The 57,671-nt window shown below is 40.4% G+C and carries 54 protein-coding genes and 6 tRNA genes (2 of these 60 running past the window's edge); 12 read left to right on the top strand and 48 right to left on the bottom strand.

Annotation, left to right across the window (positions count from 1 at the left end):
* From WG989_RS11610 to WG989_RS11555, 12 genes are all read right to left on the bottom strand, one after another.
* On the bottom strand, positions 1–1,629 hold the 5' portion of the coding sequence (locus tag WG989_RS11610) for a DNA/RNA helicase domain-containing protein (RefSeq protein WP_340429568.1). It extends 234 nt beyond the left edge of the window; the window shows 1,629 of its 1,863 coding nt (coding positions 1–1,629); the start codon lies at positions 1,627–1,629; its stop codon lies beyond the left edge, outside the window.
* A gap of 32 nt (positions 1,630–1,661) precedes the next feature.
* Positions 1,662–2,750: a hypothetical protein gene (locus WG989_RS11605; RefSeq protein WP_340429566.1), complete on the bottom strand. Its 1,089-nt coding sequence runs from the start codon at positions 2,748–2,750 to the stop codon at positions 1,662–1,664.
* The gene (locus tag WG989_RS11600; protein ID WP_340429565.1) at positions 2,750–3,079 is read right to left on the bottom strand and encodes a nucleotide pyrophosphohydrolase; all 330 of its coding nucleotides are present in this window, start codon (positions 3,077–3,079) and stop codon (positions 2,750–2,752) included. The genes WG989_RS11605 and WG989_RS11600 overlap by 1 nt, the downstream gene beginning before the upstream one ends.
* Before the next feature lie 2 nt (positions 3,080–3,081).
* Complete coding sequence (locus WG989_RS11595) at positions 3,082–5,070, bottom strand: tetratricopeptide repeat protein (RefSeq protein WP_340429564.1); 1,989 nt, start codon at positions 5,068–5,070, stop codon at positions 3,082–3,084.
* Positions 5,071–5,307: 237 nt separating this feature from the next.
* On the bottom strand, positions 5,308–5,946 hold the full coding sequence (locus WG989_RS11590) for an HhH-GDP family DNA glycosylase (protein WP_340429563.1): 639 nt from the start codon (positions 5,944–5,946) through the stop codon (positions 5,308–5,310).
* 20 nt (positions 5,947–5,966) lie between these two features.
* Positions 5,967–6,587, bottom strand: coding sequence for a 7-cyano-7-deazaguanine synthase (locus WG989_RS11585; RefSeq protein WP_340429562.1), 621 nt, complete (start codon positions 6,585–6,587; stop codon positions 5,967–5,969).
* A 1-nt stretch (position 6,588) separates the two neighbouring features.
* Entirely contained in the window at positions 6,589–7,911 is a 1,323-nt protein-coding gene (locus tag WG989_RS11580) for a nucleoside 2-deoxyribosyltransferase (protein ID WP_340429560.1), read from the bottom strand.
* Positions 7,908–8,276 carry a hypothetical protein gene (locus WG989_RS11575; RefSeq protein ID WP_340429558.1) on the bottom strand — a complete coding sequence of 123 codons (369 nt, stop codon included), beginning with the start codon at positions 8,274–8,276 and terminating at the stop codon, positions 7,908–7,910. The genes WG989_RS11580 and WG989_RS11575 overlap by 4 nt, the downstream gene beginning before the upstream one ends.
* Positions 8,277–8,567: 291 nt before the next feature.
* Entirely contained in the window at positions 8,568–9,251 is a 684-nt protein-coding gene (locus tag WG989_RS11570; protein ID WP_340429557.1) for a hypothetical protein, read from the bottom strand.
* Complete coding sequence (locus tag WG989_RS11565; RefSeq protein ID WP_340429556.1) at positions 9,248–10,132, bottom strand: hypothetical protein; 885 nt, start codon at positions 10,130–10,132, stop codon at positions 9,248–9,250. Before WG989_RS11565 ends, WG989_RS11570 begins: the two co-directional genes overlap by 4 nt.
* 87 nt (positions 10,133–10,219) lie before the next feature.
* On the bottom strand, positions 10,220–10,582 hold the full coding sequence (locus WG989_RS11560) for a hypothetical protein (RefSeq protein WP_340429554.1): 363 nt from the start codon (positions 10,580–10,582) through the stop codon (positions 10,220–10,222).
* Between the two features lie 76 nt (positions 10,583–10,658).
* On the bottom strand, positions 10,659–11,222 hold the full coding sequence (locus WG989_RS11555; protein ID WP_340429553.1) for a helix-turn-helix domain-containing protein: 564 nt from the start codon (positions 11,220–11,222) through the stop codon (positions 10,659–10,661).
* 524 nt (positions 11,223–11,746) lie between these two features.
* On the opposite strand from WG989_RS11555, the gene WG989_RS11550 reads away from it, so the two are divergent.
* The 4 genes from WG989_RS11550 to WG989_RS11535 all read left to right on the top strand — a co-directional run bounded on the left by WG989_RS11550 (position 11,747) and on the right by WG989_RS11535 (position 18,034).
* Positions 11,747–12,997 carry a TlpA family protein disulfide reductase gene (locus tag WG989_RS11550; protein ID WP_340429552.1) on the top strand — a complete coding sequence of 417 codons (1,251 nt, stop codon included), beginning with the start codon at positions 11,747–11,749 and terminating at the stop codon, positions 12,995–12,997.
* Between the two features lie 242 nt (positions 12,998–13,239).
* Positions 13,240–16,425: a SusC/RagA family TonB-linked outer membrane protein gene (locus tag WG989_RS11545; RefSeq protein ID WP_340429550.1), complete on the top strand. Its 3,186-nt coding sequence runs from the start codon at positions 13,240–13,242 to the stop codon at positions 16,423–16,425.
* Between the two features lie 10 nt (positions 16,426–16,435).
* Complete coding sequence (locus WG989_RS11540; protein ID WP_340429548.1) at positions 16,436–16,678, top strand: hypothetical protein; 243 nt, start codon at positions 16,436–16,438, stop codon at positions 16,676–16,678.
* A 15-nt stretch (positions 16,679–16,693) separates the two neighbouring features.
* Positions 16,694–18,034, top strand: coding sequence for a RagB/SusD family nutrient uptake outer membrane protein (locus tag WG989_RS11535; protein ID WP_340429547.1), 1,341 nt, complete (start codon positions 16,694–16,696; stop codon positions 18,032–18,034).
* A 36-nt stretch (positions 18,035–18,070) separates the two neighbouring features.
* On the opposite strand, the gene WG989_RS11530 is transcribed toward WG989_RS11535, so the two are convergent.
* From WG989_RS11530 to WG989_RS11500, 7 genes are all read right to left on the bottom strand, one after another.
* Entirely contained in the window at positions 18,071–18,358 is a 288-nt protein-coding gene (locus WG989_RS11530; RefSeq protein ID WP_340429546.1) for a DUF6520 family protein, read from the bottom strand.
* A 102-nt stretch (positions 18,359–18,460) separates the two neighbouring features.
* Positions 18,461–18,880, bottom strand: a complete 420-nt coding sequence (locus tag WG989_RS11525) for a MauE/DoxX family redox-associated membrane protein (RefSeq protein ID WP_340429544.1) — start codon at positions 18,878–18,880, stop codon at positions 18,461–18,463.
* A 115-nt stretch (positions 18,881–18,995) separates the two neighbouring features.
* Entirely contained in the window at positions 18,996–19,364 is a 369-nt protein-coding gene (locus WG989_RS11520) for a helix-turn-helix domain-containing protein (protein WP_340429542.1), read from the bottom strand.
* 55 nt (positions 19,365–19,419) lie between these two features.
* Positions 19,420–20,070, bottom strand: a complete 651-nt coding sequence (locus WG989_RS11515) for a response regulator transcription factor (protein ID WP_340429540.1) — start codon at positions 20,068–20,070, stop codon at positions 19,420–19,422.
* Positions 20,063–20,815, bottom strand: coding sequence for a sensor histidine kinase (locus WG989_RS11510; protein ID WP_340429538.1), 753 nt, complete (start codon positions 20,813–20,815; stop codon positions 20,063–20,065). Before WG989_RS11510 ends, WG989_RS11515 begins: the two co-directional genes overlap by 8 nt.
* Positions 20,764–21,426 carry a hypothetical protein gene (locus tag WG989_RS11505; RefSeq protein WP_340429536.1) on the bottom strand — a complete coding sequence of 221 codons (663 nt, stop codon included), beginning with the start codon at positions 21,424–21,426 and terminating at the stop codon, positions 20,764–20,766. The genes WG989_RS11510 and WG989_RS11505 overlap by 52 nt, the downstream gene beginning before the upstream one ends.
* Positions 21,427–21,436: 10 nt before the next feature.
* On the bottom strand, positions 21,437–21,790 hold the full coding sequence (locus WG989_RS11500) for a hypothetical protein (RefSeq protein WP_340429535.1): 354 nt from the start codon (positions 21,788–21,790) through the stop codon (positions 21,437–21,439).
* Between the two features lie 290 nt (positions 21,791–22,080).
* On the opposite strand from WG989_RS11500, the gene WG989_RS11495 reads away from it, so the two are divergent.
* Positions 22,081–22,296 (top strand): hypothetical protein, encoded by a 216-nt coding sequence (locus tag WG989_RS11495; protein WP_340429534.1) that lies wholly within the window; start codon positions 22,081–22,083, stop codon positions 22,294–22,296.
* A gap of 248 nt (positions 22,297–22,544) precedes the next feature.
* On the opposite strand, the gene WG989_RS11490 is transcribed toward WG989_RS11495, so the two are convergent.
* From WG989_RS11490 to WG989_RS11475, 5 genes are all read right to left on the bottom strand, one after another.
* Positions 22,545–22,718, bottom strand: a complete 174-nt coding sequence (locus tag WG989_RS11490) for a hypothetical protein (protein ID WP_340429532.1) — start codon at positions 22,716–22,718, stop codon at positions 22,545–22,547.
* Between the two features lie 8 nt (positions 22,719–22,726).
* Positions 22,727–22,942: a hypothetical protein gene (locus WG989_RS11485; protein WP_340429531.1), complete on the bottom strand. Its 216-nt coding sequence runs from the start codon at positions 22,940–22,942 to the stop codon at positions 22,727–22,729.
* A 259-nt stretch (positions 22,943–23,201) separates the two neighbouring features.
* Complete coding sequence (locus WG989_RS11480; protein ID WP_340429530.1) at positions 23,202–23,957, bottom strand: hypothetical protein; 756 nt, start codon at positions 23,955–23,957, stop codon at positions 23,202–23,204.
* A gap of 420 nt (positions 23,958–24,377) precedes the next feature.
* On the bottom strand, positions 24,378–24,647 hold the full coding sequence (locus tag WG989_RS20955; RefSeq protein ID WP_445298478.1) for a GIY-YIG nuclease family protein: 270 nt from the start codon (positions 24,645–24,647) through the stop codon (positions 24,378–24,380).
* A gap of 37 nt (positions 24,648–24,684) precedes the next feature.
* Positions 24,685–24,758 (bottom strand) — tRNA-Asp (locus WG989_RS11475).
* Between the two features lie 179 nt (positions 24,759–24,937).
* Between WG989_RS11475 and WG989_RS11470 the strand changes: the two genes are divergently transcribed.
* Genes WG989_RS11470 through WG989_RS11450 form a run of 5 tightly spaced genes read left to right on the top strand, consistent with a single transcriptional unit; the run spans position 24,938 to position 32,585 of the window.
* Positions 24,938–25,909: a Gfo/Idh/MocA family oxidoreductase gene (locus WG989_RS11470; protein WP_340429529.1), complete on the top strand. Its 972-nt coding sequence runs from the start codon at positions 24,938–24,940 to the stop codon at positions 25,907–25,909.
* 4 nt (positions 25,910–25,913) lie between these two features.
* Positions 25,914–27,329 (top strand): sugar transferase, encoded by a 1,416-nt coding sequence (locus tag WG989_RS11465; protein WP_340429528.1) that lies wholly within the window; start codon positions 25,914–25,916, stop codon positions 27,327–27,329.
* Positions 27,330–27,357: 28 nt separating this feature from the next.
* The gene (locus WG989_RS11460; RefSeq protein WP_340429526.1) at positions 27,358–28,800 is read left to right on the top strand and encodes a M1 family metallopeptidase; all 1,443 of its coding nucleotides are present in this window, start codon (positions 27,358–27,360) and stop codon (positions 28,798–28,800) included.
* A gap of 42 nt (positions 28,801–28,842) precedes the next feature.
* Positions 28,843–31,668 carry a M1 family metallopeptidase gene (locus tag WG989_RS11455; RefSeq protein WP_340429525.1) on the top strand — a complete coding sequence of 942 codons (2,826 nt, stop codon included), beginning with the start codon at positions 28,843–28,845 and terminating at the stop codon, positions 31,666–31,668.
* Positions 31,668–32,585 (top strand): GNAT family N-acetyltransferase, encoded by a 918-nt coding sequence (locus tag WG989_RS11450; protein WP_340429524.1) that lies wholly within the window; start codon positions 31,668–31,670, stop codon positions 32,583–32,585. Before WG989_RS11455 ends, WG989_RS11450 begins: the two co-directional genes overlap by 1 nt.
* Positions 32,586–32,610: 25 nt before the next feature.
* On the opposite strand, the gene WG989_RS11445 is transcribed toward WG989_RS11450, so the two are convergent.
* The 12 genes from WG989_RS11445 to rplK all read right to left on the bottom strand — a co-directional run bounded on the left by WG989_RS11445 (position 32,611) and on the right by rplK (position 50,599).
* Positions 32,611–33,276 carry a 2-C-methyl-D-erythritol 4-phosphate cytidylyltransferase gene (locus WG989_RS11445; RefSeq protein ID WP_340429523.1) on the bottom strand — a complete coding sequence of 222 codons (666 nt, stop codon included), beginning with the start codon at positions 33,274–33,276 and terminating at the stop codon, positions 32,611–32,613.
* Positions 33,277–33,342: 66 nt separating this feature from the next.
* Positions 33,343–34,272 carry an isoaspartyl peptidase/L-asparaginase family protein gene (locus WG989_RS11440; RefSeq protein WP_340429522.1) on the bottom strand — a complete coding sequence of 310 codons (930 nt, stop codon included), beginning with the start codon at positions 34,270–34,272 and terminating at the stop codon, positions 33,343–33,345.
* Position 34,273: 1 nt separating this feature from the next.
* A complete protein-coding gene (locus WG989_RS11435; protein ID WP_340429521.1) occupies positions 34,274–35,269 on the bottom strand; it encodes a bifunctional heptose 7-phosphate kinase/heptose 1-phosphate adenyltransferase in 996 nt (331 codons plus the stop codon).
* A 1-nt stretch (position 35,270) separates the two neighbouring features.
* Positions 35,271–36,704: an APC family permease gene (locus WG989_RS11430; protein WP_340429520.1), complete on the bottom strand. Its 1,434-nt coding sequence runs from the start codon at positions 36,702–36,704 to the stop codon at positions 35,271–35,273.
* Between the two features lie 129 nt (positions 36,705–36,833).
* Positions 36,834–37,445 (bottom strand): OmpH/Skp family outer membrane protein, encoded by a 612-nt coding sequence (locus WG989_RS11425; RefSeq protein WP_340429518.1) that lies wholly within the window; start codon positions 37,443–37,445, stop codon positions 36,834–36,836.
* 243 nt (positions 37,446–37,688) lie between these two features.
* Complete coding sequence (rpoC, locus tag WG989_RS11420; RefSeq protein WP_340429517.1) at positions 37,689–41,975, bottom strand: DNA-directed RNA polymerase subunit beta'; 4,287 nt, start codon at positions 41,973–41,975, stop codon at positions 37,689–37,691.
* Positions 41,976–42,096: 121 nt separating this feature from the next.
* Positions 42,097–45,909, bottom strand: a complete 3,813-nt coding sequence (rpoB, locus tag WG989_RS11415) for a DNA-directed RNA polymerase subunit beta (RefSeq protein WP_340429515.1) — start codon at positions 45,907–45,909, stop codon at positions 42,097–42,099.
* A gap of 300 nt (positions 45,910–46,209) precedes the next feature.
* Complete coding sequence (locus tag WG989_RS11410) at positions 46,210–48,249, bottom strand: T9SS type B sorting domain-containing protein (protein WP_340429513.1); 2,040 nt, start codon at positions 48,247–48,249, stop codon at positions 46,210–46,212.
* 129 nt (positions 48,250–48,378) lie between these two features.
* Positions 48,379–48,753 carry a 50S ribosomal protein L7/L12 gene (gene rplL / locus WG989_RS11405; protein WP_340429511.1) on the bottom strand — a complete coding sequence of 125 codons (375 nt, stop codon included), beginning with the start codon at positions 48,751–48,753 and terminating at the stop codon, positions 48,379–48,381.
* A gap of 133 nt (positions 48,754–48,886) precedes the next feature.
* Entirely contained in the window at positions 48,887–49,411 is a 525-nt protein-coding gene (gene rplJ / locus WG989_RS11400; RefSeq protein ID WP_340429510.1) for a 50S ribosomal protein L10, read from the bottom strand.
* A 27-nt stretch (positions 49,412–49,438) separates the two neighbouring features.
* Entirely contained in the window at positions 49,439–50,131 is a 693-nt protein-coding gene (gene rplA, locus WG989_RS11395; protein ID WP_445298477.1) for a 50S ribosomal protein L1, read from the bottom strand.
* Positions 50,132–50,155: 24 nt separating this feature from the next.
* Positions 50,156–50,599 carry a 50S ribosomal protein L11 gene (gene rplK, locus WG989_RS11390; RefSeq protein ID WP_340429509.1) on the bottom strand — a complete coding sequence of 148 codons (444 nt, stop codon included), beginning with the start codon at positions 50,597–50,599 and terminating at the stop codon, positions 50,156–50,158.
* A 312-nt stretch (positions 50,600–50,911) separates the two neighbouring features.
* Between rplK and WG989_RS11385 the strand changes: the two genes are divergently transcribed.
* Positions 50,912–51,382, top strand: coding sequence for a hypothetical protein (locus WG989_RS11385; RefSeq protein WP_340429508.1), 471 nt, complete (start codon positions 50,912–50,914; stop codon positions 51,380–51,382).
* A 68-nt stretch (positions 51,383–51,450) separates the two neighbouring features.
* Here the strand turns inward: WG989_RS11385 and nusG are convergent, their stop codons facing one another.
* From nusG to rpsU, 11 genes are all read right to left on the bottom strand, one after another.
* Positions 51,451–52,017 carry a transcription termination/antitermination protein NusG gene (gene nusG / locus WG989_RS11380; RefSeq protein WP_340429506.1) on the bottom strand — a complete coding sequence of 189 codons (567 nt, stop codon included), beginning with the start codon at positions 52,015–52,017 and terminating at the stop codon, positions 51,451–51,453.
* Between the two features lie 9 nt (positions 52,018–52,026).
* A complete protein-coding gene (secE, locus tag WG989_RS11375) occupies positions 52,027–52,221 on the bottom strand; it encodes a preprotein translocase subunit SecE (RefSeq protein ID WP_340429504.1) in 195 nt (64 codons plus the stop codon).
* Between the two features lie 28 nt (positions 52,222–52,249).
* Positions 52,250–52,320, bottom strand: a tRNA-Trp gene (locus tag WG989_RS11370).
* 96 nt (positions 52,321–52,416) lie between these two features.
* Positions 52,417–53,607 carry an elongation factor Tu gene (gene tuf, locus WG989_RS11365; protein ID WP_340429503.1) on the bottom strand — a complete coding sequence of 397 codons (1,191 nt, stop codon included), beginning with the start codon at positions 53,605–53,607 and terminating at the stop codon, positions 52,417–52,419.
* Positions 53,608–53,752: 145 nt separating this feature from the next.
* Positions 53,753–53,824: transfer RNA gene (locus WG989_RS11360), tRNA-Thr, on the bottom strand.
* 48 nt (positions 53,825–53,872) lie between these two features.
* Positions 53,873–53,945: transfer RNA gene (locus WG989_RS11355), tRNA-Gly, on the bottom strand.
* 28 nt (positions 53,946–53,973) lie between these two features.
* A tRNA-Tyr gene (locus tag WG989_RS11350) sits at positions 53,974–54,056 on the bottom strand.
* A gap of 61 nt (positions 54,057–54,117) precedes the next feature.
* Positions 54,118–54,190, bottom strand: a tRNA-Thr gene (locus WG989_RS11345).
* A 280-nt stretch (positions 54,191–54,470) separates the two neighbouring features.
* Complete coding sequence (locus tag WG989_RS11340; RefSeq protein WP_340429502.1) at positions 54,471–54,773, bottom strand: HPF/RaiA family ribosome-associated protein; 303 nt, start codon at positions 54,771–54,773, stop codon at positions 54,471–54,473.
* A 211-nt stretch (positions 54,774–54,984) separates the two neighbouring features.
* A complete protein-coding gene (locus tag WG989_RS11335; RefSeq protein ID WP_340429501.1) occupies positions 54,985–55,890 on the bottom strand; it encodes a tyrosine-type recombinase/integrase in 906 nt (301 codons plus the stop codon).
* Positions 55,891–55,953: 63 nt separating this feature from the next.
* Positions 55,954–56,151 carry a 30S ribosomal protein S21 gene (rpsU, locus tag WG989_RS11330; RefSeq protein ID WP_340429500.1) on the bottom strand — a complete coding sequence of 66 codons (198 nt, stop codon included), beginning with the start codon at positions 56,149–56,151 and terminating at the stop codon, positions 55,954–55,956.
* Positions 56,152–56,379: 228 nt separating this feature from the next.
* Here rpsU and WG989_RS11325 point away from each other — a divergent pair, with 228 nt between their 5' ends.
* Positions 56,380–56,973, top strand: a complete 594-nt coding sequence (locus tag WG989_RS11325) for a riboflavin synthase (RefSeq protein WP_340429499.1) — start codon at positions 56,380–56,382, stop codon at positions 56,971–56,973.
* Positions 56,974–57,084: 111 nt separating this feature from the next.
* Here the strand turns inward: WG989_RS11325 and WG989_RS11320 are convergent, their stop codons facing one another.
* A protein-coding gene (locus WG989_RS11320) for a sulfatase-like hydrolase/transferase (RefSeq protein WP_340429497.1) crosses the window boundary here: on the bottom strand, positions 57,085–57,671 show its 3' end. It continues 895 nt past the right edge of the window; the window shows 587 of its 1,482 coding nt (coding positions 896–1,482); its start codon lies beyond the right edge, outside the window; the stop codon is at positions 57,085–57,087.

Raw genomic sequence — 57,671 nt, 5'->3', positions numbered from 1 at the left:
AATCAAATCGGGACCGATCACTACGCCTATATAGTCAACTTCAAGTCCCTGGCAAGTGTGGATACAACCAATTTGATTAATCGATTCCGGGCTAATAATCCAAAGGCTTCCGTCCGTCGTTAAGTTCCATTGCATTTTAAAATCAAATTCGGGAAGCACCACATCATACAAGCTGGAATTCTTTTTACTGTTCCATTCCCAACAATAGCCGGCCACCATTCTCGACTTATTATTGATCTTATTTTTCTCTTCAATAGCTTCACGCATCTGATTTGGGTCAGAGAAAACTTTAAAGTCATAATCAATCCCATCAAGTGATGTATTTGCAGTCTCTCTTATATCAAGGATATGATCAAGAAATGCCAGGTATCCATCCGATCCATTGCAACGAAATTGAGAGGAAAGCTCCATCTCTACAATTTCAGCTTCAACTCTGCTTGCCCATTTATAAATTTCTTTGAACGAACCAATATCGTTTAAGGTAACCCGTTGGTCTTCATCCAAAAAGAAAATGGAACACTTAGCGGCGTCAATGATTTCCTTGATCTGGTTTTCTCCTAAGTTGGCATACAAGCCTGATTTCTGATTCAATCGGTGTGCTTCATCAACAATCAACGTATCAAACGTATTAGCCCCGGTACTAATGAAAGCACCTGACCCACTAAACATATTAGAGATCACCGTTTTCTTAAAGCTGCCCGTCAGACGGTTTTCATATACAGAACGTGGCGCAGCGTTTTTTGAAACATATTGTGAAAGCAACCCACGCTTCGTTAACTCAACAAGAAGATTAATTGCAACAACACTTTTTCCTGTACCGGGCCCACCCTTTACAATCAATACTTTCTTTTTCTTTTCACTTGCCTTAACTGATAACGAAATGCCTGTTTCATACACAATTTTCTGATCATCGATCATCACAAATTCAGAATTACCCTTTAACATGGAAACCATACTGTCAGCCAGCATTTTTGATGGTCTTATTTTTCCCTGGTCTATACGGAAAAGAATATTGGTTTTGTCACCATGTTTTACAAACTGCTTAATGAAGTTGCGTAGCTTCACTGCATCACCTCTAAGAAAAACAGGTGCTTTGTCAATATAATCTTGATAACAGGCATTTGTAATTACATCATCTGCCACGTAATTGTGTAAGTAAGCGCAAGGTTGTAATTGAATTTTTTCATCCTCAATGGTCTGGTTAAAATTCTGAAGTAGGCTTGCATACGACCATGCTTGGTAAGCTGGGTGGGTGAGTTCACGGATATTGCCGCCTACAAACGAATTGATAACACCATCCTTATCCGAAAGTGTTGCCTCACTCCATTGCTTTAACTCAACAAGGATTGCATACTCTTCGTTGTTATTTCCGAGTCCCGTTAAAATAAAATCAATTCGTTTGGCAGATTGGGGAAGCTGGTATTCAATCGCCACGCCGCAGTCATCGGGCAATTCAGAGTCATTTAGCACTTTATCCATGTAGACCATGGAATTCTTCCAAGCCGTTATTTCCTGCTTTGAAGTACTTTGGCCTAAGGTTTTTTTGAAAAACTCCAGTATTTTTAAATCAATCCGATCATCTAATACATCGTCAGAAAACTCAGCTTTGGTTGCTTGGTATACAATCATGGTTGGCGGTATGTTATTGGGTTACAGCTTGTCTAAATAAAGTTATTTCTGGTGCCTATACCAACAATTTCATCATTGTCACGATAGGCCATTTCAATTTTAAGTGAATTTATAAAATTTATGTATTCGTTTTGTGTGGGTTTCCTTGAAGTCACAAGCAGATTTGTATTATGTAGTTCTGGTATACTTCTTTCGTTTTGGAAATTCTGAATTTCAAAATAATTATATTCAAAAAGCTGTGCGATTGCTTTTCGCATTTGGCTTCTGAAATTTTTATTCTCCATGCTTTTTACTTCTACCAAAAAAGACTCATCTTTTTTTATTGCAAATAAGTCAACATGTTTGTTTGAGTATGTTTCGAAGCCTTTATCCTTAAAAAACAGCAAAGTTCTTTGCAATGTTTCAAAATGTTCTTTTTCAGCCCGTTCAAGTAAAGTCAGGTCTTTTGTAGTAGTAACACTTTTTTTATTGATAATTTTTTGTTGCACCTCATCACTAATAGAGAGCGAAGTTGCCTTCCTAAACATTTCTTCTGCACGATCAACTTTTTCAAGTGGTGAATTAGTTTGAATCTCATCATTTTCGTTGTCAAAAACAGAAAACTGCTTTGGCTTTTGAAGTAGAAGAGCGGAATTGACTGATTTTAAAATTGAAAACGAACCCATCGGGTTAAATCCTGGCAACTCTTTTAAAGGAATTCCATTCTGTAACAACTTATTAATAAGGTTAGCTGTTCGTTCCCTTTTATTTAATGTTTGAGAATCCCATGTATCATCAACAGCCACATCCGTAAAGAATGCTATTTCTGAAAAATTGAAATGATAAGGATATATCAATTGCTGGCTTTCAAACTCCTCTATCCACAGTAAATCCTTTGTTTCAAATTTTATATTTCCAACAATTCCAAATCCAATTACACATGATACTCCCTTCTTGATAAATTTCGAATCCTCTGCTTTGGAATGAAAACATACGATATCACCTGTTTGTATTTTTTTCCAGGAGTCATAATTCTTGGCATTAAAGCCCCATTGCATAAATCGCAAGGCAGTCAGAAAATTTTCGGGGGTACCGGTTATTTTATAAAGGGATTTATATTTTAGCAATGCTTCAAGCTCCATCACAGCTCGTTATACTTTTTTGCATTTCCCTTCGCCTTCTCAACAGGATACTTCTCATTATTCTTCTCCAGTTTATCCAGAATAATTTGCTTCACATCCAATTGATATTTATCCGCAAGTAACAATGCATACACAAGTACATCTGCCAGTTCGTCTTTAACCTTCTCCGCATTTGCCTGTTCTGCTACCTTCCATAAAAACAATTCCAGTAATTCACCAGCCTCAACATTCAGTGCTAATGCTAAATCTTTGGCATTATGAAACTGTTCCCAATCACGGTCATTTCTAAAAGCAAGAATCTTCTCAGTAAGTAATTGCAGTTCGCTCATAACTATTTCTTTGACTGGAACATTTGCTCAGCCAGCTTGTACTCATCATCAAAGGGCAAACCCAGTTGCCCCAACATCTCTGGCACAGCGAGTTTCCAGCTCACATAATAATACGCTAAAAGATGGTAACCTGAAAATTCTTTTCCCTCTATAGTAGGCACACGATATACATTCCCTTCCTCGGGGCTAATACCTTGTGTTCCCAGCATGGCTATATCAAAAGCAATCGCTTTAATCTTGTCTTTACCCATCTGTTCAAAATAGCCCAATGCATCAACCATATACATCATTACGGCAGGGTTGGTTCCTTTGCTTTCTTCGTTCACTTGAAACTGATTCATTTCCCGTTCTTTCAGGTTTGTATCCTGATCAAGCCCCAACGGGTCTTTGTCTAACGATTCAAGGAAACTATCAACATTTTTCGGACGCTTACGAAAATCCTGCTCATCTATTAATTGAAAATACTTTTCCAATCCCAGATCTTCGCCCCAGTGCTGTATAATTTCATATTCCTCTCCCGGCTCTTTATCTGCCCTATAGTCTAGATACTCTTCCCACAAAGCCTCTGCTTGTTTTTGTTCTTTTAAAGTTGCGCCAAATGCTTTCAGCAAGTCTGCTCCAAACAAATCTTTAAACTGTATCGCATTCAGCATATTTAAAACCTTCGATGCAGAAAGAATAGCCGTCGGGCTATACTGAACCACTCGTTTATCAATCACAGCATTCTTTCCTTCTTCTATTAACCTGTGCAGCGATAAAAATTGGTAGGGCCGCAACGCTTCATATTTGCTGTACAAATAATCTTCAATAAACAGGTCTGTAGGTGCATTAAAAATCTGGTTACAAATACCGTCATACAAAGCATCCATAAATCCGGCAATGCTTTCCTCACTCATGCCTGTACCTGCCAACCGTCGCATGTCTTTTGCATAATCCCGTTTAAACTGCAAACGCATATCCATGCCTGCAGTAAATAGCATATTGCTATTTACTGCACGGGCATCCGTCATAAAATCCAGGTGCACTAACTCATGCATCATCAAATGAGCTACGGCCTCATATACGGGTTTGTATTTGATAAAATGAAAATCCCGGTTATAGTTCTCTGCAAATTCAATCTTTGCTGCTGTTGCAATAGTTGCGTCTGCTTCTGCACGTATAGGTAAACCTGCTTTTTTCTCAAGCGCTGCTTTATAGCCTTCAAAAATATGGTTCCCCTTTTCTGCATCGCAATAGGCTTCTGCTATAGTTGCTGCCAGGCTGTAACTGTTACGGTAAAGTTGGTCACTGCTGCTCTTGCAGCTTTTCAAACTCTTAATCGCAAAATCAAAAGCAATCAACGGGCTTCCAATCTCATGGTACGCATAAGCCAGCCCATATGTAGTATTGGGGTATTGATCATTAATGGCAAACGCCTTTTCAAAATATCCTGCTGCTTCTTCATATTTATGCAGTTGTAATAAAAAAGCTCCGATATTATTCATTGCAATATAATCGCTTGGGCTATGCGTAAGCACTTGGTTATAAAATGTCATAGCAGTAGCTACATCATCTTTATAACGGCCGTAAATATTTCCCATCATTAACAGCGCATAACCGTTTTTTGGATCCCATCGCAATGCATCAATTAATGCATTAATTGCATCTTCCTGATGCCCTTGTTCCGATAGTATTTGCCCGTAAATTCGATGATATTCTGAATTGGTCGGGTTTTCATGAATGATCTTCTGTAGAAGAGGTAGCGCTTCATTGAATAATCCTTTTTCGCACAGTTGAACTACCTTTTGGTATTCGGCCTCATGCTTTCGTATACCCGGTGTATCAATGTCAACCAGAATGAATTCGCCTTCAATGCGAACGTTCGGCTGGAATATCCCTACAGAATAATACTGGGTAATCTCGTTCTTTAAAACGTCTAGATTATTACCTGAAAGCTTGTAAAAGGGGAAAAGCTGATCTAAAAAATCATCGATCTTTAGTAGTATATGCATTAAAGCCATTTTATTTGGCAAATTTACTGTTCCCGAAGAAATAGCAAATTAAAGATCTGGGTCACCAGTGGGGTAAATTAAAGCATCAGCAAGAAATTTAAGAAGACTCTAGACGTAATCAAAGTGCGAAAACTTCTAACGAAACCTACTCTTACTAAACAAAATAGAATAAACATTCTTAATTAGAAAAATCCTAATCATCCAAGCTAATTCAGAATAAAAATTTTCTTATCTGAATTATAACGAAAGAGTGATTTGTTTACTCAGATTGCGACTCATGTTTTTCCAAATAAAATTATCAAGTTTTATTCTTGATGAATCTAGCAAGTCAGCTGCAAATTCGACGACCTTTTTTACTTCAGTATATTCATTACGTTTAATGCCGGCATTTGATACGAATGTGAAGATATGCCTGTCCACAGCAACTGTGTCTACACATAATAGTTTTAAGGCATAATCGATAGTTTTCGGCCCGATACCGCTCAAATCGAGCACTTTCAAACGATTACCCTCAGCTAAAAGAAATTTTTTAAAGTCATTTTCAGTTTCAATATCATTCGTAATTGAGAAGTTAATTAATGAAAGTATCCGATCAGCTTTTTTTTCATCACGCCAACTTATGACATATTTTAATCCAAATTTGTTTATTACATCTAAAAATCCAGATACGGTGTTTGCCTCAGGGAATAAATTGTAAACTTTGGCTACCCTTGGCCTTACTACAGTATTGTAATTTAAACCAGCTTGTAAAATAATATCAGTGTATAAAGCCCCAATATGATTATATGGTATCGTTGGCGAATATTCAAACTCGCTGTAGTTCAATGAGTTGACATAATTAGCAAGAATTCTAGCGTCTTTAAGTAAGCTTGACATAAAGCAAATTAAATACAATTTTAACTATTAGACAATAGCCGAAATGCTTCGAGCCTATCTACGCAATTTGGACACGCCCCACAAGGTATTGAGGGGGAAGCCTGGCAAGAAAATGTTTTCCCAATAGGCGCTCCTAATTCAATGCCTAATTTAGCAACTTGATATTTAGACATATACCTGAAAGGCATTTCAATTTTAATAGCGCCAAAATCTTTAAGAATTGATTCTAACTGGTTAAAAAAATCATTTGAACAGTCAATCTCCTTAGCATGATTACTATTGATAAAGGCTGAATAAACAGTATCGTAATTCTTTTTTTGAGCAGCTATAGCACCAATTGTCAAAATAAATATATTACGATATGGTAAATAAAGATCATCAGCATTGATTTCATCATTCCATAAATCTGGTGCAATAATCATCTTGGATGTACTACCTGCATAAACACTAGAAACATTGACAATCTCAATGCTTGATAGATTTTCTTTTGGCAGTACCGCCTTTAACGTCTCAAACTCAGTTTTTGCAAAATGTTGCCCGTAGTCAATAAACAAAACATGAAATTCGATTTTTTTATCCAATAGCCAGTAAGCTAATGTAGTAGAATCAAGTCCCCCTGATGCAAGTAAAATCCCTGCCATACTATTTATTCTTTGAAATGATAAAAACCTCAGATATTACCATATCGAGATCATTAGTTACTAGTCGAGGTAACGATGTCAATACACAATTTGCTGCTATTTTGAAGGGGTCATAAACAATTACAGGTATTTTAGCGCCAGCAGCTAACCCTATTTCTATAAGTGTTCCTGGATCATCGAATAGCAAAACTGCTATTAGTATATTGCAATGATCTAGGAGGAGCATATCCTTCTTAAAAATGTTTAACTTATCCTTATTAGATGAATTCGAATTTAATTGTCCATTCTCACGAACTGGTCGCCTAGCTCTAAAGTTGTGATATTCTAAGGCGGTTGCAAGCTTATCAATAAAGCTTGTGTCAACATAATCAAAATCCGGGGCAGCTATATATATATTTATTTCTTGTCGATCGTCCCATGGTAAGTATACACCAGGATTGTTTTTTAAATCAATAATTGGTATTTGTTCAATTCTTTCAATTGCAAGTTTAAAGTCATCGGGATAAGTTGTAGAAGCATACTCCATTGCGAACCAGGATGCATAGTTAAGTGAATCAATTTGGCTATTTGAATGAACCTTATTTATGTAAGCTAAATCAAAATTGTCGCCAACGCCTACGGAGTGCACTATTGGTTTTGTTTGGGATGATATTTTTAATACTTCAGGTTTTTCAAAATTAAAACAAGTCGTCCCGCCTCGGTTCTGCTTAAAGACTAAATTTTTACAGAAAGGTTTACATTTTTCAACTAAATCTTCAATCTTGTTATTATAGGTTTTTTTGAAAACATTTGAAGAAGTGGAAATAAATACTGTGTCAAATTTTTTATTTAGCAATAGAAGAGTGTCAAAATCGTCAATATCATTTGAAATATCAATGTGAACTCTAGATATTGTCGTGCTAACCTCTTTGAGAATTACTCTTAAATCATATCCCCCAGTAAATATCAATATATCTGAATGATTCGCACTTATTAATTCATCTTGCAATTTTTCAATTTCATACCTGTAATTTCTCTCATCCCGAAGTAATAATTCATAGCCCTGATCTCCAATTTCTTTTAAATCTTTGATTAATATAACATTAGGCGCTCCATTGACTTCACCAACTTTAATACCTTTTCCATTATGTTCCTTAATAAAGAATTCAATTTTTTCGTCTATATAATTCGGTGAAAAGTAACATAAAGTATAATCCATATTGCTAGCCCAAGCACCCCTAGCCGCATGAAAAATTCCTCCAAATCTCATTTTATCCTGATCATTAAAGGAAACTGTATAATCTATGAGAATATCACCAATAATGCAAATATTGTTATTGCTCATATAGGTGCAATATCAATTTTAACTACAGAGACAGGTCTTTCAATTGAGCTAATAACTTCACCTTGATAAACAATACCTGAACTAAGACACTTTAATAGGAAATTAAAGGATGTTGGCAAGTATCCTATTGATTGATTTGTCTCTGTTTCAACTGCTTGTAGTCTAATATTGTGCCTTATAGTAACTGAAGTTCCTTCAGTTGGCAAAGAATTATTTGCAAGAAAATATTCACTTCGCTCTACGTCCTCCAATGTTAACGAATAAGCTTTGGTACAATCATCTTCTGTACTTTTAGATCCTTGATTTTTTTGAGGTGTTTTATTTGAAGAGTAATCTGAAAAATTGCCTGAACCTGTACTTCCCATAATATTAAAACTTAGATTTTGAGTTATAAATATATATAATATTACTATTTTGTCTAGTGTTTTATTTGATATTTTCAAACTGCATATGCACTCAATAACTAGTTATTATGGCTTATAAGTTATTTATGCCAGTTAGATGTTTACATGATAGCCTAGCCACTAATTCAACTTCATCATACATCTTGTTAGTCATCATTTAAATGCTTTATAAGCTTAGTTGTATGCCGGAGTTTATGAATCAATTTTACACGATGATAATATTTTGGAGTATTCGTAGAACATTACTTTTTATTACCCGATAATCCTAAAATTTTTACCCGGGAAAAAATTTTCAACTTCCTTAATTGCATACTTTTTTAAAAAAGATGTATTTGTAATGTCAGAATAGGCCTTCCCATTTGTTATTAGGCAGTTAGATTCAAGCCCTTTAAACCGTGAAAATTCTATCATTTTTTTTATATCACCTTTTAATTCGAATAAATCTACGATAATTCCAAACTTATATACTTCAGCTTTTGGAAGAATATCTCCGTTTTCCTTAAATTTTGCATCCATTATTACAATTAGATCGTCGTGGGTAGGATTGTCAGAAGCTTCAGGCTTTTGAAAGGATATGTCTGGATGATTCTCTTCCGAATCTATTGTTCCATCTATTTTAGTCCCAGCACAAATTTGAAATTCTATTTCGCCATGCTTTAAGGCAATAAACTTAGGTTTCCCGGCCTTATTTGCGGCGGCCTGAGGAAACTTGTATTTGTATGCACCCTTCCCCTCTTTAAACTGTATTTCATAATTGCCTTTTAAATCGACTATTAAACTTATATAACAATAAAATTCATAGATATAGCAATCGCTTGCTACTTTTTCATTAGTTTCCGTAAAAATTGGCGCCAATATATCTCTTGAGTTATGCCATACTGAACATTCTTTCAGTAACGATGAATACTCTTTGATTACTTTTATAAAATTGCTCATAAGGATAAATCTATTGGCCAGGTCTCTGTTTTAAATAGTTGTAAAAATCTTTGCTCCATATTAGAATCTTCACTAATGCTTTTCTGAATAATTCTGTTAATATTACTTTTCCCTTCGAGTGAAAATAGTTTTTCGAACAAAGTTGCCTGAGTTAAAATGTTGTCCGCTATTTCTTTTTGTGAATTGTAAAATCCAACTTCTGTATATGGAACTATTTCCTTCAACTCACTTTTTATAAGTTCATTTGTTTCAACTATTAGTCTCCCTCGACTCAATATTCGCCTATTAATATATTCATAGAGAAACGATAATCCATCATGAAGGGACACCTTAGCAAAATCAACAGTTGCAAAAAAGTCCATTGCTTGTAACATGAACTCTAATTTATTTTGTCGAGGTATAGAATTGACAAGTTTCCCAAATGCGGTACGTGATGCATATACCCAACCTTTAATGATCGTTTCATAGTCTTCTTTTGATAAATCTCTAAACTGTTGTTGAAAATGGATTATCGGTTTATTAAATCGGTATACAGCTTTTATACTATACTCTAAATCACTTAGTAAATTATTCTGTGTTAAGTCATTTGTAATTGCAATTTGATAACTATGTCTGTACTTTTCTTTAGGTTGCAACTGGCCGTCTGATGGTCTTGCACTAGGAGGGATTCTATCAACAGCACCAACTTTTGCAACAAATCCGGAAGCTGAAAAAGTTAAATCATTTTTTACGGGTATAGCTATAACTATTTCTTCATCTTCTCTAATACCTATTTGATCTAAAGAGCTAACTATATAAAAGTGCCCTTTAAAGCCAGCGGAAATTTCCTGATGCTGGTTCGAAGTCGAAAAATCGACATATTGAGTATTTACAACAATCATGATTTAGATAAAAATACTAAATTGAAAACTTTAATATAGTTCAGTAACAAACGAGAGTTATTAATTTATCTATTCGATACAACCCTATTAATAAATTCTCACATCCTCCTTCCTCCTTAAAACAATCTGCGGCCTTTCCCGAAATAATTCAATCCTACCGGTAACGCATACCTCTTTATCCTTAAACAACACTTCCGGCGTCGTTTCAAATTGCTTCCTAACATCGCTCCAGATCACGATCGTTAAGGTATTGTTGGGGAAAACCTGCCCGATATTTAAAAATGTGGGCGTTCCCTTGGCTTGTTCTAAAAACCGGGCACCGCTCACTTTACCGCAAACAGTAACACTATCACCTATGTGTTTACTCACATCTTCAAGAGGAATAGTTGTTTGAGAATAGCTGTTGGCCGCTGCAAATAACAGGAACAGTGGGATTATCAGTGTTCTCATAAATTAGTTTTTTGCCAATATGCAAAAAAGAATTTAGATATACAAGCGTGAAAACGCCCTTTTCTCGGACTACCTATTATTTGTAAAAGACATCGACCATTCTTTTACCAGTTTTACCATTGACTAATATTATTGGTTTCTTTTTTCTTTTTAGGATTTTCCGATCGGCCATGTAATTCAAAATCTGTGATATCTGCTTGCTTGTATAGTGCTTTTTCTTTTTGTGACACGCACTCCTCACATCACTAACGTATACAGGCTTGTCAAAAAAGCCATTGTTCAATAATTCGGTCTCAATATAAAAAGAAGCCTTCCTGTCACTTTTAGTTTGAATGAAATAGCTTTGGGTTTGCTTTTCGTCCGAATAGAATTTCTTTAATAAAGGAACACCTCGCAACTCTTCTGTTAATTTGAATCTACTACTTAAAAGCTGTTGCGGTTGGATTCCAAACTTGTCTGAGATTTTTTCGCTAATATCTTCGGTTATCTCTCTAGTTCCATTTAGAAGCGCATAAACATGGCTTTCGGATATATTTGTAAACTCTGCAAATCCAGAAACTTCTAGCCCAGCAATTTTCATCAACCTTGTTAGTCGAGCCTTTAATTGCTTAGATGTAATTTTTCTTTTTGCCTTTGCCATCTCCCAAAGGGAGAAAACATGTTGTCCTAAAAATTATTCAAAATATTTTGTAATTCCAATGATCTCTATTATTTTCACATTCGAATTAAATAGAACATAGGCAAATACTATAAAAGAGTCTCGTTACTCAAAGTTTGACAGCCAAGAAAACGAGACGGTAAGTAAATGCCCATATCTTCTATGGATAAGCTTTTTATCCTAAGTTTGATGTGGGCCTTACCGTTATTCCACTTTTCTTGGCTGTCAAATCGAGTGAGTGGAAGAAAGTAGGGCCCACATTTTACGGCTTACTTCCCATTGCAGACTCTCTACGTTTAATGAGAGCACTTAGTTTACATATCGCCATCTACTTGCTGTTAACAAAGTTTATCTGTAAGCCACAAGATCACGGCTGACAGAGAATCATATTGCTTACATCCTTTCCTGCCTTACAAACTTCCCGGTCATTTAATCACCCGTTTGCTGCTGCACTTTACCCTCGTTAGCGAGGTAGCAGCTGCTAACACCTAAACCATTTCGCAAAAATGAAACAACTCATTCTTTGCCTGGCATTGCTTTGCCCCTCGCTCATGTTCGCACAAAACAAACCGCTCACCATTGGCGATACACTGCCGCCAATCGTTTGGAACTACTTGCAGGCGCAGGCCGCACCCCACCTGCAGCAAAACACCAACCGTTTTATCATCCTCGATTTCTGGGCCACTTGGTGTACGGCTTGTATTAAAGAAACAATGCCATTGGATAGGCTCTGGCGCCAACACAAAAACAACCTCACCATCATCATGGTGGCTCCCGAACCAAAACAACAGGTAAAGGCATTCATCGATAAACGCAAAACACTCAAAACCCTTTCGCTTCCCTTTATTACCGATGATCGGCTCCTGCGTCAGTTCTTTCCCTACCGCTACCTCCCCCATCAGGTTTGGATAGCACCCGGTGGTAAAATTGAAGCCATCACAGCAGGTGGCTTGGTAAACGATAGTATTCTCCAAACATGGTTCGCTGGCAATAAACCAAACCTCCGCTTCAAATCCGATCCGCCTCCCTTCGATTATACGCAACCGTTATTCATGAACACAAACAATCACGATTCCGCATCCCTGCTTTATCGTAGCCAATGGGCAGGTCGCTTGCTTGGCAGAGGTGGCAGCAGTGGCAAACAAAAACTCAATGGCTACGTAAAATACTATTTCATCAACAGGCCTCCGCTTTCATTGTATGCAGCCGCATACAGGTTTCCGCCCAACCACGTCATCATCGAAAACATTAACCCAAAATCAGTAGTACTGTATCCCACAACAACAGAAGAAGAAAAAAACAACCTCGTATTCACGTACGAACTTACCGTACCCGAAAACACAACTCCCGAAAAAATAACCGAACTCATGGCCACCGATTTCAATCGCTACCTCGGTTATTACGGCCGCATGGAAAAAAGAAAACTCAATTGCTATGCCCTCAAGTCCACAGCGCAAACAAGATCGCTGTTGGCGCAATACCCCGATGCAAACAAAATTGCCGACAGGTCACTCTATTGGGAATGCATGCTCAAACCACTTGCATACCTTATCGAAACACTCAACAGCAGCTACACCGAAGGCACCGGCATGCCCATTATCATTGATGAAACAGGCATTGAAGGCAAGGTAAGTCTCACACTTTCATACGCAGCATTACGCAACATCAATCAGCTCAAAAAAGAACTAAACAACTACGCAATGGAACTCGTGCAAGTAGAACGTGAAATCGAAGTATTTGTCCTCTCCAAAAAATAACACACCATGTCAAAAGAAATGCTCTTTCCCTTAAAACCCAAAAATCCTGTGTAAACCGGTTACAGTTAGGTTAGTTTTTCTCATGCCACCAGCCCTTGTCTAAGGGCCGGTCTTTCTACTAACTACTATCAACTATTGGCTATCAACTATTGGCTATCAACAATCAACTATCAACTATGAACTATGAACCTCACCACTAACCACTCACCACTCACAACTATCTCCTAACAAAAAACTGCATCATGAAAAAAATAATCATCCTCCTCACATGCATCTGCCCTTTCTTCACCATGTGCCAGCCAATCTCCATCCGTGGCACCGTGCTCAACACGGAGAACGATCCCGTCTTCGGCGCAACAGTTACAATAAAAAGCAACGGCCTCACCACACAAACCGATGCCGATGGCGCTTTCTACTTCCCATCCTCTCGGCTAACCGATACCATCCTTGTTTCTGCTGTAGGCTATTTTAGCAAAGAAACACCCAACAACGAACGGGGCTTGCTTACCGTTCGCCTGCAAAAAAAACCAAACGAACTGTCAGAGGTAATTGTAAGCAGTGGCTTTCAGAAACTACCAAAAGAAAGAGCCACCGGTTCCTTTGAAATCATCAATGCCGAACTCATCAATCGACGTGTAAGCACCAACCTGCTCGAACGCCTCGAAGGGGTTAGCTCAGTTTATTTCGACAACAGGCGGGGAGCCGCCGAGCCACTCACCATCCGTGGCCGCAGTACATTCCTTGGCAATGCCGCCCCCATGATCATTGTCGACAATGTACCCTACGAAGCCGATATCGAAAACATTAATCCAAACGATATCGAAAACATCACCATCCTCAAAGATGCAGCAGCAGCGTCTGTTTGGGGAGCAAGAGCAGCCAACGGTGTAATTGTAGTTACAACAAAAAAAGGCCGCTTTAATCAAAAACCCGTTTTACAATTCAATACCAATACCACCATCACTCAAAAACCCGATTTGTTTTATGCTCCGCAATTATCATCGGAAGCATATATCGGCATTGAAGAAATGTTGTTCAATAACAATCACTACAATGCAGCCCTTTCAAACACGTTAAATTATCCAGTAGTGTCACCTGTCGTGGAAATACTCGCTGCACAACGTCTTGGTGCCATTACTCAACAGCAGGCACAACAGCAATTGAATAACTTTAAGCAAAACGATGTTCGCAACGATTTGCTTCAACATTTTTATCAACCTGCCGTTTCTTCGCAACATGCCGTTAGCTATACCGGCGGCGCTGCCAATTTTAATTACATCCTGTCACTGGGTTACGATCACAACAACGCAAACCTCCGCCGCAATCAAACTAGCCGCTTAACACTTCGGTCGCTTTTCACAGTGAAACCTGTTCATTGGTTTCAACTTACACTTGGTTTGCAAACAGTACAGGCAAAAAATTTCTCCGCAAATCCTGCCATCAATATGGTGCCTGTAGCAACGCCGGGTTTGTATCCCTACTCAAAACTGGTCGATGAAAATGGAATGGCCTTATCAATACCGAAAGACTATCGTTCAACCTTTGTTGATACTGCCGGCGCTGGCACACTCTTAAATTGGAAATACAGCCCCTTACAGGAATTACAGGAAGCCAATAACCGGCTTACAGCAAACGAGTACAGGTACAACCTTCAATCCGAAATAAAATGGACCCGCTTCCTTAATACAACGCTAACATGGCAACTGCAGAAACAGGAAAACCTGCAGCAAAATCTGTTTAACGAAAACACATATTTCACACGCAACCTCATCAATCTCTACTACAGCAGGTCAACACAGAAGTTTAATATTCCGGCAGGTAGCATTTTCGATCAAAACATCTCCGCTACAATTGCAAATACAGCAAGGCTCCAAAACAACCTGTCATTAAATTGGAAAAATCGTAACGAAGTGGTAGCCATTGCAGGTGCTGAAGTGCGCCAAACAAAAGCAACTTCATCTTCATACCGGGTATTTGGTTATGACCCCGAAAATCAAACATTTACCAATGTAAACTTCGCCGACAATTTTCAGCTCTACAATAACCTCAGGAGCCAACAGCCCATTCCCAACAACAGTTCCTTTTCAACAGAGATATTCCGTTTTATTTCTGCCTATGCAAATGCTGCCTACACACGGGATAATAAATACATTCTCTCCTTCAGTGCAAGAAAAGATGCGTCCAATATTTTTGGTGTTACCACAAACCGTAAAGGCGTACCGTTATGGTCATCGGGCTTTGCATGGATCATTAGCAAAGAATCGTTTTATCATGCTGCTGCATTGCCCTATCTCAAACTCAGGGCTACCTATGGTGTAAATGGAAATGTCGACAATTCAATGGCAGCCGTTACAACAATTCGCTATGCCACAAGAGCATTGTTTACGCAGCTTCCGTATGCAACCATTCAAAACATTCCCAATCCTTCTTTACGTTGGGAGCAAACAAAAACAATCAACATCGGTATCGATTTCGCATCGAAAGCCGATAGAATAAAAGGAAGCATTGAATGGTTCAGCAAACAAGGCGTCGATCTCATAGGCTTTGCTCCAATTGATCCAACTACTGGCGTACAAACAAATGCTACATTTTCATACAAGGGCAATGTTGCATCAATGCAAGGTCAGGGCATTGAACTGAATGTAACCAGCAGAAATACCGTGGGAGTTGTGCAATGGTCAACTGCACTCATTGCAAATTATGTTGAATCAAAAGTGAAAAACTTTAGAGTGGCTTCGGTAAGTGCCGGCACCTTTATCAACCAAGGTCTTAGTATTAGTCCGGTAACTGGTAGCCACCTGTATAGTATCTACGCCTACCGTTGGGCTGGGCTCAATCCGGCAAATGGCGATCCGCAGGGCTTCCTCAATAACAATGTCAGTACCAATTACAATTCGCTGGTGAATGCGCCGGTTCAGGAACTCGCATACAAAGGATCAGCCGTTCCGGTTGTCTTCGGTTCGTGTATGAATACGATTCGATGGAAACAATTCAGTTGTTCTGTCAATATGATTTACAAATTGGGCTACTCCTTTATGCGCAGTACAGTTAACTATTCAGTGTTGCTCAATGGCACAGCTGCCCATCCCGACTATGAAAAACGTTGGCAAAAACCCGGCGATGAAGTAACAACAAATGTGCCTTCGTTTATTTATCCAAATCCTGGTTCCAATCGTGATGCCTTATATCGTTCAGCTGAAATACAGGTTGAAAAAGGCGATCACATTCGCTTGCAGGATATTTCATTGTCGTATGATCTGCCGGTAAGCCAAAAATGGAAATGGATGCAGACAATGAAATGCTATACCTACTTCAACAACCTCGGTATCATCTGGAGGGCAAACAAATTAAATATCGATCCCGATTATTTCGCAGGCGGCTACCCCTTACCTCGCAGTGTAGCCTTCGGCATCAAAGCATCGTTTTAAAACACTACGCATGTTGAAACAAAAAAACAGAATGCCAACGATTAATCAAACGGGCTACACAAATCATGTACATGCACTTTCAATTGTTAAAGCGACAGCAGTACAAATGCTAAATCAAGGTACAATCCGCCAACGAGGGGTGTCCGTTGGCGGGGTCTTTTTTTGCCTGTCCCGCTTCAACGGGAGTTACTTTTTGGACAAGCAAAAAGTAATAAAGAAAAACAGCTGCTTGCAGCTTTTCTCAATTTGTTAAACAAAAATCATTGTCATGAAATACATTATAATTTTTGCAGTAAGTATCACTTTACTCTCTTGTAAAAAATATCTGGATGAAAAACCATCATCCGATCTGGCTATACCAACATCCGCAAAAGAGGTATTGGCCCTCCTCGACAATTCTACAGCCCTCAACGGCTCCTGGCCGTCAGCAATAGAACTTGGCTCCGATGATTATTATATCACAACAGCACAGTGGCAGGTACGCCCCCTTGCTGAGCGGAATGCATATATCTGGGCCGAAGATGTTTTCAACGAAAACGAACGCAACGCATGGTCACTTACGTATACAAATGTGTACATAGCAAATGTTGTATTAGATGCATTAAAAAAAGAGGGAGGCCTCAACGGTTCACAATCCGATCTTAACAATGCAGAGGGCCAGGCATTGTTCTATCGTGCATTTGCATTTTATCATCTGTTACAATTGTTTACCAAGCCATACAATGCTGCAACGGCTGCAAACGATCCCGGCATTCCACTACGTCTTGATTCCGATTTTAATAAACCCACAACAAGAGCTGCACTTCAGCAATCCTACGATCAGGTTATCAATGATCTCAAAACTGCAGTGCAACTATTACCGGTTACACAGGAATGGAAAACACGTCCTTCAAAAGCGGCTGCCTTAACATTGTTGGCAAGGATATATCTCATCATGCAAAAATATCAGGAGGCATCTGCCATAACAGAACAGGCACTGCAATCGCACAACAGTTTACTTGATTTCAACACACTAAATGAAACACTTGCCAACCCCATATCACTGTTTAATGCCGAAGTGATTTTTCATTCAGTCCTCGGCTCCGTTACCACACTCATTACAAACGCAAAAGTGGATTCAGTTTTATACAACGCTTACAACACAAACGATAAAAGAAAAACAGTATTCTTCCGTCGCAATACAGATGGCAGCTACGCATTCAAGGGAAGTTACGACGGCTCAGTTCGATTGTTTAATGGCTTCACATCAGCAGAACTCTATCTCATGAAAGCAGAACTGCTGGCACGTGCCGGTAATACAAGCGATGCAATGAACGCTTTAAATCAATTGTTGATAAAAAGATGGAAGAGTGGCACATTTACACCACTCACTGCAGCAACAGCACAAGAAGCACTTACGATTATTTTACAGGAGCGTAGAAAAGAATTGGTTCTTCGTGGTGTTCGATGGAGCGATGTAAGAAGGCTAAACCAATCGTCCGCAACGGCAATCACTATAAAACGACTCATAAATAATCAGATCATTGAATTACTGCCCGGAAGCAATCGCTACGTCTATAAAATTCCGGATCTTGTTATTCAAATGACAGGTATCCCTCAAAACCCATAACAAAAAAAACACCGCATCATCTGCGGTGTTTTTCCTTTAAGGCTTAAAGGAAGGAAACGCTGAAATATTATTCAGATCAGGCTTTCCTGTCATGCCATCAACCGGCGCTGCAATTACACATCGAACGATGCTTTCGCCAGGACATCCTGCCTGAGTACCCTGCCCTTCTAATGGTACATAAAATTCCTGGTTACCATGCTCGGAATCATCAACTCCGGTATAATACCACAGTGGATCATCGTACCTTACTTTTTCAGGTTGTGTAAATGCACTGAAACCAACCGCTAATAAAATCGCAAACATTGGCAATAAAAACTTTTTCATATGCTGTAATTTTTAAAATTGTGCCTACTCTGTTCAAGGTTTTCGGCTTCGCCTTTTTGTTGTTCCTCATTACCGTAGTACTCCGGTAGTCGAAACAACAATCTATTGATGGTTTGTCTGCCTGGCATGCAGGTAAATACCAAACACACTTAAACCAAGAAAAAATAAATTGAAAAATATGTGTTGCTGCCAACTCATACTTCGTAACACACCACCACAACTGCAGGGCAAATGAGGTACAAACAAAACCATATAACTGAGATAAACGGTAAACAAGAACAATAAGCCCGCAGTTGCATACAAACCCGTCTTTCGAAGTGCAGGAAAAAACAGGAGCAGAACAACGATCAACTCGGCTGCGGGTAGCAACCATGCAATCGTGCCTGCTCCATTATGAATCAGTGGTGATTCCGTAAGTGTTCGGGTAAACGATGGGTAAGCGAGTAACTTACTGATAGCTGTGTACGCAAACAGCAAGATCAACAGGCTTGAGATAATTTGTAGAACAGGTAACTTTTTCATCTTATTCGTTTAAGATGAACCAACCACTGTTTCAAAGACTAAATTTCTGAAATCAAAAAATCAAATGCAAAAAAAGCAAGTGTACTATTGTCAAAAAGAAGTGTACTATCGTCAATCAGGAAGCACGTTGCTTGCAGTGCTTGCGGTACCCAATGGGTGTAAAGGAAGTTTTTTGCTTAAAAAAACGGAAGAAATATTTTCGGTTCTTAAAACCGCTTTGAATAGAGATGGCTTTTACTGAAAGGGTTGTTTTACGAAGCAGTTTTTTAACCAATGCTAATCGTTGTTCTACCAGGTACTCATGAATGTGTATACCAAACAAGAAATAAAAACCTTGATGAAGTTTCATACGGTTCATCCCCGTTTCAATACCAAGTTTGTAGATGGCATAATCTGCAGCAGGTGCTTTGCGCATACGGCTTTTTATCGCCCGGAGCATTTTCCGTTCTTCACGGCTTAGCGTAATGGTTTTTGTATTCTTCATATCGATGCAAACAAACCACCACTGCTTCCTGCATCATTAATAACGTAAAAAAACATTACGGTTTATAGTAACCATGCCTGATAGCATAGATCACTACCCCTGCTAAATTCAACGAACCCGTTTTCTCAAATATCTTTGTTCTTATTTTTTCTACAGTCTTTACAGCCAATTGGGTTACCTCCGAAATATCTTTATTCGATTGCTGTTCACAAATAAGCCGCATCACTTCAAGTTCAATAACACTAAACTCAGGTTGCGCTTCACGTTTTGGCGCCTTGCTTGCAGCAATCATTTTACTCAGTTGTATACTGGTTTGCTCACAAAAATAAGTTCCCCCATCGCTGGCTGATTGGATGGCTTGCAGCAATTCTTCTTTCCGGCTGCTCTTTAACAGGTAACCATTTGCCCCGGCATCCATCATGTCCACCAGCAAATGATCTTCACCAAACATCGTCAACGCAAGCACGCCGGTTTCCGGTCGTTGTTGTTTTACAATTCTTGTTACTTCAATTCCACTTTTTCCCGGCATATCAATATCTGTAATTACTACATCTGGTGCTGTCTCATCGATTAATCGAAGCAATGCTTCACCGTCAGCCGCTTCGCCAATCATTTCAATACTTTTTTCTTTTTTTAATACTAACTGAATGCCTTCTCTAAACAATGAATGGTCATCGGCAATCACAATTTTTATTGGTTCACGCATAATGTTGTTTTATTGGTAATGCAAAATACAATGTGGTTCCTTGTTCGCTTTTCTCATTTACTTCCATCACGCCATTCAACATCGTAGCCCGGCTGCGCATGTTATGAATACCCAACCCCTCGTTCTGTATGTTGGTACTTAGCCCAACACCATCATCAAAATAAAACAAGTGAATCATTCCCTTGCGTTCAATAATACGTAGCTCAACTTTTTTTGCCTTTGAATGCTTGATCGCATTATGCACCAGCTCTTGCACTAACCGGTAAAGATGTAACCCAAAATGATGAACCGGCTCTTGTTTTAGTTGACACGTAAATAAAAATTCAATGCTGCTCACTGTTCGATACCTGTTTAGAAACTCATCAATGGCTGGTTTCAAACCCTTTCCTATTAATACACCGGGTACTAAGTTCTTCGCAATTTCACCGAAGCGTACTGTTAACTCGTTCAACGATTGCTCCGCTTTTGCGAGGTACTCCCGGTCTTCTTCATCCGCTCCCTTACAATTACGGATTAATAGATTGGCTACTGAAACCAATGGTCCTAGGTCATCATGCAGATCTCGGGCTATTCTTCCACGGTCATCTTCAAGCAGCTCAACTTCATTCAAATAGTACTTTCGCAGAATACTGAAATGTTTGCGATGGTTCCGAAACATCGTAACCAAAAAATACAGGAACAATGCACCGATTACTACACTGCCGATGATGAACGCAGTATATATTCTCGTTTCAATGGTATCCATAATGTGGCTAGGATAAAAAGGATGTTCGTAAAAAGGTTAATATAGGAAAACACCTCGTAAATACCTATTCTGAACTCACTGCTTTGATTAAGTCCGTAAAACCAGAATAGTTCTACAATGATGCTGTAGGTAAAATAAACAATAAGCCCCATCGTAATAAGAAAAACAGGATTGCGGTATAACTGATAAGGCGTTTGGAATAATACATCATGTAATAAGTCAATCGAAAGCACAACTAGAATCGTCGAATAACTCACAATAAAATAAGAATGAATACTCGCCAGGCTTCGATGATAAAAACCTTCACACATCCAAAAAAGCAAATAAAATAATTGCAACAGAACGTACCGCTTTTTAGTACGAAACAAACCAAGCCGGTAAAACAATTGCGTAACAAGCATTGCCTCCGCCAATGTAAACAGGTTATAATATACGGCATTCGAGTACCCATTTGCCAGAACAATAAGACTTATAAGCTCTGTCAAAAATCCCGCTGTCAGTAAAACGATAAAAGGCAAATAGGCCGGGTCAGTTTTTTTAATTCTCACCCAGCCAATCAATGCTCCGGCTCCTGCCGTTAAACTAAAAACTACATGTGTTTCAAATACCATAGTTCGATCATTAGCTATTTAGTGGCGACATGCCCGGGCATATATCCGGACAGCGAAGAGCACGCTCTGCAATATCTTCGCCCTCCTCTTCTGTTAAACTTTGCGCTGGCAAAATATCATTGCCGTTCGCATCAATGGGCACAATAATGGCATGTACTTTCAATTGCTCATCCATACCATAGTAAATGCGTAACCCTGCACAACCGTTCTTTGCTAGTAACGTATCAAAAGCTGCCCGGTCAAATGCTTCTGAACGTGCCAGAATATTCTGATTCTGATAAACAGGCTTCAGAATATTTTCATACTCCTGGCGATACAATGTAGTCATGTCAACGGCTTCTTGCAATGAAATAAAATGGTTCATAAAATATAGATTTGGTGAACCACGAAGCACGACATTTATTTTTTTCTGCACAATCTGGTTTACCCTCCAAAAATAATATGTTTACCCTCCAAAAAAAGGAGGGTAAACCCTCCAGCTGCAAGAGGGTATACCCTCCACTTTACAAAGGATGCATGCAAATTCCAAAAGTAAAATAATCACTTTCACACATGTGTACAAGTAGGTAAACCCTGTTGCATTATTTTTTCACATGAGCTAGTTTAGAGGTAGAGCATGCAACCGGCATGGATGGTTGTTACAAAATAAAAACTATGAAAACAGTACCCAACCGCTTACCCACACGTGTTGTACTCTACACAAGAGATGTAGAAAACATCACCGGCCGCCGTGGCCGCACCGCCCGTAAACTCATCCAAAAAATTCGTGATGCCCTCGGCAAATCAAAAGATGAATTCATCACCATCAAAGAATTCTCCCTCTTCACCGGCATCGAAGAAGACCTCATCAAAGACTTCCTCCAATCTTAATAACCCAGTCAAAACAAGCAAACCGTATTTACTCAAGCTGACTACTGAGTGCACATGCTAATACAAATGCCGAAGCGACAGTAGTACCAAAGTTTAATCAAGGTCCTATCCGCCAACGAGGGGTGTCCGTTGGCGGGGTCTTTTTTGGTTACTTTTTGGACAAGCAAAAAGTGACAAAAGAAATACCAAGCGAAGCCTGCATCAACAAAAAAAAGCCCCGATATAAAATCGGGGCTCTCAATCCGGCGTCACTTTTTCTTCTCAAAAACCTTCTTCATCAAAAATGATACACTCACACTCACCGCTGCACCAATCGCAGCCAACACAATCGTTTTATAGATATCATCTGAGTGAATGTTTGCAAAAAGAATCGTGATCGTTCCTCCGGCAGTACCTGTTTTCAAAAAGTACGAGGTTGTCATAGGAGGAATTACTTGCGTTCATTCGTTACCGCCGTTTGACTCACACTCCCGGCAACAGCACCCGCTACTGCCAGGTACCCCGCCACCTTAATCAACACAGCAGGTAGTGCTACAGGCGCGGCAAGGATCGCAGCACTCACACCCGCCAGCGCTACACCAATATTTCGTACCTGTTTAAAAAAACGGGGTGTAGGCCGTTTCGCACGTTTCAAAATCTTGTTCATTGTTTTGAATTTGTACTGTGAAAAAATGAATTCAAAAAAAACAAGGAGCAATACAATTCCTTATCCGTTCAGGAGTATATTTTTTAACGCAATAAATCATTGCTGAATCCAACTTTGGATATGGCTCCGCCAAAGAAAGAATTGACTGCCCCTTGTTTTCACTAACGACTAAAGACTACCGGCTATCGGCTATCGGCTACCAACTATCGGCTTTCAATTTTGCCAATTGCAAATTGCCCATTGCCTGTTGGTCTTGCCTTTAACTTCCGCTGACCTTAACCAACGCCAGCGCATTAAACGCACCGTTCTTTAGCGAGTATTGGTTACCGTTCACCTCTTGGTAAAACTCAATACCAAATACAAGAAACAAAGGCTTTGTGCTGTTCGCTGTTACTTGGTGATCAAGCGTCAACGCTGCGGTACCTGTTGCACCCAACGGCAACGAACTGCCATTGCTTACATCCACCACATACGCCTTGTTTTCAAAATCAATTTCTACACCGGCAGAAACCAATTTGAAATGCGTGGCACCACTTGGCGCTGCCACCATGTTTACGGGAACGAATGATGGAATGCTGATACTCAGCAAACCGCTTACACGATTAATGGTCGTTGTAAACGGAGCAAACAACGAAGTACCCAGCTTACTGTTCACATTAAACTCAAAGCCTTCGAGCAGTTCTGCTTCGCCATCTATCACGTTACGCATGCCACGTTCATTGATCGCATCGGCCTGGATCACTTTCATCATCTCTCTTGTCATCCGGCTCAGCATGCGACTGTCCGCTGTGTTTAATAATAAAGAACGGAGTGCAGTGCGTAACACTTTGCCGGCTTGTCCGGCTCTGCCAAACTCAGCACCGTTCTCACGGGTACGTGCAAACGCAGGATCATTCGCAATCCGCTCTTTGGTAATACTCGTTTTTTCACGGGCTAAGTAGCCGTCCTTTGTTTTGTAGAAATTGATGTTACCGATTGTACCCTTCAGTGGAAGGATTCCTTTTTGTTGTGCCATCGGTTGTTGTGTTTAAATTCAAAAAATGGAAAATGTTTCAAACAGGTACATTTTTTTAAAACCTGTTCATTGCAATGACACAACAAGATTACAAACACAAAAAAGCGATCGGAAATCAACCGGCCGCTTTTGCCACATTATGCCATTTATGCCACTTTTGACCTCTTTGATCACTATTTGCACATTTATGCCGGAAAGGACATACTAGCTATATAGAGCGTATGTAGAGCGTAGATTAAGGCACTTCAATGCCTTCTAAAAAAGAGGAAAAGCCGAAGCACCGAAAAGCTTGTATAAAGCCAGCTTCAATATCAACAAAACACAAAAAAGCCACTCAAACTTGAGTGGCTTTTTGCGGACCGGACGGGACTCGAACCCGTCCCCACAGCATTGTGGGGATGACAGGGCGGTATTCCAACCTTATATAAAATCCTTGTAAATATTTTTTGAATGTAATAGTAGCGCTTGAATCCGCTCACGGGCTGCCTTCTTTAGATTCCTCTCACGAACCAACGCTTCCGATTTTGTTGCCATTAACTCTACATACACCAATTTCCAAGGTAACAAATGACGGGTACTTGCTGTTTCGCCTCGATTGTGTCGCACTAATCTTATGCTGGGATCAGTAGAAAATCCTTTATAATAACTACCATCCTTTTCACTTTCCAGTATGTATACATAGTAATGCATAAACAAAAAAGCTCCGGTGATTAACCGAAGCTTTTTGCGGACCGGACGGGACTCGAACCCGCGACCTCCGCCGTGACAGGGCGGCATTCTAACCAACTGAACTACCGATCCAACTACCCTATGCATGAATGCCTGATCAAGAATCAATTAGCATTCATTTTTCGGGACGGCAAAGATAGGGGTTTTGCATATTTCGTAAAAAATGTTTTTGACCTTTTTTCAGGAAACCAACAAACTAGTTACCCCCAACCCAACCATAGTTTATATTTGCCCCTACTTAACTGAATTAAATGCTCAAAATAGCTGTGTTTGGCACCGGCCACCTCGGAAAATTTCATCTCAATAACTGGAAAGAAATCGAAGGCGTTGAACTGGTTGGCTTTTACGACCCCAACGACCGGGCTGCCAAAGCAGTGGCCGAAAAGTATCAGCTCCGTCGCTATTCCAGTGCCGAAGAATTAATGGCGCTCTGCGATGCAGCCGATATTGTGGCGCCCACCAACTATCACTTTGAGCTTTGCCAAATGGCCGTTCGCATGGGTAAACACGTGTTTGTGGAAAAACCCATGTGCAATACCATGGACGAAGCCAACGAACTGGTAAAGCTGGTACGTGAAGCCAACGTGAAATTACAGGTGGGGCATGTGGAGCGTTTCAATCCCGCCTTCCTCGCAGTAAGGGATTTGCAGCTGAACCCGATGTTTATTGAAGTGCATCGCTTATCGCAGTTTAACCCAAGGGGTACAGAAGTAAGTGTGATCCTCGACCTCATGATCCACGACATCGATATTATTTTAAGCCTTGTAAAAAGTGATGTAAAGAATGTATATGCCAACGGCGTTGCTGTAATGACCGACACGCCGGATATCGCCAACGTTCGCATTGAATTCGACAATGGTTGTGTGGCCAACTTAACCAGCAGCCGCATCAGCATGAAAAAAATGCGGAAGATCCGGTTGTTTCAACGGGATGCCTACATCGGTATCGATTTCCTGGAAAAGAAATCAGAGATCATCCGTATGAAAAACTCCGACGATACAGATGCGTTTACATTTGATATTGAAACCAATCACGGTAAAAAAACAATTGCGATCTCCAACCCTCCGGTAAAAGAAGTAAATGCCATTCGGATGGAACTGGAACATTTCCGTGATGCGATACTGCTCGATAAACCTATACCTGTAAGTGAAGTGGATGGATTACGTGCCATGGATGTGGCACACCAGATACTTCAAAAAATTCAGCGGGCTACCGTTGCATAAAGGCATGTTTCAAAAATCCCGCCTGCATATTGGATGGTATGTTTTTGCAGACTGGCTGTCGGCCACCTTTGCATGGGGATTGTTTTATTTATTACGCAGGGTATTGTTGGGCGAGGCAAACAGCCTGCTGAATCAAACGCTTGACCCAACGTTTTTCATTGGTATTTTGGTGATCCCTCTTTGCTGGATCATCTTCTATCACTTATTCGGCAGTTACCGGAATCTCTACAGCAAATCACGGCTGCAGGAATTAACGAGCACATTTTTTTGCAGTCTGCTCGGTTGTCTGGTGTTGTTTTTTGCATTGCTACTCGACGATCGAATTGTATCGTACACATTTTATTATAAAGAATCGTTGTTGCTGTTTTCCTTGCAGTTTGGGATCACCTGGTTATTTCGCTGGATCATACTCACCATCATCAAACAACAGTTTGTAAACGGCAATGTAAAGATCAACACACTCATCATTGGTGCAAACTACAGTGCAGTAAAATTGTACAACGACATTAAGGGTTCGGGCGAAACACTTGGTTTTCATTTCTCCGGTTTTTTGTATCCCGATGGAACATCGTCTAACGGTCTTGCCAAATATTTACCATCGTTAGGTTCATTGCAGGATCTGTCGAATGTGATCAGAGAAAAACAAATTGAACAGGTGATCATTGCTACCGAAGAAAAAGAACGCTCTTCCATGGAGCAATCGCTCATCATTCTCAGTGAACATGATGTAAGCATCAAACTATTGCCCAACACCATTGATATTCTTTCCGGCTCGGTACGAACCAGCAATGTATTTGGTGCCATGCTCATTGATCTGCACACCGGTATGATGAGTGAGTGGCAACAAAACATCAAACGCCTGATGGATGTACTGGCGTCGATCATTGCATTGATCATGTTGTTTCCACTGCTCATCTTTGTGGCCATCCGGGTAAAACTATCGTCGAAAGGTCCGGTGTTTTATTCGCAGGAACGGATCGGGTTAAAAGGAAAACCGTTTTACATCCACAAGTTCAGATCCATGCGAACAGATGCAGAACAAAACGGTCCTGCACTTTCTTCGGAAACAGATCAACGCATTACGCCGTGGGGAAAAGTGATGCGGAAATGGCGGCTCGATGAATTGCCGCAGTTCTGGAATATTCTGAAAGGTGAAATGAGTTTGGTAGGTCCACGTCCTGAACGACGATTCTATATTGACCAGGTGGTTGAGAAAGCGCCTTACTATCGTTACCTGTTGAAAGTAAAACCCGGACTTACATCATGGGGCATGGTAAAGTTTGGTTATGCCGAAAATGTAGATGAGATGGTGGAGCGAAGCAAATACGATTTGATCTATATTGAAAACATTTCATTGGCACTTGATATAAAGATCATCATCCATACCATTCGATTGATTTTTCTTGGCAAAGGAAGATGATGCACAACAGCAGCTAAAAGAACCTTGTATGAAAATCAGTTTTCTCCTCACCTTACTGGTATCTGCTTTTTTCACATCTGCACAGGAAACAACGTACTGGCAACAGGAAGTGAATTATACCATTGATGTTTCACTGGATGTACAAAACAAATCGTTGAAAGGTCTTGAACGTATTGAATACATCAATCATTCTCCCGATACACTTACCTATATCTGGTTTCACTTGTGGCCCAATGCGTATAAGGATAAGAGCACAGCCTATGCCAAACAAAACGGCAGTACCTATTATCGAAAAAACAACGGCTACATTGACAGCGTTTATTTTACAATCGATAACGATACAGTTTTCACCGAAGCACATCCACAACATATTGATATTATCAAACTGGTATTGAAGCAACCATTACTTCCGGGAGAAGCCATTCGTATTCAAACATCGTTCTTTGTAAAAATTCCCGAATACGAATCCCGGCTTGGCTACGCTAAAAACGATTTTTATATTTCGCAATGGTATCCGAAACCGGCAGTGTACGATCAGAAAGGATGGCATCCCATGCCCTATTTGGATCGTGGTGAATTTTACAGTGAGTTTGGCAGCTTTGATGTTTCGATCACACTTCCATCATCGTATGTAGTAGCTGCAACAGGTGAACTGACAACAGAAGAAGAGTTGGAAAGCTATAAGATCATTGGAATAAAAAACAGAAAAAAAGCAGGATCAAAATACAAACCTGCATTTCAATCATCTTACAAAACATTGCGCTATCAGCAAAAAAACATCCACGACTTTGCATGGTTTGCATCTCAAGATTTTATGATCCGTTATTCACAGGCACTTTTGAATGACGGGCATACAGTTGACATTTTTACATTCTCCAAAACAACCCGTTCTTCATTTTGGGATGAAGCAAACGATCAGATAGCAGACATACTTTTTGACATGAAAGAATATGTGGGCCCATATCCTTACAGTTCTGTTTCTGTTGTTGAAGGTTCAGGCAACCGGTTTAGCGGAGGAATGGAATACCCGATGATCTGTTTATTGAATGTGCCTGATGCGTATGTACTCACACATGAAATTGTACACAACTGGTTTTACGGCATCATTGGAAGCAACGAACGTGATCATGCCTGGATGGATGAGGGACTCACTGATTGGTTCAGCAATACTATTACAAACCGAAGCCCGGTTTTTGAAAATGATTTTCGTGACCCTATTGATCAGAATGCTGAATTGTATAAAACTGCGGATGCCTACTTTTTCGCTGTTTATGCAAAAACACAGGAATGGTTACGTTTATTGCAGAAGCAGACAGGACAGGCAAACTTTGAAGCGGGTATCAAAGAATATTATTCACGTTGGAAATTCCGCCATCCTTATCCGGAGGATTTTCAGCAGGTAATGGAGCAAGTATGCAAAAGAAAGCTGAACAGCGTGTTTTCCCTCTTAAAAGAGCGTGGTAAATTATAGGTGTAACCAAAAGAAGATATTATTTTTGATAAAACCCATTGAGTGAAGTATTTCATTTTTCTGCTCCTGTTAATCAGCACCTCTGTTTCCGTTGCCCAGCCATCGTACTGGCAGCAACAGGTCAATTACAAAATTGATGTAACACTCAACGATGTTGAGCATACATTGGATGGTTTTGTAAAAATTGAATACAGCAATCGTTCTCCCGACAGTTTGCGTTTTATCTGGTTTCATGTGTGGCCAAATGCTTACCGCACAGATAATACTGCCTTCAGCGATCAACTGTTGGAAAACGGGCGTACTGATTTTTATTTTTCGAATGCAGAAGATCGTGGCTATATCAATCGCCTGGACTTTCGGGTGAATGCTCAACGTGCCGATATTGAAGATCATCCGCAGCATATTGATATTATTAAAGTGATCTTGCCACAACCACTTGCACCCGGTGAAACAATTGAATTAACTACTCCGTTTCATGTGCAATTGCCAAAAAACTTTTCAAGAGGAGGACATGTAGGTCAATCGTATCAGATCACACAATGGTTTCCGAAACCGGCCGTGTATGATCAATTAGGTTGGCATCCCATGCCGTATTTAGATCAGGGTGAGTTTTACAGTGAGTTTGGGAATTATGAAGTGAAGATCACTGTGCCAAAAAGTTATGTGGTATTGAGCTCCGGCAATTTGCAGAACAAAGAAGAGCAGCAGTGGATGAAAGAACGGGCAGCTAATTACAATCCGCAACCTGTAAAACAAACAGCAAAAAAAACAACTGCAAAAAAGCCCGTTAAACTTCCTGTAACAACAGAAGAAACCAAAACACTTTTGTATACCCAAAACAATGTGCATGACTTTGCATGGTTTGCTGATAAGAAGTTTATGTTGTTGCACGATACGATCCAGCTTGCAAACGGTCGGGTTATAGACGCTTATGCTGCTTTTCCTGCTGCAAGCAAAACACTTTGGAAAAACAGCATTCGTATGATCAAGGATGCGGTGCATTTCAGAAGCAATACCATTGGTGAATATCCTTACAATACAGTTGCAGCGGTGGAAGCACCGATGGGTTTTTCTGGTGGCATGGAATATCCCTGCATCACTGCTATTACCCGCATGCCGAATGAGCGTTCTTTAGAAAGTGTAATTGAACATGAAGTGGGACATAACTGGTTTCAAGGTATGCTGGCGAATAATGAACAACGTTATCCTTGGTTTGATGAAGGTATTAATTCGTACTACGGAAAACGTTTTGAGAAAGAAGCGAGCCGTTATAAACCAACAACCGATAAAAAACAATTATTTGATCTGAATTTTGATGATGCATTGTTTTTGCAAAGTTTTGAACGGCTAAAACTTGATCAGCCAGTAAATACTTCAGCCGATTCATTAACAGAAGCGAATTATTCATTGATCGCTTACGAGAAAGGTGCACAGTTTATGCAGTTGCTGGAACAACAGCTTGGCAAAACTGTATTTGACAAGGCCATGCAACAATATTTTCAGCAATGGAAAGGCAAGCATCCCTACCCTGCTGATCTGCAACATACGCTTGAACAGGTAAGTGGGAAAAATCTCGATGCAACATTTGCGTTGCTCAACAAAAAAGGGCCATTAGTAACGGAGCAGAAAAAGAAATTTACTATTTCGCCTTTCGTTGGCACCAATGATGCAACAAAAAACACTGTGATTGTTTCACCTGTTGCCGGCATCAATATGTATGATGGTTTTATGATTGGTGGTGCCATTCATAACTATACACTTGCTCCTTCGAAATTTCAATTTATCGTAGCACCTGTATATGCAACAAAAAGCAAACAGCTGAACGGACTTGCAAGAATGAGCTATACATTCTATCCGCAGAAAACATTTCAACGAATCACGCTTGCTGTAAATGCGTTGAAATTTTCAACGAATGATTTTACAGATACAGCAAACCAGAAATACATATTGGGTGTACGAAAAATTGCCCCCTCCTTAAAATTTGTATTAAAAGAATCAAATCCACGTAGCACAAGAGAGCGTTTTATACAATGGAAAACATTTTTCTTGGATGAAGATGACCTTCGTTTCAGAAGCGATACCTTTCCCAATGGAAATCGTTTTGTTGAAATTACAAAGTTGAATGTTTCCCGTTATCTCAACCAGTTACGTTTTGTGATACAGGATAAAAGGGCGTTGTATCCATATCGTGGTGAGTTGATGGCTGAACAGGCGCAGGATTTTCTACGACTTGCCTTTACAGGCAATTACTATTTTAACTACAATGAAAAGTTAGGAGCCGATATCCGTGTATTTGCCGGTAAGTTTATTTATCTCGGAGAGAAAACAATTACCAAACAATTCAGAAACGATCCGTACTACCTGAACTTATCTGCGCCGAAAGGATATGAAGATTATACATACAGTAACTACTTTGTGGGGCGAAATGAATTTGAAGGTTTTGCCAGTCAGCAAATGATGATGCGTGATGGAGGTTTTAAAGTTCGTACTGATCTATTAGCAAATAAAGTAGGCAAAACAGACAATTGGTTGATGGCGATCAATATTTCAAGCGATATTCCCGACCAGATCAATATCCTCAATATTTTACCTGTAAAAGTTCCACTGAAAGTATATATGGATCTCGGCACCTATGCAGAAGCATGGGGACCGAATGCAGAAGGCAGCAAAGTATTGTTCAATGCAGGCTTGCAGCTTTCGTTGCTGAAAAATACGATCAACATTTATGCACCGCTGCTGTACAGCAGAGTGTATCGTGATTATTTTGAATCAACCATTCCTGAAAAACGTTTTCTGAAAAATATCAGCTTTACCATTGATATTCAGAATTTCAGTTTGAAGAAAATCGACAGGCGCTTCCCTTTCTGATGCAACAGATCAATTACATACCGCATGCAGAAATTGATCAACAGAAATGGAACCGTTGTATTGAAGAAGCAGCAAATGGTTTGATCTATGCGTATGCGTGGTACCTCGATGCGATGTGTGACGATTGGGATGCATTGGTGTTGAATGACTATGAAGCAGTAATGCCGTTGCCATGGAATAGCAAATACGGCGTTCATTATTTATACCAGCCTTATTTCTGTGCCAGCTTAGGAGTGTTTGCCAACACAATCCCAACAGCTGTAACTGTTGAAGCATTCCTGAAAAAAATTCCCCGGCGTTATAAGTACATTGATATCTATCTCAATCATCAGAACATGTTCAGTATTGCTGATTTCCCAATGACGGAACGGGTAAATTATATATTGCCGCTGAACAGATCATATGAAGAAATTGCAAACGACTATCGTACCAACCTGAAACGGAATATTAAAAAAGCTGAACAAAGCGGATTGATCGTAAAAGAAAAGATTGCACTTACTGAAATACTTGCTTTAGCAGGCGAAACCATGCAGCGTGTTTCCGCTATTAGTGATGAACAGTTGAACCGCTTTCGAAATGTGTATGAAGCTGCCAGAAAAAATAAACAGGCAGAATTGATTGGCATCTATTCTGTTGCGAACAAACTCCTGGCGTCGGCTGTATTTTTGTTTTCACACAACCGCTGGTACTATATTCTCGTGGGCAATCACCCGAATGGAAAAACATTGGGCGCTTCGCATTATCTCATTGATCGTTTTATCCATAAACATGCAGGAACAGCAACACTGCTTGATTTTGAAGGAAGCGATATTCGCAATCTTGCTTTTTTTTACAGCAGCTATGGCGCTGCAGAAGAACGCTATCCTGCTCTACGCATGAATCGTTTGCCGAAATTATTGAAGTGGCTGAAAGAATGAGTGATGAATGATCAGTGATGAGTGATTAACCTTCAAGTATCTTTTCAGCAATCACTAAATCAATTGGGTTCGTGATTTTGATATTTGTATCATCGCCTTGCACCAGCGCTACCTTTAAACCAAATGCTTCTACAACATTGGCTTCATCTGTAAACCATGGTTTGTAATCGATCGCAAAAGCGGCCAGCAAAATTTTGCTGTGGAATGTTTGCGGCGTTTGTACCAATCGCAATTTCGAACGGTCAACAGGATCATTTCCTTCTTCGGTGATCATACGAACACTGTCTCTGCATTCAATCGCAGGCACAGCACTTCCTGTTTCTAAAGCCGTGGTATAACAACGTTGAATTAATTCTTCCTGAACCAGGCAACGCACTCCATCGTGTACAAATATGATCGACTCTTCTTCCACCAGCTTTAATCCATTTTGTACAGAGTGAAAACGTGTTTCGCCACCAACGGTCAATTGTATTCGCTGCGCATCAAAGAAACCGTCAACGATTTCTTTGCCCAGTTCCAGATGCTCTTCCGGTAACACAACAATTACTTTACACTCCGGCAATGCGTTCAAGAATGCATTGATGGTGTAATAGAGTACCGGTTTATTTTTTAATAATAGAAATTGTTTCGGAAGCACAGAACCCATTCGTTTGCCGGCCCCTCCGGCCACAATTACAACATATGTTTGCATAGCAACAAAGATAAGAGAGAGTTTTTATACAGCTGTGACATATGAGCGTTAAAAGACCCAATGGCATTATCGATAAATAGCGATTTGCTTTTCGCCTCGATTGCTTTGCATGGCACGATACATTCCATCGCTGTTGAACACCATTGCTGCGTTTCCATTTGCATCCACGCCAATCATTCCGCCTTCGCCTTTCAGCTTTACCAATTTATCCAATGTAACTTTTTCCATTGCTTCCTGCAGAGTCATGCCTTTGTATTCCATCAGGCAACTGACATCGTACGCCGCAACTGCCCGAAGAAATAGTTCACCATGTCCGGTACAGGAAATAGCACAGGTTTGATTATTTGCATACGTGCCGGATCCTATTACGGGTGTATCGCCAATACGATTATAATTTTTATTCGTCATGCCGCCTGTACTTGTAGCAGCTGCAAGATTTCCATTGGCATCGCATGCAACCGCACCAACGGTTCCGAACTTTTTTTCGATGTGAATATTATGATCGAGTGAAGTGGTATCCTCATTTTTTACCAACTGCCACTGGTCATATCGAAACTGTGAAAAGAAATAATCTTCTTCTTCCAATTGCAATTGATGTTGTTTGGCAAACTGCAATGCACCATCTCCACTCAACATTACATGCTCACTTTTTTCCATGATCAGTTTGGCAAGCAATACAGGATTCTTCACGCTGCTTACGCCGGCTACTGCACCTGCTCCTAATGTCTTTCCATCCATAATAGCTGCGTCCATTTCATGTCCACCCGTCTTTGTAAAAACAGATCCTCTTCCTGCGTTGAATAAAATACACTCCTCCAATGAGCGTACTGCCGCTGCTACAGCATCTAATGCAGTACCACCTTTCGCCAACAATGTATAGCCGGCAGTTAATGCTTCAGCAAGACCGCTCACATAAGCAGCCTCAAGCTCGGGCGTCATATCAGCTTTTAGAATTGTACCGGCACCACCATGAATTGCAATGGAAAAATCACGCATCTTATTTCAATAACAATTTACACTCTTGTAACAGTCGTTTCTGTTGAATCGCAGCAGTTCCCACTTCTTCACAAACCAAACCTCCGGCAATGTTTGCAACCTCAGCCATCAGTTGAATATCTTTTGTAGCGGTATAAACTAATGATGCAACAGCAATTACCGTATCACCGGCACCACTTACATCAGCAATATTACGCCGATGTGAAGGAATGATGCCTGCTTCGGTTTCATTTTCATAATACACTCCTTTTTCAGAAAGTGTAATGAAGGATGTATGATGTTGCAGTTGTTCCTTTAAACGAAAATGAATTTGTTTTAACGCCTCTTCACTTATATCATCCGTTAACAGATTCAATCCATCTTTTACTTCTTTGAGGTTGGGCTTGAATACATCCACGCCTTTATACTGAAAGAAATTTTTACGCTTGGGGTCAACAGTGGTAACAATACCATGATGCTTGCAAAGATCAATTGCTTTCTGAATTACCAGTTCAGTTAAAACGCCTTTGTTATAATCTTCAAAAATGAGCACATCGGGTTTTTCCTGTGCAATAAATGTTTGCAGTGCAAGGATCAAGCGGTTCTCATCTTCATAACCCAGATCGGTTGTTATCTCATTATCCAACCGCATCATCTGTTGGTTACGACTGATAATGCGTGTTTTGCTGGTTGTAATTCGTTTGGGGCTGTTCAGTAAAAAATCAGTTTTGATATTTTGCTGTTGCAGTAATTGCTGCAACTGTTTTCCTTCTTCATCATTTCCAACAACACTGATCATTGAAACACTTGCACCAAGCGATGCAATGTTCAACGCTACATTTGAAGCACCACCAATACGATATTCTTTTTTATCAACCGTAACAATGGGAACCGGTGCTTCCGGCGAAATACGTTCCACATGTCCCCACATATATGTATCAAGCATCACATCTCCGATCACACCTGCTTTTAGTTGTGAGAACTGCTGAAACAACTGATCGAATTTCGAAACGCTCATATTAAACCGGCTTCTTTTGATTTGCAACTGCAATATAATAAACAGGAATACCTAACAAAACAATTCCAAAACCAATTCCTGCGTACAAAGGTTTCATTGTAATGAGGAAGAAACAAAACGTCAATCCAAGAATAATATAAATAATCGGCAGTATTGGATAAGCGAATGCCTTATAAGGGCGTTCAATATCCGGACGCTTTACTCGCAATACAAAAATGCCAATGATGGTAAGCACGTAAAATAACACCACTACGAAAGAGATCATGTCTAACAGATCACCATACTGTCCGCTTAAACAAAGTAAAGATGCCCACACGCATTGTGCCCACAATGCCCATTGTGGTACTGCGTTCTTATTTAATGTTCCGGCCTGTTTAAAAAACAGACCATCCTGCGCCATGGTATAATAAACACGTGCACCTGATAACACAAGGCCATTGATACAACCAAAGGTTGAGATCATGATCATCACTGCAATTACATAAGTGCCGATACTTCCAAAAATTTCATTTGCTGCAGCCACAGCTACACGATCTTGTTTGGCAAATGCAATGCTTTGTTCTCCGCCGTTCAAAGGAAGTACACTTATGTACATCACATTCGCTGCAACATAAATAAGTGTAACGATCAATGTTCCCAGGAAAAGACTTAAGCCAATATTTCGTTTTGGATTTTTAATTTCACCTGCAATAAACGTTACACTGTTCCATGCATCACTACTAAAAATAGAGCCGGCCATTGAAGCTGCAATGGCACCTAACACTGCACTGCCTGCCACACCAGCGATCATTCCACCTTCGGAAAGTTTATTCATTTCCCATGCGTTGCTCCAATTGGCATTCCACACATCAGCTTTTGCAGCAAGCAATAATCCAAATACAATCAACCCAAAAAGTGAGAGAAGTTTTGTAATGGTAAATACCGTTTGTATGGCTTTACCGCCCTTTACTCCTCTCGTATTGATATAAGTAAGTAATGCAATTACAAGTATAGAAACGATCTGTGCGGGATATAACTTAAACACACCAAACTGGAACAATATATTCTCATCTTTAATGTCTAATTCAGGAATAAAATATCCGGTGAATTTTGAGAACGCAACACCTACTGCCGCAATGGTTGCGGTTTGAATAACAGTGAAGAAACTCCAGCCGTATAGAAAACCAGCAAGCTTATTAAATGCTTCTTTGAGGTAAACGTATTGGCCGCCTGCTTTTGGAAACATGGCACTTAACTCACCATAGCTAACAGCAGCAGTTAAGGTCATGAATCCCGTAATAAGCCATACAACCAACAACCAACCTGCACTGCCAACGTTACGTGTAATATCGGCACTTACAATAAAAATACCTGAACCGATCATGGAACCTGCCACCATCATAGTAGCATCCAGTAAACTTAAGGATGGTTTAAATTCCTGTTGTGTAGCGCTCATAGCAGTGGTTTCGTTTCAAATGAATAAAATAAGCCATGAAAACGATTGTCTTTCGCATGGCGAAAATACATGGCAAGCGAACTATAAATATGCCACGTGAAACGGAAGATATGAATTAATTCGAAACTGCTATTGCTTCTTGGTTTGCTTGTACGTGTCGTTGAGGCCTTTTACAACTTCACTTGTAATGTTGAAAGCGGTATCCTTAAAGTACAACGTAGGATTACCTTCCTGTGTAGAGAAGATGAAATTATATTTACCTTCTTTGTTATATTCTTTCAGGTATTCATTGATGCGTTTTTGAATTGCATCAATGGCCTTTGCCTGGTTCTCCAGGTGCTGCCCTTGCAGAGTTTGTTGACGTTGACCAATCTGTTGGTAACGTGTTTGATATTCCTGTTGAAATTTCTCTGCTTCAACCTGTGTAATGGCCTGGCCTTTTTTCAGGAATTCAATACGGTCACGTTCCAGTTTATTCAAGTCGCTTTGAATCTGATTATCGTAGCGTGTTTTTTCACGTTCAATATCATCGTTCTTCAGTTTGAAGAATTCATAATACTTCTGAATGGTATCGAGATCGATATACGCAACACGTATATGCTGTTCTTTTGCATCGGCACTGTCTTTTTTCACAGACGTTCTTCCTGTTTCAACAGGCTTTTTTCCGCTAAAATGCAACACGTAAAGCACAGCCACCGCTGCTGCTATGATCACTAGTAAAATGCTTTGAATACTTTTCATAATCAGGTGGGCAAAGTAAAGGATTTCGGGTGAGTGTAAAAAAACGAAATGGTTTTTAAGAAAGCCTTAACAGGAGTAGTAAGGGTTACCAACCTTTAGAAGGTTGGAGTCTGCTCATCCGACGCAGGATGATGACTGCACTTCCTGCTAAAATAAAAAATGTACAGTCACCTTGCAGGTGATCAGACACCAATAAAAAAGCCCTCCAAATTGGAGGGCTTTGAATTATCATTCGGCTATTGCTTACTCTTCGTCATCGAAGCTCATGGCTTCTTTGGTTGTAAGAAGCAATTCATATTCTTCCTTGCTACCTACGATCATGTTTTCAAATTCACGTAAGCCTGTACCTGCAGGGATCGGGTGACCGGTAATTACGTTCTCTTTCAAGCCCAGTAATTCATCAGTTTTACCTTCAATTGCAGCAGTACTCAACACTTTTGTTGTTTCCTGGAACGATGCAGCAGAGATCCAGCTTTGTACGCCCAATGAAGCTTTGGTAATACCCAGCAATACCGGTTGAGCAGTTGCAGAATGAGCATCTCTCACTTCTACCAGCTTTTTATCGGCACGACGCAGGATACTGTTTTCTTCACGGAACTCACGCAGTGTAACAATTTGTCCCGGACGGAATTTATTGCTATCGCCTGGCTCTGTTACTACTTTCTTATCAAAGATGCGGTCGTTCTCTTCGTTGAATTCGAAACGATCAACCAAATCTTCTTCAAGGAACTTCGTATCACCTGCATCAATGATCTCTACCTTCTTCATCATTTGACGAACGATGGTTTCGATATGTTTGTCGTTGATCTTCACACCTTGTAAACGATATACTTCCTGGATCTCATTTACTACGTATTCCTGTACTGCAAACGGTCCTTTGATGGTAAGAATATCAGCCGGTGCAATAGCTCCATCACTTAATGGAACACCTGCTTTAATGAAATCACCTTCCTGTGCAAGGATCTGACGTGTAAGAGGTACGAGGTACTTCTTCACCACTTCATCTTTACTTGTTACAATGATCTCACGGTTACCACGCTTGATGTTACCAAAGGATACCACACCATCAATTTCAGAAACGATAGCAGGGTTACCCGGGTTACGAGCTTCAAACAATTCTGTTACACGTGGAAGACCACCGGTAATATCACGAAGCTTACCAAGTACACGTGGAATTTTCACCAACACCTGACCTGCAATTACTTCTTCACCTTCTTCCATCACAATGTGTGATCCTACCGGCAGGTTGTATGTTTTCGTTTCCTTCGGCCCTTCCACTAACAGTGCAGGGATCTTGGTTTTATCTTTTGTTTCAATTACCACTTTCTCACGGTGACCAGTTTGTTCATCAGCCTGCTCACGGAATGTGATACCATCAAGAATGTTTTCAAACTTAATAGCACCTGCAATTTCAGCAACTACTACGTTGTTGAACGGATCCCACTTACAGATCGAATCACCTTTCTTCACCTGCTGTCCTTCTTTCACAGTTAATGTAGCACCATATGGAATATTGTTGGTGATGAGCAAGCGATCATTTTTCAAATCCATGATCCTTACTTCACCTGTACGACCAATAACCATCTGTACTTTTTCACCTTCATTATTCGTGGTAGTTACTGTACGTAAACCATCGAACTGGATGGTACCATCAAACTTAGCAGGCAATGAAGATTCTACTGATGCAGAACCGGCAACACCACCCACGTGGAAGGTACGGAGAGTAAGCTGTGTACCTGGCTCACCAATTGACTGTGCAGCAATGATACCAACGGCATCACCTTTTTGTGCTACTGCACCTGTTGCAAGGTTTTTACCATAACACTTCACACATACACCACGCTTGCTTTCGCAAGTAAGTACTGAACGTATTTCAACCGTTTCAATACCCGCTTCTTCGATTTGACGTGCAAGTGCATGCGAAATTTCTTCACCTGCATTTACAATGATCGCATCAGTTAACGGATCATACACATTGTGTAATGATGTACGACCTTCAATACGATCGCTCAATGGTTCAATAATATCTTCGTTATCTTTTAATGCACTTGTAGCAATACCACGCAGTGTACCGCAATCCTCATCTTTGATCACAACGTCTTGTGCAACGTCAACCAAACGACGGGTAAGGTAACCGGCATCCGCTGTTTTCAAGGCAGTATCGGCCAAACCTTTACGGGCACCGTGGGTAGAGATAAAGTAATCCAATACGCTCAAGCCATCTTTAAAGTTGCTCAATACAGGATTCTCAATGATCTCACTTCCGGTAGAACCAGATTTACGTGGCTTCGCCATCAAACCTCTGATACCAGCCAACTGTTTTACCTGTTGCTTGCTACCACGGGCTCCACTATCCAACATCATAAACACGGAGTTGAAACCTTGCTTATCGGCCGCCATTTCACGGATCAATGTTTCTGTTACACGTGTATCAACACGGCTCCAGATATCAATGATCTGATTGTAACGCTCGTTATTGGTGATAAGACCCATGTTGTAGCTATCCCACACTTCATCAACTTCACCTTGTGCATTCTCAACTAATTGCTCTTTAATTTCAGGAACGAGCAAATCGTTAATGTTGAACGACAATCCACCCTGGAAGGCTGTACGGAAACCAAGTGTTTTGATATCATCAAGGAACTTCGCTGTTTTAGGAACGTTGGTAATTTCAATGATATCACCAATGATCTCACGCAAGTTCTTCTTCGTTAATAATGCATTTACATAACCAACTTCTTTCGGTACAAACTGATTAAAGATTACACGACCCACTGTTGTGTCAATGAGTTTATTTACCAACTGTCCTTTCTCCAGCACATTGGCTTTTACTTTGATCCATGCGTGCAGGTCAATTTGCTTTTCGTTGTAAGCAATGATCACCTCTTCAGCAGAATAGAACGCCTTACCTGAACCTTTTACAATTTCAGTATCAGTTGTTTTCTTTCCTTTTGAGATGTAATACAAACCGAGTACCATGTCCTGAGAAGGAAGCGTAATTGGCTGTCCGTTCTGCGGGTTAAGGATGTTGTGTGATGCAAGCATCAACAACTGAGCTTCTAATACAGCTGCATTACTCAATGGAACGTGAACCGCCATCTGATCACCATCGAAATCGGCGTTGAACGCAGAACATACGAGCGGGTGAAGCTGGATCGCTTTTCCTTCAATCAATTTCGGTTGGAAGGCCTGGATCGATAAACGGTGCAACGTTGGGGCACGGTTTAACATGATCGGGTGACCTTTCAATATATTTTCAAGGATATCCCAAACAATGGCTTCTTTCTTGTCCACGAGTTTACGTGCAGACTTCACTGTTTTTACGATACCTCTTTCAATCAGCTTACGGATGATAAATGGTTTGAACAGTTCAGCCGCCATATCCTTTGGTAAACCGCACTCATGCAATTTCATTTCAGGACCTACCACAATTACCGAACGACCGGAATAGTCAACACGCTTACCAAGCAAGTTCTGACGGAAACGACCTTGTTTACCTTTCAATACATCACTCAATGATTTCAATGCACGTCCGCCTTCGGCTTTCACTGCATTTGATTTACGTGAGTTATCGAACAATGAATCGATCGCTTCCTGTAACATACGCTTCTCGTTACGAAGGATTACTTCAGGAGCTTTGATCTCCAGCAATCTTTTCAAACGATTATTACGGATGATTACACGACGATAGAGATCATTCAGATCAGAAGATGCAAAACGACCACCATCCAATGGAACTAACGGACGCAGTTCGGGTGGAATAACAGGAATGTATTGCATAACCATCCATTCAGGACGGTTTGTAATGCGAAGATTTGCATCACGGAAAGCTTCTACAACGCTCAAACGCTTTAACGCATCTGCTTTACGTTGTTGTGAAGTTTCAGTTGCAGCTGCATTACGTAAGTCGTAGCTCAATTGATCCAGATCAATACGCTGCAACATATCGTGCACAGCTTCAGCACCCATCTTGGCGATGAATTTCATTGGATCTTCATCAGGCAGGTATTGATTATCTTTTGGTAATGTATCTAGCAGATCGAGGTATTCTTCTTCTGTAAGAAGATCACCCATTACCATGTTTTCTTTTACGCCCGGTTGAATAACGACATAGCGTTCGTAGTAAACGATGGTCTCTAATTTCTTAGAGCTTACGCCTAACAGGTAACCAATTTTATTCGGCAATGATTTGAAATACCAGATATGAACAACAGGTACTACCAATTTGATGTGCCCCATACGCTCACGACGTACTTTCTTTTCCGTTACTTCCACACCACAACGATCGCACACAATACCCTTGTAACGGATACGCTTGTATTTACCACAAGCACATTCGAAATCTTTTACCGGTCCAAAAATGCGTTCGCAAAACAAACCATCACGCTCAGGTTTGTACGTACGATAGTTGATGGTTTCCGGCTTTAACACCTCACCAAAGCTGCGTTCCAGAATTGTATCAGGAGATGCAAGACCGATGGTGATTTTTGAAAACGTAGGCCTCTGACGGTTTTCTTTTCTGAATGCCATAAGTTTTGAGCTTTTAGCTTTTAGCAGCGGGCTGTGAGCCCCGTTGCTGATTATTTAAACTTTGTTACTATTTGTTTGATGTTGAAGCTTGCAGCTCACAGCTGAAAGCTCTCAGCCGGATTTACTCTTCAAATTTCAGGTCAAGTCCCAAGCCTCTTAATTCATGAACCAATACATTGAATGATTCAGGAATACCAGGACGTGGTACGTTATCACCTTTTACGATTGCTTCATAGGTTTTTGCACGACCCATGATATCATCTGATTTGAGTGTAAGTAATTCCTGCAGGATGTTGGATGCACCGTATGCTTCCAATGCCCACACCTCCATTTCACCGAAACGCTGACCACCGAACTGTGCCTTACCACCCAACGGTTGTTGTGTAATCAAGCTGTATGGTCCGATAGAACGGGCGTGCATCTTATCATCAACCATGTGGTGCAGTTTGATCATGTAAATGATACCAACTGTAGCCTTCTGGTGGAAGCGCTCACCTGTTTCACCATCATACAAAAATGTATGGCCAAACTTCGGTAAACCTGCCTGCTCAATATGATCTGCAATTTCTTCTACTGTAGCACCATCGAAGATCGGCGTAGCGAACTTCACCCCGAGTTTTTCACCAGCCCAGCCAAGTACAGTTTCATAGATCTGTCCAAGGTTCATACGACTAGGTACACCCAATGGGTTCAATACAATATCAACAGGTGTTCCGTCTTCGAGGAACGGCATATCTTCCTGACGAACGATCTTGGCAACGATACCTTTGTTACCGTGACGACCCGCCATTTTATCACCCACTTTCAGTTTACGCTTCACAGCTAAATAAACCTTCGCAAGTTTCAATACACCAGCCGGTAATTCATCACCAATAGAGATGTTGAATTTCTCACGCTTGTAACGGCCGAGTTCTTCGTTATACTTGATGTTGTAGTTGTGTAACAATTGGTTGATCCACTCATCAGTTGTTGCATCACCTGTCCAGCCTAACGGGTTAACGTTTGCATAGTCGATGGTTGCAAGATTTTTCTGATTGAACTTCGCACCTTTTCCAATTAATGATTCACCAAAGTTGTTGTTAACACCTGCAGACGTTTTTGTTTGCAACAGTGATAACAATTTGCTCAACAATACATCCAGCAGATCAGCAGTATTCTTCTCGTGGATCTTCTCTACTTTTTCAAGCAAAGCTTTTTCACGGATCTTACCATTCTTATCTTTCTTGGCTCGTTGGAATAATTTCTTATCAATTACAACACCTTCCGTTCCGCTTGGAGCTTTCAGAGATGCATCTTTTGCATCACCTGCTTTATCACCAAAGATGGCACGTAACAACTTCTCTTCCGGAGTTGGATCGCTTTCACCTTTTGGTGTGATCTTACCAATGAGAATATCGCCTTCTTTAATGGCTGCACCAATACGGATGATACCGTTCTGATCCAGGTCTTTGGTTGCTTCCTCACTTACGTTTGGAATATCCGGAGTTAATTCTTCTTCACCCAACTTTGTATCACGCACTTCGAGTTCGTATTCTTCAACGTGTACAGATGTGAAAAGATCTTCTTTCACAACTTTCTCATTGATAACGATGGCATCCTCAAAGTTGTAACCTTTCCAAGGCATGAACGCCACTTTCAGGTTACGACCCAATGCCAACTCACCATCTTTCACTGCATAACCTTCAGTAAGGAAGTCGCCTTCTTTTACTGCCTGACCTTTTTTCACAGCCGGTTTCAGATTAATACAAGTGCTTTGGTTTGTTTTGATAAACTTGGTGAGCTTATAAATTTTGAGATCTTCTTCAAAGCTTACCAAACGTTGTTCTTCATTACGTTCGTAACGAACATGAATTTCGTTGGCATCAACATATTCTACCACACCTTTTCCTTCAGAGTTCAACTGAATACGTGAATCTCTTGCTGCCATTGCTTCCAAACCGGTACCAACAATAGGCGCCTGCGGACGTACAAGCGGAACCGCCTGACGTTGCATGTTCGATCCCATCAACGCACGGTTGGCATCATCATGCTCCAGGAACGGAATTAACGATGCACTCAAACCAACGATCTGGTTTGGCGCAACGTCCATGTATTCCACCTCTGCTCTTTCGAGGATCGGGAAGTCGCCACTTTCACGTGAACGAACTTTCTCTTCAGTGATGTTTCCTTTATCGTCAATCGCAATATTTACCTGTGCAATTTTCGCTGTATCTTCTTCTTCCGCACTCAAGTACGTAAGATTTTTTACATCTGCTTTACCATTCTCAACTTTACGATAAGGCGTTTCAATAAAGCCCATATCGTTTACAGTAGCATGCACACACAAAGTAGAGATCAAACCAATGTTTGGTCCTTCCGGTGTTTCAATGGTACAAAGACGACCGTAGTGAGAATAGTGTACGTCACGCACCTCGAAACCTGCTCTTTCACGACTCAAACCACCTGGTCCGAGTGCGGAGATACGACGCTTGTGCGTGATCTCACTCAGAGGGTTTGTTTGATCTAAGAACTGTGATAACTGTGATGTACCAAAGAATGAGTTGATCACAGATGACAATGTTCTTGCATTGATCAGATCAACCGGAGTAAACACCTCGTTGTCACGTACGTTCATTCTTTCACGAATTGTACGGGCCATACGTGCAAGACCTACACCGAACTGAGCATATAACTGCTCGCCCACTGTACGTACACGACGGTTACTGAGGTGATCAATATCATCGATCTCAGCTTTCGCATTGGTTAATTTCACCAAATACTTAATGATGGAGATGATATCATCTTTCGTTAATACCTTCTTCTCGATCGGGAAATTCAATCCAAGTTTACGGTTGATCTTATAACGACCAACTTCACCGAGATCATAACGCTTATCGCTGAAGAATAATTTATCAATGATACCACGTGCAGTTTCGTTATCAGGAGCATCAGCACCACGCAATTGGCGATAGATGTGCTGTACCGCTTCCAACTCACTGTTCGAAGTGTCTTTATTCAATGTGTTGTAGATGATCGCAAAATCACCACTCACTTCTTCTTTCTGGATGAACACGCTCTTCACATCCATTTCGCTGATCATTTCAATTGCTTCAGCATCCAGGATCGAATCACGCTCCAATACCACTTCGTTACGCTCAATACTCACTACTTCACCTGTATCTTCATCTACGAAGTCTTCAACCCAGCTACGGAGTACACGTGCAGCCAAACGCTTGCCTTCATATTTCTCCAATGCTTTCTTATCTGTTTTTACTTCATCAGCCATACCAAACAGTTCAAGGATGTCCTTGTCTGTTTCAAAGCCGATCGAACGTAACAATGTTGTTACAGGGAATTTTTTCTTACGATCGATGTAAGCATACATCACGTTATTGATGTCTGTTGCAAACTCCATCCACGCACCTTTGAACGGAATTACTCTTGCAGAGTAGATCTTCGTTCCGTTGGGGTGAATTGATTGACCGAAGAATACACCGGGTGAACGGTGCAATTGCGATACCACTACACGCTCAGCACCGTTGATCACGAATGTGCCACGGGGAGTCATGTAAGGAATGTTTCCTAAAAACACATCCTGAACGATGGTTTGGAAATCAACGTGCTCCTCATCATTACAGCTCAAACGAAGTTTGGCTTTAAGAGGAACCGCATATGTTAATCCACGCTCCATACACTCATCAATAGAGTAACGGGGTGGATCAATAAAATAATCTAAGAATTCCAGTACGAAAATGTTACGTGTATCAGTGATAGGAAAGTTTTCCTTGAACACTCGGAATAACCCTTCAATGTTACGTTTGTCAGGAGTAGTTTCCAACTGGAAGTACTCTTTAAAAGATTGAATCTGGATACCTAACAGGTCTGGAATTTCTGCGAGGTGTTTTACTTTTCCGAAATTAATTCTCTTGTTTGCTGCAACTCTTGATGAAGACATATGTTCTTACCGGTTTTTAAGTTTGTGCACACGAATAGCTCACCGTCTTTATGCAAAGACAAGTAAATTGATTTTCAGTTATTTATGACTGTAATTGGGCGCCAACTTGCTATTCAGCCTAAATTTAGGGAGGCAAAGTTAGTGATATTGTGTGTTGGAACAAAATTTGATTGCCGGCTTTTGTCCCCGTTTTGTCAGGATTGGGAAAAGTTGGCAGGAAAATGATACAATTTGAAGGTTTGGGATTGAAAAGTTAGTTTGCCTTTGTTTTTGGACCCGGTTGATTTTCTTGAAGAATTTCTACCGAATCAACACGAAACTTCCCTTTCTGTTTATTTCCATGTCGGTCACCAGATCCCTATATTTCAATGTCCATACATAGTTAGCAGCGGGTTGTTGTACACCTTTGATCGTTCCATCCCAAGGCTTTGTCCAATCATTTGATTCATAAACAAGACCTCCCCAGCGGTTATAAACCCTGAACATAAAATCGGCTGCCGTAAGTGCATTCAAGGGGCCGAAGAAATCGTTGATGCCATCACCATTTGGTGTAAAGGCAGAAGGAATATCGATGCGACAGGTTGATAGTTGCGTAACTGTTTTTTCAACACGACTGCTGCAACCCAGATCGTTTGTTACAGTGTATGCAATAATGTACTTTGTTTGGTTTGTTGATGATGCATACAAATGTGGCGCAGGAAAAGAATCGGTGCTTGTGTTTCCATCTCCAAACTCCCACAAAAAACTCAAAGGGCGTTCAGTTGTTGGTATGGGCTGCACATGCAATAAACTATCGGGGCAAAGAAATGGATTGACATTGAAATTGGCCAACAGAAAATTATTTAACCGGAAGGTTGTTGTTGATGTGTCACTGCAAAACCCATTTGATACAATGAGCGTGGTTGCTTTGTTTCCAAACGAATTGTAGATCACTTCTTCTGATTGATTTGTACCTGTTCCGTTGTTGTCGAAATTCCACAACCAGCTATTGATGCCGTTGCCACCGGGGTGATTGTATTGGACTGTATCGGATGTACAACCATAACCTATACTGTAAGTAAAATCAGCATTCACTGTATCCTGTATAGTAAATGATAACTGAGATGGAGGTGTTTGTTGATTACACTCATCCAAAAGCGTATTACCATCAAGTCCCTGTTGTAAGTTGATGGTGAATGTTCCGGCCCGTTGTAAAGGTTGGGAGAATGTAACAATGATCTCAGATGTTAATCCACTGGTATTGCAGTTTCCTCTTGCGTTTGTGATTGTTACGGGATACGTTCCGTTGATTGAAAAATCAGATCCCGAAACTTCAATTGAATTACAACGTATCAGCTTCTTAAATACAAAGCGAACACTACTGGGTGAACAGGTTAATGGTGCAATGCTATCAAATGGAGTTGGCTGCAATGGAAGCACGACAAAATTTACCGCATCGGTAGTTTGTATAGCCCTGTCGCACAAATCAAGAATAGTATTTCCATCGCTACCATTTTTTAACTGTAATGTATAATTACCGGGAGGCAATGGTTGAGATAAAGTGATCACTACTGAATCAGTTTCAAAACTACTATTGCATCCAATGGGGCGCATATTCGTAGCCGTTATATTTCCCGGGAATGCCAGCATATCACTTCCATTGGCTGCTATAGTTGCACATTTCATTTTCTTATTCAGTTTCAGCCGCAATTCATCACCACCACAATTCGTTTTTACTTCCTGCATCAATGGTTCTTTCGGATCAGTGATCACTGCTGTACCACCACCAAACGATAATTTATACCCTTGTTGTGAATTGGAAAAATTACTGATCATGAGCAGGTAAGTACGGCCAGCTGTAAGGTTGGGTCGACGACTGAATTTAGGAGGATTCGTATTATTAAACGAACCGCACTCAAATAAATTTGCTGCAGTTGCACTTGTTCCCGTTTGTCCTGTTAAACCCGACCAGTTGGCTGCAATGCAACGGGTTGTGTTATTATAAACTGTGGAAGGATCAATACCGGTGATATCCCATATCTGCCAATCATAGTCATCACTTGCGCTGATAGGATCAATTAAAAAATTAAGCGTACCCGATGTATAACAAGTAAACCTGTACCAGAAGGGATTAACATCGTAATAGGTGTTTTGACTGGTATTGCAACCCGGAACAATTACCTGGTTATTGACACAACTGGGCACATTATTTTGTGTAAACACACTTGTGCCGCAAACAGGAAATGCTGTAGAAGGTGTTTGGCCGAGTGTAGTGCATTGCGCCTGCAATTCATGTGCAGTTACAATGAAAATAATTACTCCAACCAAACGACTAACGATGAATGATAAGTGCTTTTTCAATACAAAGATTTTTCCTGTTGCTGCAAAAGTAAATGGAATACTTACTTGACAGCCACCGCCTGTAAAACGTTGCCTCATAAAAAAACCCCGACACAAAGGTCGGGGTTGGAAATTTGTAGGAAGAATGCATTACGCAATCTCAACATCAGCACCTGCATCTTTCAACTTCGCTGCAATTTCTTCAGCTTCTGATTTAGATACACCTTCTTTAACAGGCTTTGGAGCTCCGTCAACTAAGTCTTTCGCTTCTTTCAAACCTAAACCAGTTAAGTCTTTAACGATCTTAACAACGTTCAATTTAGAAGCACCACCGCTCTTCAGAATTACATCGAATGCAGTTTTCTCTTCAACAGCAGCAGCACCATCGCCACCACCTGCAGCAACTACTACCGCAGCAGCAGCTGGCTCAATACCGTATTCTGCTTTCAAAACATCTGCTAATTCCTGTACTTCTTTAACTGTTAAGCTTACTAATGATTCAGCTAATACTTTAATGTCTGCCATTTTGTTTTAATTTTTACCGTCTTCACAGCTTGTTTTTGCTCCGACGGCAGTTTAAAAAAATTGTTTCTTCCGTTTTAATTTTAGACACATCCCGGCAGTGTTATTATAACTTGGAGAAATTATCTCTCAATTATTATTCAGCAGGAGCAGCTTCAGCAGCTTGTCCTTTTGTTTCAGCATTATGCAGCAACGCAGCAATCACACGCTTTGCAGGAGATTGGAGCAAACCAATTACTTCGCCGATCAATTCGTTCTTCGTCTTGATCTGTGTTAATGCTTTCAATTGATTATCGCCAGCGTAAACATCACCGTTAATGAAAGCAGCTTTCAACATTGGTTTTTCACCGTTGTTTGCTTTGCGGAACGAGCTGATGATCATTGCCGGTTCTTTTGGATTTTCAGAGAACATCAGTGCTGTTACATTATTCAATGCATCAAACACACCAGTGTAACGCTCAGCATCCAACGATTCCAATGCTTTTTTAATCAGCGTATTCTTTGCCACTTTCATTTCAACATTCTTGTCGAAACATGCACGGCGCAGTTTACCTACTTGTTCAACTGATAATGATTCGGTATCAGTGATGTAGAAATTATTGTATTGACTGAACTTGCCTTTCAGCACTTCAATCACTTCATTTTTTTGTTCTTTTGTCATGATTTTAGTTTTAATAACCCGAAAGGATTAGTTCATGAATGATTTAGTGTCAACAGCAATACCAGGGCTCATGGTGCTTGCCATGTAAATGCTCTTCAGGTAAGTTCCTTTTGCAGTAGAAGGCTTTGCCTTTACTAATGCACCTAAGAACTCAGTGATATTTTCTGCAATTTTTTCAGGAGCAAAACTGATACGGCCCACTGAAGCGTGAACAATACCTGCTTTATCAACTTTAAATGCAATTTTACCACCCTTTACTTCATTTACAGCTCCAGCTACATCATTTGTAACAGTACCTGTTTTAGGATTTGGCATTAAGTTACGAGGGCCTAATACTTTACCCAACTTACCAATCTTCGGCATTACAGCAGGAGTAGCGATGATTACATCGATATCTGTCCAGCCACCTTCGATCTTGGTGATAAACTCATCCAATCCAACAAAATCAGCACCTGCTGCTTTTGCATCCGCTTCTTTATCGGGTGTGCAAAGCACCAATACTTTTTTCGTTTTACCAGTACCGTGAGGCAAGGTTACTGTACCACGAATAGCCTGATCTGCTTTCTTAGGATCAACACCTAAGCGAACGTGAACGTCAACAGAGCTATCGAACTTTGTGCAGTTAATTTCTTTTACGAGTGTAGAAGCATCCTTCAGGGAATAAATCTTGTTATTATCCACCTTGGCTTCTGCTACTTTTCTTTTCTTAGTCAAAGACATGTTTCAAAAATTTAAGGTGAATAATTAATTTTCCCAAGGGGCTTTACCGTCTACAGTAATACCAAGGCTGCGTGCAGTTCCTGCTACCATGCTCATAGCACTGTTCAGTGTAAAGCAATTCATGTCAGGCATTTTATCCTTCGCAATTGCTTCTACCTGATCCCAGGTTACCTTACCAACTTTAGCACGATTTGGTTCTTTCGAACCTTTTTGAAGTTTCGCTGCTTCCAGTAATTGAACGGACGCAGGTGCAGTTTTGATAACGAAGTCGAACGACTTGTCGGAGTAAACAGTAATCAAAACAGGTACTACTTTCCCCATTTTGTCTTGAGTTCTTGCATTAAACTGCTTGCAGAACTCCATGATGTTAAGACCCTTTGAACCAAGGGCCGGTCCTACAGGAGGTGCAGGGTTTGCCTGTCCACCCTTTACCTGCAGTTTCACAAATCCTGTGATGTCTTTTGCCATTGTAAAAGTTTTTTTGGTGATAGCGTGCCGCTTCCTGCGACACTCCCAAACAAATAAATTCTTCTAAAGAACTTTTTGGGATGGCAAAGGTAAGGCTCATTTCCTTACCAGCAAAGGGTTTTAGCAAGTATTTTATGGTTTTGAACGTGTGTAAACGTTGTTGATTTTGGGACTGTAACAACAACAATTTTACAACTGCTGTATAACCTTGTAAAAAAAAGAGCATTTATTTTTTACTGGCTGCATAATTTGCTTTAATTTTTCAATTCAATTCTAAAAAACTCCACAAACAACTTTAAAAAAATCAATCAAATGGCAAAAGCAAAAAAGAAAGCTGCCAAGGCTGCCAAGAAACCAGTTAAAAAGGCAGTAAAAAAGAAAGCAGCGAAAAAAGCTCCTGCTAAGAAAAAAGCAGCAAAAAAAGCTCCTGCTAAAAAGAAAGTAGCTCCCAAGAAAAAGGCCGCTGTAAAAAAGAAGGCTGCTAAAAAAGCCATCAAGAAAGTTGTAAAAAAAGCAGCAAAGAAAAAAGCAGCGAAAAAAGCTCCGGCTAAAAAGAAAGCAGCTCCAAAAGCAAAGCCGGCAGCAAAAAAAGCAGCTCCTAAAAAAGCGGCTCCTAAGGCAAAGCCAGCAGCAAAAAAAGCGGCTCCTAAAAAGGCAGCTCCTAAAGCAAAACCGGTAAGTGCTCCTGCACCGGCGCCTGTTCAGGTTGAACTTCCATTACCGGAAGCACCTGCTGCTCCTGCAGTTGAAGAAACAAGCAGTACAGAAAGCCAGGAATCGTAAAGAATTCCTGCTCTAAATAAAAAGTCCCCACTCAATGAGATGGGGACTTTCTGTTATGTTGATCTTTTTTAAGAAAGCTTTTCAACCTGCATGTAATTCAATTCAACCGGAGTAGCACGTCCAAATACTTTTACGGCTACTTTCAGTTTTTTCTTCTCATCATTCACTTCTTCAATTACACCATTAAAGTCGTTGAATGGTCCATCAATAATTTTGATCGTTTCACCGACAATGAACGGCTCACTCATGGTCATACCACTTGCATCAGCCATTTCATCAACCTTACCCAGCATTTTATTTACTTCAGCTTTGCGTAATGCAATTGGATTTTCCTTTCCTAAGAAATGGATCACATTGCTTGTATTGCTGATGGTTTCACGAATATCATCGCCTAATTTTCCTTCTTCTACTTCAATCATTACATAGCCGGGATAGAAGTTACGTTCACGAACTACTTTTTTACCATTGGCAACTTTGTACACTTTTTCAACAGGCAGAAACACCTGCTTTACAATATTATCCCAACCGTTACGTGTAATTTCTTTATCCAGGTATTCCTTCACCTTCTTCTCTTTGCCGCTCACGACACGAAGCACATACCACTTACTGGTTTCCACATTGGCAGTTTCAGACATGACTACTTATTATTTGAAGAATGAATAAAAGAATTGAAGAGCACTGGCAATACCCAGATCCATCACCCAAATAATAGCGGTAATGATCAGCGTGGCAATCAGCACAATCATCGTTGACTGCTGAAGCTGTTGCCAAGTTGGCCAGGTTACTTTTTCAAGCAACTCTCTGTACGAATCTTTGAAGTAAGCCGATACTTTGTTCATTTAATTTCTGATTTACAGATTTAATCTGCACGGGCACTAGGATTCGAACCCAGATCAAAGGTTTTGGAGACCCGTATGCTACCGTTGCACCATGCCCGTAGAAAGCTAAAAGCTATCCGCCAGAAGACGGACAGCTTTTAGTTTTATGTATTGCAAATGTAAAACATTTGCGTAAGCTAAAAGCCGTGGCTTCGCTTATTTTATAATTTCAGTAACCTGTCCGGCACCTACTGTACGACCACCTTCACGGATCGCAAACTTCAAACCTTTCTCCATCGCAATTGGCTGGATAAGTTTTACAGTAAGGTTTGTATTATCACCAGGCATCACCATTTCAGTTCCTGCAGGTAATTCAACTTCACCAGTTACGTCAGTTGTACGGAAGTAGAACTGAGGACGGTATTTTTGGAAGAATGGAGTATGACGTCCACCTTCTTCTTTGCTCAACACGTAAACTTCACCTTTGAATTCAGTGTGAGGAGTGATTGATTTTGGAGCACAGATAACCATACCACGACGGATATCTTTCTTCTCAATACCACGGAGGAGCAAACCTGCGTTATCACCAGCCTGACCTTGATCCAATAACTTCTTGAACATCTCAACTCCAGTTACAGTAGAGTTCATTGGAGCATCCATCAAACCTACAATTTCAACGGCCTCACCTACTTTCACAATACCACGCTCAATACGACCAGTAGCAACAGTACCACGACCAGTGATTGAGAACACGTCCTCTACACTCATCAGGAATGGCATGTCAACCGGGCGTGGAGGAAGAGGAATGAAAGTATCTACTGCTTCCATCAATTCTTCTACTTTAGCAACCCATTGTGGTTCGCCAGCCAAAGCGCCGGTAGCAGAACCTTGGATGATTGGAGTATTGTCACCATCAAAGCCATAAGAGCTTAACAGTTCACGAATTTCCATTTCAACCAGTTCCAACAACTCAGCATCATCAACCAAATCAACTTTATTCATAAACACAACGATCTTAGGTACGCCTACCTGGCGTGCTAAAAGGATGTGTTCTTTTGTTTGTGGCATAGGACCATCAGTGGCAGCTACTACTAGGATAGCACCATCCATCTGAGCAGCACCTGTGATCATGTTCTTTACGTAGTCAGCGTGACCAGGACAATCTACGTGTGCGTAGTGACGGTTTGCTGTTTGGTATTCTACGTGGGCAGTGTTGATTGTGATACCACGCTCTTTTTCTTCGGGCGCTCCATCAATTTCATCGTACTTTTTAGCAACATTACCCATACCTTTTTTAGACAGGATATCAGTAATAGCAGCAGTTAAGGTTGTTTTACCATGATCTACGTGACCAATAGTACCAACGTTTACGTGCGGTTTTTCCCGCTTAAAGGTCTCTTTAGACATCTTATTTGTTTTTAAATTGTGTTTACAAAAACTGTTAAACTATATTATGTAATCGGCTTCAATGCTACTATTAGCTGTTGTTGCGTCGCACACTTCAACTTTTATTCATCGCCCAGCACATTCAAACCACCTCAGAAATGTGTTGAGCCGTTAGTGAGAATCGAACTCACGACCTCTTCCCTACCAAGGAAGTGCTCTACCACTGAGCTACAACGGCTGGCAGAGAGTGAGTAATCTCACATCAAATCCTTAAAAGAACTTTTTGAGCGGGAGACCAGGCTCGAACTGGCCACCTATAGCTTGGAAGGCTATCGCTCTACCAAATGAGCTACTCCCGCTAAAGTTTTAAACCTATGTAAAGAACTGTGGGCAGAGCAGGGTTCGAACCTGCGTACTCGTGAGAGAACAGATTTACAGTCTGTCGCCTTTAACCGCTCGGCCATCTGCCCAAATATTAACTTAAAACTTCACTTACAGTAATTGTTCAACTTTGTTTTCCTGACTTATCGGAGCCACTTGTCGGACTCGAACCAACGACCTGCTGATTACAAATCAGCTGCTCTACCAACTGAGCTAAAGTGGCTTATTTAAACAATTACTTTCTGCTAAGCGGCACCAAACAGTTAAAACCGTTGGAACTGCAGGGCAGGATTGCAAAAAACAACCACCGCATTATTTAGCTAAAAGTCAATACTGTAAAGAACTTTATCAAGTACACAACTGTGCACCCCCTTTTTTGGGAAGGCAAAGGTAACGGAAAACACGAAATCGAAAAATTTTTACAAAAGTTTTTCTAAAGAAAATGAAGATGATGCAGGTATAAAAAAAAATCCCTCCATTTTGGGGAGGGATTTTGAATGTGTTTACAAATCGTATTGCTTCTCTTTTTTTCGTTTTAATTGTGTGATCAATGAGTCTAATGCTTCATCAAACGACTGTTCAAATGATTTGGATGATTGTTTTACGAATAAGTGTTGCCTTGGTACGTGCACTTTAATCTCAGCTACTTTGTCTTTAATGTTGTGAACTACATTGTCCAGCTTTAAAAACACATCAACTTTCGTGATCCGGTCGTGAAAGTTGTAAAGTTTCTGCACTCTCTGTTTAACGTACTCAATAAGTTTCGCATCTGCGTCAAAACGTACGGTTTGGATCTTAACGGTCATAGCATTCCAAATTTTAGCTAGTGAATAATAAATGTAAAAGAACTGGTTTTTCTGATTTTGGGTACAGGCTATTCCAGTGCTAACAAGTTACGCTGTGCAGTCGGTTTTTCAAAATATTTTTTGCTTAAATAAGGGCAATTTTTAACAGCCTTGCAATTGCAAAATGACCGATTAAATCTATTTCGTAAGAGAATGTGTTTGAAGAGGACAATCAGGCTTTTGGGTGAGCTTTTTTATGTATATCCTTCAGCTTTTCGATTGTGTTATGGGTATAGATCTGTGTAGCAGCGAGGCTGCTGTGCCCTAATAATTCTTTTACTGCATTCAATTCAGCACCATTATTCATAAGATGCGTCGCAAATGTATGGCGAAGCACGTGCGGACTTTTTTTCTCAATGGTTGTAATAAGCGACAGGTACTTTTTAACAACCACCTGCACGTATTTCGGATATAGCTTCTTCCCACTTTCATTTACCAGCAAATGATCGGTTAAAACTTGTCCATTAAACTTATCCGTCTTTTGTTTCAGATAGGTTTTCAGACTGGCTTTCATTTCGTCGGAAAGGGGAACAATGCGTTCTTTATTTCCCTTGCCCAAAATCTTCAAACTTCCTTTCACTATGTCAGCTTGTGTTTCCTTTAATGCAATCAGTTCACTTAAACGCATACCTGAGCAATACAGTAATTCAAGGATCATTTTATTCATGAGACCCTCCCAGGTATCAGGAAACTCTACGTGTTGAAATAACACTTCGGTATCTTTTTGTTCCACATATACAGGTAAGCGTTTACTCTGTTTGGGAGTAACAATGGTTGTCATTGGCGATACAGTGATCACTTGCTGCCGTAATTGGTATTTGAAAAATGAACGGAGTGTAGAAATACGCCGGTTGAGGGTTTTGGAAGAAGCGCCTTCTTCTTTCTGCTTTGCGAGCCAACTACGGATAAAGGTTGATTTAATATCCGGCACGGCTATTTCACCAAATGTGATAACGAGATAATCGAAAAAGAATGTAAGATCGTCCTGGTAAGAACGGATGGTGTGCTGTGAATACCTTTTTTCAAATTTGAGATATTCAATAAACGACTGTGTGTGTGGCTGATTGTTCACCTGCATAAATACGAATAGCCGTAAAGTTACAAAACCTTACGGCTATCGGCTATATCGTACATGAACTGCTTACAGTTCGATTTTACCGCTGGCGATCTGTTGCTTGTAGATTGCTTTTAACACTTCACCTCTGCGACGTACAGATGGTTTAATGAACGCCTGACGCTCACGCAACTGAAGTAACACTTTGCTCTTTTCGAACTTCTTCTTGTACTTTTTCAGTGCCTTGTCGATGTTTTCGCAATCTTTTGAATCAATAATCAGCATAATATAATACCTCCTTTAAGGTTTTTAGAGGCGCAAAGATAGGAGGATTGGTTGAATAACAAAACAATAATTCTCCTTTTTTTGAGGTGTTATTTGGAGGAATCTTGCTCGATAGTAGCAGAAAAGATGAACGGAGCGTCGACACCATCGCCCCATTACGGCAACTGCCCTTGGCTTCCACTCCTTAAAATCAGTAAAACTTGCCAGAAAAGCTGCTATTTTGCAAATATGTTTACGGGAATTATTGAAGCGATCGGTTTGGTGACCGATATACAACAGCAGGGAACGAATAAAACGTTTTGGATCAGCTCGCCTGTTTCGCATGAACTGAAGATTGACCAGAGTGTGGCGCACAATGGCGTTTGTCTTACCGTGGAAGAACTAAAAGACGGGCAGCACCGTGTTACAGCCATTTTGGAAACACTTGAAAAAACCAGTTTGAACAGTTGGCAGCTTAACGGCATTGTAAATATTGAGCGATGTCTGGAATTACACGCCCGGTTGGATGGGCATATGGTGCAAGGCCATGTTGATACGACCGGCATTTGCACATTGGTGGAGGAGCAAAACGGCAGTTGGCTTTATTCGTTCTGTTTCCCTGAAAGTTTTGCGCCACTGCTTGTTGAAAAGGGTTCGATTGCATTAAATGGTATCAGTCTTACTGTTTTCAATGTGAGTAACAGCAGTTTTTCAGTTGCAATTATTCCGTTCACCTACGAACATACCAATATGAAAGAAGTACAGACCGGGACAGTGGTAAACCTGGAGTTTGATATTATTGGAAAATATGTGCTGCGAAACCGGCAGTTGCAGCCTGTATAAAAGTAAAGATTAATTCGACCTTTTACTTCTTTCTCGATTTACTTGTTGAAGATATTCAAGGCTAAAAATTTATCACGCTTAAATTCAATATGGCAAAACCAACAATGTACACTAATATGCAACTATAGAATCTTGCTTTAACGGTATCCTAGTATTAGTGATTGTTGAAAAAAGTATTCTGAACTGATTCACATTGCTCATACTATCATACCATTTACCAGAATAACCTTTTGGCAAGTAAATACAATTCAATGAATTAAACGAAGAATATTTCTTTTGACCTTTAGCTAAATCACGAGATCCGTGGTCGCTCATTAATAAAATTATCGCTTCACTATTTGTATTTTTCTTTAGCTTTTTGATAAAAGAGGATACAACTTGATTAGTATGTTTTAGATACTGCAAATATGCCTCGTTTTTGTCAGCCTGTGTTACTTCCAATTTTTTTAAAAAATCTACATTAACGGCACCTACACTATCAATAGCATATGGCGCATGCGGCATCATCAAATGAATGTAATTAAAATGAGGTAACGGGTCTCTATTTTTTGACTGCTCAATAACGGAATCTAAAATTTCATAATTATACTTAATTCTCTCATAAACTAAATCTGAGAATACTTTTTTTGAGCCAAAATATCTTGTAAAAAAGAGTGGCGCTAAATCTATAATATCATCGAAGATTGTTGCATTCAAGA

The sequence above is a fragment of the Lacibacter sp. H407 genome (assembly GCF_037892605.1).
Lineage (GTDB): Bacteria > Bacteroidota > Bacteroidia > Chitinophagales > Chitinophagaceae > Lacibacter.
This window is presented reverse-complemented; position numbering and strand designations above follow the sequence as displayed.

What these genes read in the sequence shown, in the direction of transcription:
- rpsU (WP_340429500.1), bottom strand. Translation starts at nt 56,151, where the DNA reads ATGCTGATTATTGATTCAAAAGATTGCGAAAACATCGACAAGGCACTG.
- WG989_RS11425 (WP_340429518.1), bottom strand. Translation starts at nt 37,445, where the DNA reads ATGAAAAGTATTCAAAGCATTTTACTAGTGATCATAGCAGCAGCGGTG.
- WG989_RS11560 (WP_340429554.1), bottom strand. Translation starts at nt 10,582, where the DNA reads ATGAGAACACTGATAATCCCACTGTTCCTGTTATTTGCAGCGGCCAAC.
- WG989_RS11520 (WP_340429542.1), bottom strand. Translation starts at nt 19,364, where the DNA reads ATGAAGAATACAAAAACCATTACGCTAAGCCGTGAAGAACGGAAAATG.
- WG989_RS11430 (WP_340429520.1), bottom strand. Translation starts at nt 36,704, where the DNA reads ATGAGCGCTACACAACAGGAATTTAAACCATCCTTAAGTTTACTGGAT.
- WG989_RS11385 (WP_340429508.1), top strand. Translation starts at nt 50,912, where the DNA reads ATGGCAAAAGCAAAAAAGAAAGCTGCCAAGGCTGCCAAGAAACCAGTT.
- WG989_RS11335 (WP_340429501.1), bottom strand. Translation starts at nt 55,890, where the DNA reads ATGCAGGTGAACAATCAGCCACACACACAGTCGTTTATTGAATATCTC.
- WG989_RS11585 (WP_340429562.1), bottom strand. Translation starts at nt 6,587, where the DNA reads ATGGCAGGGATTTTACTTGCATCAGGGGGACTTGATTCTACTACATTA.
- WG989_RS11540 (WP_340429548.1), top strand. Translation starts at nt 16,436, where the DNA reads ATGTTGAAACAAAAAAACAGAATGCCAACGATTAATCAAACGGGCTAC.
- WG989_RS11550 (WP_340429552.1), top strand. Translation starts at nt 11,747, where the DNA reads ATGAAACAACTCATTCTTTGCCTGGCATTGCTTTGCCCCTCGCTCATG.
- WG989_RS11600 (WP_340429565.1), bottom strand. Translation starts at nt 3,079, where the DNA reads ATGAGCGAACTGCAATTACTTACTGAGAAGATTCTTGCTTTTAGAAAT.
- rplK (WP_340429509.1), bottom strand. Translation starts at nt 50,599, where the DNA reads ATGGCAAAAGACATCACAGGATTTGTGAAACTGCAGGTAAAGGGTGGA.
- WG989_RS11450 (WP_340429524.1), top strand. Translation starts at nt 31,668, where the DNA reads ATGCAACAGATCAATTACATACCGCATGCAGAAATTGATCAACAGAAA.
- WG989_RS11485 (WP_340429531.1), bottom strand. Translation starts at nt 22,942, where the DNA reads ATGAACAAGATTTTGAAACGTGCGAAACGGCCTACACCCCGTTTTTTT.
- nusG (WP_340429506.1), bottom strand. Translation starts at nt 52,017, where the DNA reads ATGTCTGAAACTGCCAATGTGGAAACCAGTAAGTGGTATGTGCTTCGT.
- WG989_RS11470 (WP_340429529.1), top strand. Translation starts at nt 24,938, where the DNA reads ATGCTCAAAATAGCTGTGTTTGGCACCGGCCACCTCGGAAAATTTCAT.
- WG989_RS11565 (WP_340429556.1), bottom strand. Translation starts at nt 10,132, where the DNA reads ATGATTGTTGTAAATACTCAATATGTCGATTTTTCGACTTCGAACCAG.
- WG989_RS11435 (WP_340429521.1), bottom strand. Translation starts at nt 35,269, where the DNA reads ATGAGCGTTTCGAAATTCGATCAGTTGTTTCAGCAGTTCTCACAACTA.
- WG989_RS11460 (WP_340429526.1), top strand. Translation starts at nt 27,358, where the DNA reads ATGAAAATCAGTTTTCTCCTCACCTTACTGGTATCTGCTTTTTTCACA.
- rpoB (WP_340429515.1), bottom strand. Translation starts at nt 45,909, where the DNA reads ATGTCTTCATCAAGAGTTGCAGCAAACAAGAGAATTAATTTCGGAAAA.
- WG989_RS11580 (WP_340429560.1), bottom strand. Translation starts at nt 7,911, where the DNA reads ATGAGCAATAACAATATTTGCATTATTGGTGATATTCTCATAGATTAT.
- WG989_RS11590 (WP_340429563.1), bottom strand. Translation starts at nt 5,946, where the DNA reads ATGTCAAGCTTACTTAAAGACGCTAGAATTCTTGCTAATTATGTCAAC.
- WG989_RS11555 (WP_340429553.1), bottom strand. Translation starts at nt 11,222, where the DNA reads ATGGCAAAGGCAAAAAGAAAAATTACATCTAAGCAATTAAAGGCTCGA.
- rplJ (WP_340429510.1), bottom strand. Translation starts at nt 49,411, where the DNA reads ATGACAAAAGAACAAAAAAATGAAGTGATTGAAGTGCTGAAAGGCAAG.
- WG989_RS11465 (WP_340429528.1), top strand. Translation starts at nt 25,914, where the DNA reads ATGTTTCAAAAATCCCGCCTGCATATTGGATGGTATGTTTTTGCAGAC.
- WG989_RS11340 (WP_340429502.1), bottom strand. Translation starts at nt 54,773, where the DNA reads ATGACCGTTAAGATCCAAACCGTACGTTTTGACGCAGATGCGAAACTT.
- WG989_RS11510 (WP_340429538.1), bottom strand. Translation starts at nt 20,815, where the DNA reads ATGGATACCATTGAAACGAGAATATATACTGCGTTCATCATCGGCAGT.
- WG989_RS11325 (WP_340429499.1), top strand. Translation starts at nt 56,380, where the DNA reads ATGTTTACGGGAATTATTGAAGCGATCGGTTTGGTGACCGATATACAA.
- WG989_RS11570 (WP_340429557.1), bottom strand. Translation starts at nt 9,251, where the DNA reads ATGAGCAATTTTATAAAAGTAATCAAAGAGTATTCATCGTTACTGAAA.
- WG989_RS11480 (WP_340429530.1), bottom strand. Translation starts at nt 23,957, where the DNA reads ATGGCACAACAAAAAGGAATCCTTCCACTGAAGGGTACAATCGGTAAC.
- WG989_RS11575 (WP_340429558.1), bottom strand. Translation starts at nt 8,276, where the DNA reads ATGGGAAGTACAGGTTCAGGCAATTTTTCAGATTACTCTTCAAATAAA.
- WG989_RS11515 (WP_340429540.1), bottom strand. Translation starts at nt 20,070, where the DNA reads ATGCGTGAACCAATAAAAATTGTGATTGCCGATGACCATTCATTGTTT.
- WG989_RS11505 (WP_340429536.1), bottom strand. Translation starts at nt 21,426, where the DNA reads ATGGTATTTGAAACACATGTAGTTTTTAGTTTAACGGCAGGAGCCGGA.
- WG989_RS11605 (WP_340429566.1), bottom strand. Translation starts at nt 2,750, where the DNA reads ATGGAGCTTGAAGCATTGCTAAAATATAAATCCCTTTATAAAATAACC.
- rplL (WP_340429511.1), bottom strand. Translation starts at nt 48,753, where the DNA reads ATGGCAGACATTAAAGTATTAGCTGAATCATTAGTAAGCTTAACAGTT.
- WG989_RS11545 (WP_340429550.1), top strand. Translation starts at nt 13,240, where the DNA reads ATGAAAAAAATAATCATCCTCCTCACATGCATCTGCCCTTTCTTCACC.
- WG989_RS11500 (WP_340429535.1), bottom strand. Translation starts at nt 21,790, where the DNA reads ATGAACCATTTTATTTCATTGCAAGAAGCCGTTGACATGACTACATTG.
- WG989_RS11490 (WP_340429532.1), bottom strand. Translation starts at nt 22,718, where the DNA reads ATGACAACCTCGTACTTTTTGAAAACAGGTACTGCCGGAGGAACGATC.
- WG989_RS11595 (WP_340429564.1), bottom strand. Translation starts at nt 5,070, where the DNA reads ATGCATATACTACTAAAGATCGATGATTTTTTAGATCAGCTTTTCCCC.
- WG989_RS11440 (WP_340429522.1), bottom strand. Translation starts at nt 34,272, where the DNA reads ATGCGTGATTTTTCCATTGCAATTCATGGTGGTGCCGGTACAATTCTA.
- WG989_RS11495 (WP_340429534.1), top strand. Translation starts at nt 22,081, where the DNA reads ATGAAAACAGTACCCAACCGCTTACCCACACGTGTTGTACTCTACACA.
- WG989_RS11525 (WP_340429544.1), bottom strand. Translation starts at nt 18,880, where the DNA reads ATGAAAAAGTTACCTGTTCTACAAATTATCTCAAGCCTGTTGATCTTG.
- rpoC (WP_340429517.1), bottom strand. Translation starts at nt 41,975, where the DNA reads ATGGCATTCAGAAAAGAAAACCGTCAGAGGCCTACGTTTTCAAAAATC.
- rplA (WP_445298477.1), bottom strand. Translation starts at nt 50,131, where the DNA reads ATGTCTTTGACTAAGAAAAGAAAAGTAGCAGAAGCCAAGGTGGATAAT.
- WG989_RS11530 (WP_340429546.1), bottom strand. Translation starts at nt 18,358, where the DNA reads ATGAAAAAGTTTTTATTGCCAATGTTTGCGATTTTATTAGCGGTTGGT.
- WG989_RS20955 (WP_445298478.1), bottom strand. Translation starts at nt 24,647, where the DNA reads ATGCATTACTATGTATACATACTGGAAAGTGAAAAGGATGGTAGTTAT.
- tuf (WP_340429503.1), bottom strand. Translation starts at nt 53,607, where the DNA reads ATGTCTAAAGAGACCTTTAAGCGGGAAAAACCGCACGTAAACGTTGGT.
- WG989_RS11445 (WP_340429523.1), bottom strand. Translation starts at nt 33,276, where the DNA reads ATGCAAACATATGTTGTAATTGTGGCCGGAGGGGCCGGCAAACGAATG.
- secE (WP_340429504.1), bottom strand. Translation starts at nt 52,221, where the DNA reads ATGAACAAAGTATCGGCTTACTTCAAAGATTCGTACAGAGAGTTGCTT.
- WG989_RS11535 (WP_340429547.1), top strand. Translation starts at nt 16,694, where the DNA reads ATGAAATACATTATAATTTTTGCAGTAAGTATCACTTTACTCTCTTGT.